50 protein-coding genes (1 of these 50 running past the window's edge) are annotated in these 56915 nt (G+C 75.1%); 27 read left to right on the top strand and 23 right to left on the bottom strand.

The features are described 5' to 3' along the window. The 5 genes from typA to J1M40_RS05345 form a co-directional block, all read left to right on the top strand. Window positions 1-930, top strand: partial view of a translational GTPase TypA gene (gene typA, locus J1M40_RS05365; RefSeq protein ID WP_148408396.1) — the 3' end only. Its footprint begins 981 nt before the window's first position; only the last 930 of its 1911 coding nucleotides appear in the window; its start codon lies off the left edge, out of view; it ends in the stop codon at window positions 928-930. Further along, a complete protein-coding gene (locus J1M40_RS05360) occupies window positions 923-1489 on the top strand; it encodes a hypothetical protein (protein ID WP_206450534.1) in 567 nt (188 codons plus the stop codon). Before typA ends, J1M40_RS05360 begins: the two co-directional genes overlap by 8 nt. Beyond that, window positions 1486-1812: a ferredoxin gene (fdxA, locus tag J1M40_RS05355; RefSeq protein ID WP_002855160.1), complete on the top strand. Its 327-nt coding sequence runs from the start codon at window positions 1486-1488 to the stop codon at window positions 1810-1812. The genes J1M40_RS05360 and fdxA overlap by 4 nt, the downstream gene beginning before the upstream one ends. A gap of 5 nt (window positions 1813-1817) precedes the next feature. Beyond that, the gene (gene dapC / locus J1M40_RS05350) at window positions 1818-2969 is read left to right on the top strand and encodes a succinyldiaminopimelate transaminase (RefSeq protein WP_206450533.1); all 1152 of its coding nucleotides are present in this window, start codon (window positions 1818-1820) and stop codon (window positions 2967-2969) included. Window positions 2970-3117: 148 nt separating this feature from the next. Next, window positions 3118-4404, top strand: coding sequence for a citrate synthase (locus tag J1M40_RS05345; RefSeq protein ID WP_073117070.1), 1287 nt, complete (start codon window positions 3118-3120; stop codon window positions 4402-4404). Window positions 4405-4514: 110 nt separating this feature from the next. On the opposite strand, the gene J1M40_RS05340 is transcribed toward J1M40_RS05345, so the two are convergent. Beyond that, window positions 4515-5510, bottom strand: a complete 996-nt coding sequence (locus J1M40_RS05340; protein ID WP_245231861.1) for a DUF559 domain-containing protein — start codon at window positions 5508-5510, stop codon at window positions 4515-4517. Between the two features lie 262 nt (window positions 5511-5772). Next, entirely contained in the window at window positions 5773-6738 is a 966-nt protein-coding gene (gene dapD, locus J1M40_RS05335; protein ID WP_036382673.1) for a 2,3,4,5-tetrahydropyridine-2,6-dicarboxylate N-succinyltransferase, read from the bottom strand. A gap of 69 nt (window positions 6739-6807) precedes the next feature. On the opposite strand from dapD, the gene dapE reads away from it, so the two are divergent. Beyond that, window positions 6808-7944 carry a succinyl-diaminopimelate desuccinylase gene (dapE, locus tag J1M40_RS05330; RefSeq protein ID WP_036382675.1) on the top strand — a complete coding sequence of 379 codons (1137 nt, stop codon included), beginning with the start codon at window positions 6808-6810 and terminating at the stop codon, window positions 7942-7944. Window positions 7945-8005: 61 nt separating this feature from the next. On the opposite strand, the gene J1M40_RS05325 is transcribed toward dapE, so the two are convergent. The 4 genes from J1M40_RS05325 to J1M40_RS05310 all read right to left on the bottom strand — a co-directional run bounded on the left by J1M40_RS05325 (window position 8006) and on the right by J1M40_RS05310 (window position 11350). Then, on the bottom strand, window positions 8006-8893 hold the full coding sequence (locus J1M40_RS05325; protein ID WP_036382705.1) for an amino acid ABC transporter permease: 888 nt from the start codon (window positions 8891-8893) through the stop codon (window positions 8006-8008). Further along, the gene (locus tag J1M40_RS05320; RefSeq protein WP_036382677.1) at window positions 8890-9570 is read right to left on the bottom strand and encodes an amino acid ABC transporter permease; all 681 of its coding nucleotides are present in this window, start codon (window positions 9568-9570) and stop codon (window positions 8890-8892) included. Before J1M40_RS05320 ends, J1M40_RS05325 begins: the two co-directional genes overlap by 4 nt. A gap of 104 nt (window positions 9571-9674) precedes the next feature. Continuing rightward, window positions 9675-10568 carry a glutamate ABC transporter substrate-binding protein gene (locus J1M40_RS05315; protein ID WP_044659402.1) on the bottom strand — a complete coding sequence of 298 codons (894 nt, stop codon included), beginning with the start codon at window positions 10566-10568 and terminating at the stop codon, window positions 9675-9677. Between the two features lie 47 nt (window positions 10569-10615). Next, on the bottom strand, window positions 10616-11350 hold the full coding sequence (locus J1M40_RS05310) for an amino acid ABC transporter ATP-binding protein (protein ID WP_200891086.1): 735 nt from the start codon (window positions 11348-11350) through the stop codon (window positions 10616-10618). A gap of 178 nt (window positions 11351-11528) precedes the next feature. On the opposite strand from J1M40_RS05310, the gene J1M40_RS05305 reads away from it, so the two are divergent. From J1M40_RS05305 to J1M40_RS05295, 3 genes are all read left to right on the top strand, one after another. After that, complete coding sequence (locus J1M40_RS05305; RefSeq protein WP_044659404.1) at window positions 11529-12332, top strand: TIGR00730 family Rossman fold protein; 804 nt, start codon at window positions 11529-11531, stop codon at window positions 12330-12332. Next, on the top strand, window positions 12329-12673 hold the full coding sequence (locus J1M40_RS05300; RefSeq protein ID WP_036382707.1) for a hypothetical protein: 345 nt from the start codon (window positions 12329-12331) through the stop codon (window positions 12671-12673). The genes J1M40_RS05305 and J1M40_RS05300 overlap by 4 nt, the downstream gene beginning before the upstream one ends. A 180-nt stretch (window positions 12674-12853) precedes the next feature. Further along, a complete protein-coding gene (locus J1M40_RS05295; RefSeq protein ID WP_002855133.1) occupies window positions 12854-13024 on the top strand; it encodes a DUF3117 domain-containing protein in 171 nt (56 codons plus the stop codon). A 78-nt stretch (window positions 13025-13102) separates the two neighbouring features. Here the strand turns inward: J1M40_RS05295 and J1M40_RS05290 are convergent, their stop codons facing one another. Further along, window positions 13103-13753 (bottom strand): O-methyltransferase, encoded by a 651-nt coding sequence (locus J1M40_RS05290; protein WP_036316483.1) that lies wholly within the window; start codon window positions 13751-13753, stop codon window positions 13103-13105. Between the two features lie 196 nt (window positions 13754-13949). On the opposite strand from J1M40_RS05290, the gene J1M40_RS05285 reads away from it, so the two are divergent. Then, window positions 13950-14822: an anti-sigma factor gene (locus J1M40_RS05285; protein WP_170720322.1), complete on the top strand. Its 873-nt coding sequence runs from the start codon at window positions 13950-13952 to the stop codon at window positions 14820-14822. 60 nt (window positions 14823-14882) lie between these two features. Then, entirely contained in the window at window positions 14883-15494 is a 612-nt protein-coding gene (locus tag J1M40_RS05280; RefSeq protein ID WP_170720320.1) for a Sec-independent protein translocase TatB, read from the top strand. Between the two features lie 48 nt (window positions 15495-15542). Here the strand turns inward: J1M40_RS05280 and J1M40_RS05275 are convergent, their stop codons facing one another. The 3 genes from J1M40_RS05275 to J1M40_RS05265 are packed head-to-tail and all read right to left on the bottom strand — an operon-like array spanning window position 15543 to window position 18784. Further along, on the bottom strand, window positions 15543-16691 hold the full coding sequence (locus J1M40_RS05275) for an Mrp/NBP35 family ATP-binding protein (RefSeq protein WP_206450532.1): 1149 nt from the start codon (window positions 16689-16691) through the stop codon (window positions 15543-15545). Next, the gene (locus J1M40_RS05270; RefSeq protein WP_206450531.1) at window positions 16688-17476 is read right to left on the bottom strand and encodes a DUF1003 domain-containing protein; all 789 of its coding nucleotides are present in this window, start codon (window positions 17474-17476) and stop codon (window positions 16688-16690) included. Before J1M40_RS05270 ends, J1M40_RS05275 begins: the two co-directional genes overlap by 4 nt. Window positions 17477-17515: 39 nt before the next feature. Further along, a complete protein-coding gene (locus J1M40_RS05265) occupies window positions 17516-18784 on the bottom strand; it encodes a CBS domain-containing protein (RefSeq protein WP_010080556.1) in 1269 nt (422 codons plus the stop codon). 92 nt (window positions 18785-18876) lie between these two features. Between J1M40_RS05265 and J1M40_RS05260 the strand changes: the two genes are divergently transcribed. Continuing rightward, window positions 18877-19653, top strand: coding sequence for a general stress protein (locus J1M40_RS05260; RefSeq protein WP_010080557.1), 777 nt, complete (start codon window positions 18877-18879; stop codon window positions 19651-19653). Window positions 19654-19659: 6 nt separating this feature from the next. Here the strand turns inward: J1M40_RS05260 and J1M40_RS05255 are convergent, their stop codons facing one another. After that, window positions 19660-21465, bottom strand: a complete 1806-nt coding sequence (locus tag J1M40_RS05255) for a pyruvate kinase (RefSeq protein WP_036382693.1) — start codon at window positions 21463-21465, stop codon at window positions 19660-19662. 33 nt (window positions 21466-21498) lie between these two features. Then, the gene (locus J1M40_RS05250; protein ID WP_206450530.1) at window positions 21499-23010 is read right to left on the bottom strand and encodes an aminopeptidase P family protein; all 1512 of its coding nucleotides are present in this window, start codon (window positions 23008-23010) and stop codon (window positions 21499-21501) included. A 150-nt stretch (window positions 23011-23160) separates the two neighbouring features. Here J1M40_RS05250 and J1M40_RS05245 point away from each other — a divergent pair, with 150 nt between their 5' ends. Beyond that, the gene (locus tag J1M40_RS05245; RefSeq protein ID WP_049147253.1) at window positions 23161-24021 is read left to right on the top strand and encodes a PHP domain-containing protein; all 861 of its coding nucleotides are present in this window, start codon (window positions 23161-23163) and stop codon (window positions 24019-24021) included. A gap of 118 nt (window positions 24022-24139) precedes the next feature. Here J1M40_RS05245 and J1M40_RS05240 read toward each other — a convergent pair whose 3' ends face one another. The 5 genes from J1M40_RS05240 to J1M40_RS05220 form a co-directional block, all read right to left on the bottom strand. Further along, a complete protein-coding gene (locus tag J1M40_RS05240) occupies window positions 24140-25948 on the bottom strand; it encodes a DEAD/DEAH box helicase (protein ID WP_061867030.1) in 1809 nt (602 codons plus the stop codon). Window positions 25949-26198: 250 nt separating this feature from the next. Beyond that, entirely contained in the window at window positions 26199-27764 is a 1566-nt protein-coding gene (locus J1M40_RS05235; protein ID WP_073117085.1) for an RNB domain-containing ribonuclease, read from the bottom strand. Between the two features lie 67 nt (window positions 27765-27831). Beyond that, a complete protein-coding gene (locus J1M40_RS05230; protein WP_002854967.1) occupies window positions 27832-28056 on the bottom strand; it encodes a DUF3107 domain-containing protein in 225 nt (74 codons plus the stop codon). A gap of 120 nt (window positions 28057-28176) precedes the next feature. Beyond that, window positions 28177-28833, bottom strand: coding sequence for a TetR/AcrR family transcriptional regulator (locus J1M40_RS05225; RefSeq protein WP_144818698.1), 657 nt, complete (start codon window positions 28831-28833; stop codon window positions 28177-28179). A 25-nt stretch (window positions 28834-28858) separates the two neighbouring features. After that, on the bottom strand, window positions 28859-30211 hold the full coding sequence (locus tag J1M40_RS05220) for a glutamyl-tRNA reductase (RefSeq protein WP_144818700.1): 1353 nt from the start codon (window positions 30209-30211) through the stop codon (window positions 28859-28861). A 136-nt stretch (window positions 30212-30347) separates the two neighbouring features. Between J1M40_RS05220 and hemE the strand changes: the two genes are divergently transcribed. From hemE to J1M40_RS05190, 6 genes are read left to right on the top strand one after another with little or no spacing between them, the layout of a single operon-like run. Next, a complete protein-coding gene (hemE, locus tag J1M40_RS05215; protein WP_036314314.1) occupies window positions 30348-31571 on the top strand; it encodes a uroporphyrinogen decarboxylase in 1224 nt (407 codons plus the stop codon). Then, window positions 31568-33076, top strand: a complete 1509-nt coding sequence (locus J1M40_RS05210) for an NAD(P)/FAD-dependent oxidoreductase (RefSeq protein WP_036314317.1) — start codon at window positions 31568-31570, stop codon at window positions 33074-33076. Before hemE ends, J1M40_RS05210 begins: the two co-directional genes overlap by 4 nt. Window positions 33077-33126: 50 nt before the next feature. Continuing rightward, window positions 33127-33843: a hydrogen peroxide-dependent heme synthase gene (gene hemQ, locus J1M40_RS05205; RefSeq protein WP_036314319.1), complete on the top strand. Its 717-nt coding sequence runs from the start codon at window positions 33127-33129 to the stop codon at window positions 33841-33843. Further along, entirely contained in the window at window positions 33843-35192 is a 1350-nt protein-coding gene (locus J1M40_RS05200; RefSeq protein WP_036314320.1) for a ferrochelatase, read from the top strand. The genes hemQ and J1M40_RS05200 overlap by 1 nt, the downstream gene beginning before the upstream one ends. Before the next feature lie 4 nt (window positions 35193-35196). Further along, on the top strand, window positions 35197-36330 hold the full coding sequence (gene hemC / locus J1M40_RS05195) for a hydroxymethylbilane synthase (protein WP_036314322.1): 1134 nt from the start codon (window positions 35197-35199) through the stop codon (window positions 36328-36330). A gap of 1 nt (window position 36331) precedes the next feature. After that, complete coding sequence (locus J1M40_RS05190; protein WP_036314324.1) at window positions 36332-37171, top strand: uroporphyrinogen-III synthase; 840 nt, start codon at window positions 36332-36334, stop codon at window positions 37169-37171. Between the two features lie 27 nt (window positions 37172-37198). On the opposite strand, the gene J1M40_RS05185 is transcribed toward J1M40_RS05190, so the two are convergent. From J1M40_RS05185 to brnQ, 3 genes are all read right to left on the bottom strand, one after another. Beyond that, window positions 37199-37480, bottom strand: a complete 282-nt coding sequence (locus J1M40_RS05185) for a hypothetical protein (RefSeq protein WP_036314326.1) — start codon at window positions 37478-37480, stop codon at window positions 37199-37201. A 99-nt stretch (window positions 37481-37579) separates the two neighbouring features. Then, window positions 37580-38680: an NYN domain-containing protein gene (locus tag J1M40_RS05180; RefSeq protein ID WP_036314328.1), complete on the bottom strand. Its 1101-nt coding sequence runs from the start codon at window positions 38678-38680 to the stop codon at window positions 37580-37582. A gap of 10 nt (window positions 38681-38690) precedes the next feature. Beyond that, window positions 38691-40085: a branched-chain amino acid transport system II carrier protein gene (brnQ, locus tag J1M40_RS05175; protein WP_036314330.1), complete on the bottom strand. Its 1395-nt coding sequence runs from the start codon at window positions 40083-40085 to the stop codon at window positions 38691-38693. A 107-nt stretch (window positions 40086-40192) separates the two neighbouring features. Between brnQ and hemB the strand changes: the two genes are divergently transcribed. Both hemB and hemL read left to right on the top strand, forming a co-directional pair. After that, the gene (gene hemB, locus J1M40_RS05170) at window positions 40193-41179 is read left to right on the top strand and encodes a porphobilinogen synthase (protein ID WP_036314332.1); all 987 of its coding nucleotides are present in this window, start codon (window positions 40193-40195) and stop codon (window positions 41177-41179) included. Then, window positions 41176-42501, top strand: coding sequence for a glutamate-1-semialdehyde 2,1-aminomutase (gene hemL, locus J1M40_RS05165; RefSeq protein WP_036314334.1), 1326 nt, complete (start codon window positions 41176-41178; stop codon window positions 42499-42501). The genes hemB and hemL overlap by 4 nt, the downstream gene beginning before the upstream one ends. 28 nt (window positions 42502-42529) lie before the next feature. Here the strand turns inward: hemL and J1M40_RS05160 are convergent, their stop codons facing one another. After that, entirely contained in the window at window positions 42530-43216 is a 687-nt protein-coding gene (locus J1M40_RS05160) for a 3'-5' exonuclease (protein ID WP_036314335.1), read from the bottom strand. A gap of 44 nt (window positions 43217-43260) precedes the next feature. Between J1M40_RS05160 and J1M40_RS05155 the strand changes: the two genes are divergently transcribed. From J1M40_RS05155 to J1M40_RS05145, 3 genes are read left to right on the top strand one after another with little or no spacing between them, the layout of a single operon-like run. Further along, window positions 43261-43671, top strand: coding sequence for an MGMT family protein (locus tag J1M40_RS05155; RefSeq protein WP_036314337.1), 411 nt, complete (start codon window positions 43261-43263; stop codon window positions 43669-43671). Continuing rightward, the gene (locus J1M40_RS05150) at window positions 43668-47108 is read left to right on the top strand and encodes an ATP-dependent DNA helicase (RefSeq protein ID WP_036314339.1); all 3441 of its coding nucleotides are present in this window, start codon (window positions 43668-43670) and stop codon (window positions 47106-47108) included. The genes J1M40_RS05155 and J1M40_RS05150 overlap by 4 nt, the downstream gene beginning before the upstream one ends. Beyond that, entirely contained in the window at window positions 47096-50620 is a 3525-nt protein-coding gene (locus tag J1M40_RS05145; RefSeq protein ID WP_036314341.1) for an ATP-dependent DNA helicase, read from the top strand. Before J1M40_RS05150 ends, J1M40_RS05145 begins: the two co-directional genes overlap by 13 nt. Here the strand turns inward: J1M40_RS05145 and J1M40_RS05140 are convergent. Then, window positions 50595-51701, bottom strand: a complete 1107-nt coding sequence (locus J1M40_RS05140) for a phosphotransferase (protein WP_036314344.1) — start codon at window positions 51699-51701, stop codon at window positions 50595-50597. The genes J1M40_RS05145 and J1M40_RS05140 overlap by 26 nt on opposite strands. Window positions 51702-51827: 126 nt before the next feature. Between J1M40_RS05140 and J1M40_RS05135 the strand changes: the two genes are divergently transcribed. The 3 genes from J1M40_RS05135 to J1M40_RS05125 are packed head-to-tail and all read left to right on the top strand — an operon-like array spanning window position 51828 to window position 56029. After that, a complete protein-coding gene (locus tag J1M40_RS05135) occupies window positions 51828-52835 on the top strand; it encodes an IS481 family transposase (protein ID WP_036314346.1) in 1008 nt (335 codons plus the stop codon). A 59-nt stretch (window positions 52836-52894) separates the two neighbouring features. Next, on the top strand, window positions 52895-53884 hold the full coding sequence (gene nudC, locus J1M40_RS05130; RefSeq protein ID WP_036314348.1) for an NAD(+) diphosphatase: 990 nt from the start codon (window positions 52895-52897) through the stop codon (window positions 53882-53884). A 15-nt stretch (window positions 53885-53899) separates the two neighbouring features. Next, window positions 53900-56029, top strand: coding sequence for an ATP-dependent DNA helicase UvrD2 (locus J1M40_RS05125; protein ID WP_041105123.1), 2130 nt, complete (start codon window positions 53900-53902; stop codon window positions 56027-56029). 42 nt (window positions 56030-56071) lie between these two features. Here the strand turns inward: J1M40_RS05125 and J1M40_RS05120 are convergent, their stop codons facing one another. Next, the gene (locus tag J1M40_RS05120; protein ID WP_041105125.1) at window positions 56072-56800 is read right to left on the bottom strand and encodes a ThiF family adenylyltransferase; all 729 of its coding nucleotides are present in this window, start codon (window positions 56798-56800) and stop codon (window positions 56072-56074) included. Window positions 56801-56915: the final 115 nt, after the last annotated feature.

Here is a 56915-nt window from a genome sequence, read left to right as displayed (position 1 = left end):
CTGATCACGGTGGACGACCCGGCCATCTCCATGACCGTGGGCATCAACACCTCCCCGCTGGCCGGCCGCGTCAAGGGCGCCAAGGTCACGGCCCGCCAGGTGAAGGACCGCCTGGACAAGGAGCTGATCGGCAACGTCTCGCTCAAGGTGCTCCCCACCGAGCGCCCGGATGCGTGGGAGGTGCAGGGGCGCGGCGAGCTCGCCCTGGCCATCCTCGTGGAGCAGATGCGCCGCGAGGGCTTCGAGCTCACCGTGGGCAAGCCGCAGGTGGTCACCCGGACCGTGGACGGCAAGGTCCACGAGCCGATGGAGCGCATGACCATCGACATCCCCGAGGAGTTCATGGGCGCGGTCACGCAGCTCATGGCCGCCCGCAAGGGCCGCATGCAGGAGATGTCCAACCACGGCACGGGCTGGATCCGCATGGAGTTCCTGGTCCCGGCCCGCGGTCTGATCGGGTTCCGCACCCGCTTCCTCACCGAGACCCGCGGCGCAGGCATCGCCTCCTCCTACGCGGCCGGCTACGAGCCGTGGACCGGTGAGATCGAGTACCGCACCAACGGCTCCCTCGTGGCCGACCGGGCGGGCACCGCCACGCCGTTCGCCATGATCAACCTGCAGGAGCGCGGCACCTTCTTCGTGCAGCCGGGCGCTGAGGTGTACGAGGGCATGATCGTGGGCGAGAACTCGCGCGCCGACGACATGGACGTGAACATCACCAAGGAGAAGAAGCTCACCAACATGCGTGCGGCCTCCTCCGAGTCGTTCGAGGGCCTGACGCCCCCGCGCCGGCTCACCCTCGAGGAGTCCCTCGAGTTCGCCCGCGAGGACGAGTGCGTGGAGATCACCCCCGAGGACATCCGCATCCGCAAGGTCGTCCTGGACGCCAATGAGCGCCTGAAGGCCGCGCGCGCCCGCGCCCGTGCCTGAGCGTCCCCGCCGCCGCGCCCGGCCCGCCGACGTGGTGGGCGGGGCGTTGCTCGGCGTCGTCGCCGGCGCGCTCGGCACCGCCGTCCATCTGAACCTGGCCTCCCTGCCGGGCGGCTGGACCCTGCCCTGGGGTGCGGTGCTGGCGCTTGTGCTCGTGGGCTCGACACAGCGCTGGTGGATGGTCCGACGCGCGGGCCGCGGCGGGCGCGCCCTGCCGGCGGGGGCCGCGGTCGTCGCCGGCGCGTTCACCGCCGTCCTGGCCCTGCAGCGCCTGCCGGTGGACGACGCCCTGGGGGTGTCCTGGACGGCCGGCCTGTGGGCGGCGGCGCCGGGCGCCGTCGTCGCCTCCGTGGCCTGGAACGTCGGCCAGCCGGTGCTCGGTATGGTCCTGTTGGCCGCGGGCCGGCGGCTGGACCGCCGACCCGCGGAGGCCGCCGAGGCCGCCACGCGCCCCCGCCGGGCCACTGTGACCGCCCGCGAAACGCGTCCGGGGGAGCGAGTACCCTGGACCGCAGCCCCGCAACCCCGTGCCCAGAGAGAGGTGGACGGTCAGCCATGACCTACGTGATCGCGTTGCCGTGTGTGGACGTCAAGGACAAGGCGTGCATCGACGAATGCCCCGTGGACTGCATCTACGAGGGTGAGCGCATGCTCTACATCCACCCGGACGAGTGCGTCGACTGCGGTGCGTGCGAGCCGGTGTGCCCCGTCGAGGCCATCTACTACGAGGACGACACCCCCGACGAGTGGGCCGAGTACTACAAGGCCAACGTCGAGTTCTTCGACGACCTGGGCTCCCCGGGCGGCGCCGCCAAGCTGGGCATGATCGCCAAGGACCACCCGATCATCTCCGCCCTGCCCCTGCAGAACGCCGACGCCTGAGCCCCATGCTGACGCTGCCGGACTACCCGTGGGACACGCTCACCCCCTACCGTGAGCGTGCCGCCGCCCACCCGGACGGCGTCGCGGACCTGTCCATCGGCACGCCCGTGGATCCGACGCCGGACCTGATCCGCCGGGCCCTGACCGAGGCCGCCGACGCGCACGGCTATCCGACGACGCACGGCACGGACGCCCTGCGTCGCGCCGTCGTCGACTGGTACGCCCGGCGCCGCGGGGTGCCCGGGCTGGACCCGGCGGCCGTGGTGCCCACGGTCGGGTCCAAGGAGTTCATCGCGTGGCTGCCCACGCTGCTCGGGCTGGGCGCAGGCGACGTCGTCGTCCACCCCGAGGCCGCCTACCCCACCTATGCGGTGGGCGCGCTGCTGGCCGGGGCGGAGGCCGTGGCCGCGGACGACCTCGACGCCCTGGCGCCCGAGGTGCGTGAGCGGGTGCGCCTGGTGTGGACCAACTCGCCGGCCAACCCCACCGGCGCCGTGCTGGACGCGGCGGCGCTGCGCCGCACGGTGGACGCCGCCCGTGCCGTGGGCGCCGTGGTGTGCGGGGACGAGTGCTACGCCGAGCTCGGCTGGGACGCGTGGGACGGGGCCGTCGTGCCCTGCATCCTGTCCGACGAGGTCTCCGGCGGCGACCTGACGGGCCTGCTGAGCGTCTACTCGCTGTCCAAGCAGTCCAATCTCGCCGGCTACCGCGCCGCGTTCGCCGCGGGGGATCCGGAGCTCGTGGCGACCCTGGTCAACACCCGCAAGCACGCGGGCATGATCGTGCCCGCCCCGGTGCAGCACGCGATGGCCGTGGCCCTGGCCGACGACGCGCACGTCGCGGAGCAGAAGGACCGCTACCGCCGCCGTCGGGACGCGCTGCGCACCGCGCTGGAGGTCTCCGGCCATGCCGTGGACCACTCCGAGGCGGGGCTGTACCTGTGGACTCGGCGGGCGGACCGGGACCCGGCCGACGCCACGGCGCAGGACTCGTGGGACCTGCTGGGCGAGCTGGCGGACCTGGGCATCATCGCCGGGCCCGGCGTGTTCTACGGTGCCGGCGGCGACGGCTACGTCCGCGTGGCGATCACCGCCACGGACGAGGCGGTCGCCCGGGCCGCGGCGAGACTCACCGCCCGCGGGCCTCGGACCGGCTGAGCCGGGGCCGAGGGCCGTCGTCGGGGGAAGCGACCGCGCGCCCCGGGCCGGTCCTTGATAGTTTGGAGCAGAGTCGTCCCCGCGTGGGCGCGCCCACACGGGCGCGCGAACCCGGGCCATCGAGAAGAGAAGACGAGGGAGCACACCCGTGACCCATCACGAGTCCGTCCGGCTGACCGTCGGCGAGCAGAGCCTGGACCTGGGCGTCGAGCACGCCACAGAGGGCAACAACGGCATCAACATCGCCCCGCTCCTGAAGGAGACCGGCGACGTCACCTACGACCCGGGCTTCATGAACACGGCGAACGCCAAGTCGGCCGTCACGTTCATCGACGGTGACCAGGGCATCCTGCGCTACCGCGGCTACGCCATCGAGGACCTCGCCGAGCACTCCTCCTTCATGGAGGTGGCCTACCTGCTGATCTACGGCGAGCTGCCCGAGTCCAAGGAGACCCTGGAGGCCTGGGAGACCAACATCCTGCGCCACAACATGGTGCACGAGGACCTCAAGCTGTTCTTCAACGGCTTCCCGCGGGATGCGCACCCCATGCCGGTGCTGTCCTCCTCCGTGTCCGGGCTGTCCACGTTCTACCCGGACTCCCTGGACCCGCACGATCCGGAGCAGGTCCACATCTCCACCGTGCGTCTGCTGGGCAAGCTGCCGGTGCTGGCCTCCTACGCGTTCAAGAAGTCGCTGGGCCAGCCGTTCATGTACCCGCACAACTCGCTGAACTACGTGGAGAACTTCCTCCGCCTGTGCTTCGGCGTGCCGGCCGAGGAATACGACATCGACCCGGACGTGGTCAAGGCCCTCGACCTGCTGCTCATGCTGCACGCCGACCACGAGCAGAACGCCTCCACCTCCACGGTGCGCCTGGTCGGCTCCACCCAGGCCAACCTGTTCGCCTCGGTGTCCGCCGGCATCAACGCCCTCTACGGCCCGCTGCACGGCGGCGCCAACGAGGCCGTGCTGAACATGCTCCGGAAGATCAAGTCGGAGGGCATCACGCCCGAGGACTTCATGGAGAAGGTGAAGAACAAGGAGGACGGCGTCCGCCTGATGGGCTTCGGCCACCGCGTGTACAAGAACTACGACCCGCGGGCCAAGATCATCAAGAAGACCGCCGAGGACATCCTGGGCAAGATGGGCGGCAACGACGAGCTGCTGGAGATCGCCCAGCGTCTCGAGGAGAAGGCCCTCGCCGACGACTACTTCGTGGAGCGCAAGCTCTACCCGAACGTCGACTTCTACACCGGCGTGATCTACAAGGCCATGGGCTTCCCGGAGAAGATGTTCACCGTCCTCTTCGCCCTGGGCCGCCTGCCCGGCTGGATCGCCCAGTGGCGCGAGCTCATGGAGGACCCGGCCACCAAGATCGGCCGCCCGCGCCAGATCTACGTGGGCGAGCAGCTGCGCCAGTACCCGCAGCGCTGACCCGGGGGCGCTGACCCTGGGGCGCTGACCCTGCGTTTGGGGGCGGTTTCGGGTGGTATTCCGACGGAATACCACCCGAAACCGCCCCCAATGCGTTCGCCGGAGCGTCTTCATGTCGAGGCGGAGTGGCCGAGGCGGCGTCGGACCACCGCGACGACGCCACGGAAGTCCTCGCGCCCATCGGCCCAGGTGACGCGGAGCGTCGTCCAGCCGCGCGCCTGGCCGTAGCGGTCCCGGCGGGCGTCGCGCGCCTGCTGCTCCCGCGTGCGGTGCCCGGCACCGTCGTACTGCAGGGCCAGGCGCACGTGGCGGTAGGCGAGGTCGGCCACGGGGGAGAAGGGGTCCTCGGGTTCGAGCGCGGCCTGCAGCCCCGGCTCCGGCAGCCCGCCGGCCACGAGGGCGAGGCGCAGGCGGGTCTCGGGCGGCGAGTCCGCCCCGACGCGAACGGAATCCAGCGCCTCCCGGGCGGCCGGGCGGCCGTGGAAGCGTCCGGACGCGTGCAGCGCCGACCGCAGCGCGGCGATCGTGGTGGCCGGATCCGTCCGGCCCGCGGGCGTCCACGGGTGCCGGACGGCGTGGTCCCCGGCGGCCACGAGGTCCTCGAACGTCCACGGGGGAGTCAGGGAGCACAGGTCCAGCCAGGTGCGATCGACCGTGGTGACGCGCAGGCCGTGCACGTGCGTGACGAACTCGGGCGCCAGCGGCCGCCGGTGGTCCATCAGACCAGCCCGCCGGACGCGTCGTGTCCCCCGGGCCACGGTGAGGTGAACCGGCGGGTCGACGTCGAGCTCGCCGGTCGCCGGGTCGCGCCGCCGCCAGGCACGCGCGGGCATCGGCAGACCGTGCAGGTGGGCCGCGGTCTCGTGGGAGAGGACGGCATCCGGGCGTCGGCGCAGAAGCGCGGCAAGGTGATCGGGGGAGAAGCCGTGCCCGGGCTCGGGCAGGCCCAGGTCGGCCCATCCCGTGCCAGGGTGCGCCCGCTGCCGGTGGAAGCCCTGTCCGACCCGCTCCAGGTCCGACCGGCGGGCGCGGTCGGGCGGCAGCCCCAGTCGGGCCAGGTCCGTGGCCAACAGGACGGCGGGCTGGTCGGGCGGCAGAGGAGTCACGACGCGCGGCATGCACCCATCGGACGACGCCGGCGGGGCGCCCGGGGCGCGCTGGCCGCGGCACGGGGATGACGCGCGGGGCGGGCGCTGCTGTGCAGGAGCCGACGGCCCGCGCCGCGTGCCGCCGTCGTCGCCCCGCCCCCGGACCGCCGTGGAGCTCCGGGGGCGATAGTGGGCGTTATCCCGACGGGATACCACCGGAAATCGCCCCCAAACGCGGCGCGGAGGGAAGGGTCGCGGGCTGGCAGCCGGGTGCGCCGGGTCAGTTCGCGTGCAGCGCCGCGTTCAGTTCGACGGTCCGGCCGGCGCGGGGGAGGGCCTCGACCCCGCCCGTGGTGGAGTTGCGGCGGAACAGCAGGTTCGGCACGCCGGAGAGGTCCACGGCCTTCACGGTCCGCGCCGCCTCGCCGTCCTGCAGCACGCTCACGCGCGTGCCTGCGGTGACGTACAGACCGGCCTCGACCACGCAGTCGTCGCCGACGGAGATGCCCACGCCGGAGTTCGCGCCGAGCAGCACGTGCTCGCCGATCACGATCCGCTGGGTGCCGCCGCCGGAGAGCGTGCCCATGATGGACGCGCCGCCTCCGACGTCGGACCCGTCGCCCACCACGACTCCGGCCGAGATCCGGCCCTCCACCATCGAATGCCCCAGGGTGCCCGCGTTGAAGTTCACGAAGCCCTCGTGCATCACGGTCGTCCCCTCGGCCAGGTGGGCGCCCAGGCGCACCCGGTCCGCGTCGCCGATGCGCACCCCGGAGGGCACGACGTAGTCCGTCATGCGCGGGAACTTGTCCACGCCGTACACCTGCACGGCGCCGCGGGCACGCAGCCTCGCCCGCGTCAGCTCGAAGTCCGCGACCGCGCAGGGTCCGTGGTTCGTCCACACCACGTTGGTGAGCAGCCCGAAGACGCCGTCGAGGTTGAGCTCGTTCGGCCGCACCAGGCGGTGCGAGAGCACGTGCAGGCGCAGCCACGCGTCCGCGGTGGAGGCCGGGGCGGCGTCCAGGTCGACCTCCAGCTCGACGACGGCCTGCGTGGTCCCGCGGTCCGCGTCGTCCGCGGCGAGGGCGCGCAGGGTGTCGCGCAGCGAGGCGTCCGCAGCGGAGAGCGGACCGGCCACGGGCGCGGGGAACCACACGTCCAGGACGGCGCCGTCGGCGGCCGTGGTGGCCAGGCCGTGGCCGGAGACGAGACGGGGGGAGGGCTGCTGTGCAGCGGTCTGGGTCATGCGCCTCAGCCTAATGAGCGGCCGGGGCACGCTGCAGGGCGGCGAGAGGCCCGTCCGTAGACTGGACACATGAGTCTCACCCCCGTGCCCCTGCCCGACCTCGCCGATCCGGACCTCGACGTCGCGGCGCTCACCGCCATCCTGCTGGACGTGCGCTCCGTCTCGGGGGAGGAGGGGCCGCTGGCCGACGCCGTCGAGCAGGCCCTGCGCGCCCTCGGCGGCCTCGAGGTGCGGCGGTTCGGCGACGCCGTCGTCGCCCGCACCGCTCTGGGGCGGCCGACCCGCGTGATCCTCGCCGGGCACCTGGACACGGTGCCCCTGCCCACCGTGCCGGGCTCGCGCGGGACCGTGCCCTCGGCGTGGGACGGGGACGTGCTGTACGGCCGCGGGGCCGTGGACATGAAGTCCGGCGTCGCCGTGCAGCTGGCCCTGGCCGGCCGCTTCGGCCGCGCGGACGGCCCGACCCCCGTGCACGACGTCACGTGGGTGTTCTACGACCACGAGGAGGTCTCCTCGGACCTCTCGGGCCTCGCCCGCGTGGCCCGCCAGGCCCCCGAGCTGCTGGAGGGCGACTTCGCGGTGCTGCTCGAGCCGACCGACGGCGTCGTGGAGGGCGGCTGCAACGGCACGTGCCGGTACCGCGTCACCTTCTCCGGTGTCGCGGCGCACTCGGGCCGCGCCTGGCGCGGCGACAACGCGATCCACAAGCTGGCCCCCGTGCTCACCGCCCTGGCGGCGTACGAGCCGGCCACGGTCACGGTGGAGGGCCTGGAGTACCGGGAGGGGCTGCACGCGATCCGCGTGGCCGGCGGCGTCGCGGGCAACGTCATCCCGGACGAGGCGTCCGTGGACCTGAACTACCGGTTCGCTCCGGACAAGACCCTCGACCAGGCCCACGCGCACGTCCGCGCGGTGCTGGAGGGGGCCGGTGTGGACTGGGACGCCCAGGTGCGGATCGACGACGCCTCGCCCGCCGCCCGCCCCGGTCTGGACCGGCCGGCCGCCGCCGCGTTCGTCGCCGCCGTCGGGGGAGAGCCCCAGCCCAAGTACGGGTGGACGGACGTGGCGCGGTTCTCCCAGCTGGGCGTGCCCGCGGTCAACTTCGGCCCCGGCGACGCCCTCCTGGCCCACACGGACGACGAGCACGTGCCCCGCGAGGCGGTCCACGCGTGCCTCGCGGCGCTCGCGGCCTGGCTGGCCGGCTGACCCGACGACGTCGGCCGCCGCCACCCGCCGGACCCGCGGGCCCGCCGCGCCCGCCGCCGGGTCAGGCCGCCGTGGCCGTGGACGCCCCGACGAGCGGGGTCGTGGGGGTGCTGGCGTCGCCGGCCGTCCGCGACGACAGCCGCCGCGAGAGCCGGGTGGCCGCCCAGGTGAGGAGGAAGTTGATCACGATGAAGATCACCGCGGCCACCACGAGGGACTGCAGGATGTTGCCGTTGCCGGAGCCGAGTTGGCGGGCGTACTGCAGGAGTTCGAAGAAGCCGATGAGGTAGCCCAGCGCCGAGTCCTTGAGGATCACCACGAACTGGCTCAGCAGTGAGGGCAGCATGGCGATGAGGGCCTGGGGCACCTCCACGAGCCGCAGGGACTGCATGCTCGTCATGCCCACCGCCGCGGCCGCCTCGCGCTGGCCGCGCGGCAGCGAGCGCACCCCGGAGCGCACCAGCTCCGCGATCACGGACCCGTTGTACAGGGTCAGCGCCGCGATCACCGCGTAGTACGGGCCGTCCTGGGGCTGGATCGCCCCGGTGCGCGCGACCTGCGCGAACAGCTGGTAGAAGAACACCATCATCACGAGCACCGGCACGGCCCGGAAGAACTCGACGACGACGGCGGCCAGCCAGCGCATCGGGCCGAACGGGGCCAGCCGCAGGAAGCCGAACACCAGGCCGAACACCACGGAGGTGACCACGGCGATGCCCGCGGACTGCAGGGTGAACTGCAGGCCCGGCAGGTAGTAGTTCCGCCACGCGTCGCCGTCGACGGCGGCCAGCCAGCGGCGGCCGGAGAGCTGGCCGGTGGCGTTCATCTGGATCAGGACGAGCACCGCCACGGTCAGGACCGCGGCGAGGGCGACGAGGTTGGCGAGGAGGATCCGCCGGCGGGCGATCGGGCCCGGGGCGTCGAAGAGGACGGAGGCCTGGGCGCTCATCGGGCCACCGCCCATTTCTCCGAGGCCCACGTGGTCAGCAGGCCGATGGGGATGACGATCAGGCAGAAGCCGATCGCGAAGGTCAGGAAGATCGCCACCATCACGTCCGGGCTGAACTCGATCATGCGCTTCATCAGGCCCGAGGCCTCCGCCACCGACGCCGCGGCGGCGACGGTGGTGTTCTTGGTCAGCGCGATCACGGTGTTGCCCAGCGGGGTGATGGCCCCGCGCAGCGCCTGGGGCAGGATCACGTGGCGGGCCGCGGGCAGGAAGCCCAGGCCGATGGAGCGGGCGGCCTCGGCCTGCCCGAGCGGGACGGTGTTGACGCCGGAGCGGATCGCCTCGCACATGAACGCCGCGTGGTAGAGCGAGAGTGCGATCACGGCGTAGATGAAGAAGTTCAGCGTGAAGTCGGACGAGAAGCTGACCTTCAGCTGCCCCCAGACGGCGAGCACGCCGAGCAGCATGATGATCGTCAGCGGGGTGTTGCGGACCACGTTGACGTAGCCGGTGCCGAGGGCGCGCAGCGAGGGGACGGGCGAGATGCGGAACAGGGCGAGCACCACGCCGAGGACGAACGAGCCGAGGGTCGCGAGGAACGCGAGCCTGATGTTCGTCCAGAACGCGAGCGGGATGTCCGCGCCGTAGTCCGCGAGGAGCGAGGAGATCGATTCCATGTCTTCTCCGAGGGTCGGGACAGGGCTGACGGGCAGGGGAGCCGCCGGGCGGGCCGAGGGCGACGGCTCAGGTCACGTCCTCGGCCCACCCGGCCGCGGGGCTGTCAGGCGCAGGGCTCGAACTCGGCGTCCTCGCCGGAGTTCAGCGTCTCGTCGTAGGTGTAGCCCGTGCCCTCGGTGTTGGACTCGAGGGCCTTCTTCCACTCGCCGGAGCCCTTCATCTCCTGGATGGCCTCGTTGATGTCCTCGCAGCGCTCCGAGTCCTTCGGCAGGCCGACGCCGTAGCGCTCCGTGGTGAAGGTGTTGCCGACGACCTTGAACTTGCCCTTGTTGGCGTCGGCGGCGGCCAGGCCCGCGAGGATGATGTCGTCCGTGGTCACGGCGTCCACCTGGCCGGACTCGAGGTAGGTCACGCATTCGGCGTAGCCGCCCTGCTCCACCAGGTTCACGCCGGAGGCGAACTGGTCCTTGATCTTCTGGGCCGAGGTGGAGCCGGTGACGGAGCAGAGGTTCTTCCCGTCGAGGGCCTCGGGGCCGGTGATCGCGGTGTCGTCCGCGCGGACCAGCAGGTCCTGGCCGGCCACGAAGTACGGGCCCGCGAAGTCGACGCGCTCCTTGCGGGCGTCCGTGATGGAGTACGTCGCGAAGATCATGTCGACCTCGCCGTTCTCCAGGGCGTTCTCCCGGTTCGCGGACGGGGTCTGGACCCACTCGATGTCCTTCTCGGCCACGCCGAGCTTGTCCGCCACGTAGCGGGCCACGTCCGTGTCGAAGCCGGTCGGCTGGGCCGAGCCCTCGCGGTAGCCCAGGCCCGGCTGGTCGAACTTGATGCCGATGCGCAGGCGCTCGCCGGAGCCGGACGACGTCGACTCGCCGGCCGAGGACGAGCCGGCGGCGTCGCCACCGCCGCCCTGCGACGAGGAGGGGGCGCAGGCGGTGAGGGACAGCGCGGCCGCGGCGGTGACGGCGGACAGGGTCAGGAGCTTCGTGCGGAGCATGGTGCTCTCCTCTGGTTCGGTGCGGTGGGGTGCGACGGGGGACGGGGTCAGTGCGCGAGGATCTTGCCCAGGAAGTCCTGGGCGCGCTCGTGTCGGGGGTTCGTGAAGAAGGTGTCGGGGTCGGCGTCCTCGAGGATGGCGCCGTCGGCCATGAAGACCACGCGGTCCCCGGCCTTGCGGGCGAAGCCCATCTCATGGGTGACCACGACCATGGTCATGCCGCCCTCGGCGAGCTGGACCATGACGTCGAGGACCTCCTGCACCATCTCGGGGTCGAGGGCGGAGGTCGGCTCGTCGAAGAGCAGGGCCTTCGGCTCCATCGCCAGGGCGCGGGCGATGGCCACGCGCTGCTGCTGCCCGCCGGAGAGCTGGGCCGGCATCTTCCTGGCCTGGGCGGCCACGCCCACGCGCTCGAGCAGCTCCATGGCGTGCCGCTCGGCGTCCGCCCGGCGCTTGCCCTTCACCTTGATGGGCCCGAGGGTCACGTTCTCCAGGATCGACTTGTGCGCGAAGAGGTTGAAGGACTGGAAGACCATGCCGATCTCGGCGCGCAGCTGGGCAAGCTGCCTGCCCTCGATGGGGAGCGGCCGTCCGTCGATCAGGATGCGGCCGCCGTCGTCGTCGATGGTCTCGAGCCGATTGATCGTGCGGCACAGCGTCGACTTGCCGGAGCCGGACGGGCCGAGGACGATCGCCACCTGGCCGCGCGGGATCCGCAGGTCGATCTGCTTCAGGGCGTGGAAGTCGCCGAAGTGCTTGTTGACGCCCTCGAGGACGATCAGGTCATCGCCCGCAGCACCGCGACGGCGCCGCACACCGGCCTCGTCGGGGAGGTGGGCGCCGTGGGGCTGCTCAGGCGTGATCTGCGTCATGCCAGTGGAATATAGCGCACGTCACACCCGGTGCGGTGCGCCGTGGGACGCCGGCCCTGGCGGCCCGCCGGCTCGTTAGGCTGGCGCCATGGCCCCACATGAGCACCCCTCGGGCGGCGACGTCGCCGCCGCGCGCCAGCGCGTCCGCCACGGCGGGCAGGTCCTGCGCGGGGACGCGGCACACACCCCCACGTTCGACCAGCTCCTCCTCGACGGCCGGCGGCCCGGCGACGACGCACGCCCCGCCGCCGACGTCGCCTCGACGACGTCCGAGGCCTGGCGTGTCCTGCGCATCCAGGCCGAGTTCGTCGAGGGCTTCGGCACCCTCGCGGGGCTGGGTCCCGCGGTCTCCGTGTTCGGCTCCGCGCGTACGCCCGAGGGCAGCGCCGAGTACGCCCTGGCCCACGAGGTCGGGACCCGCCTGGCCCAGGCCGGGTACACGGTCATCACCGGCGGGGGGCCCGGCACCATGGAGGCCGCCAACCGGGGCGCCCACGAGGCCGGTGGAGAGTCCGTGGGCCTGGGCATCGAGCTGCCGTTCGAGACCGGTCTGAACCCCTGGGTGCACGTGGGGGTGGACTTCCGCTACTTCTTCGTCCGCAAGGTCATGTTCCTCAAGTACGCGCAGGGGTTCATCGTGCTGCCCGGCGGCCTCGGCACCCTGGACGAGCTCTTCGAGGCCCTCACCCTCGTGCAGACCGGCACCGTCACCCGCTTCCCCGTGGTCCTCGTGGACCGCGGCTTCTGGGGTCCGCTCGTGGACTGGATCCGCGGCACGCTCGTGGAGCGCGGCATGATCTCGCCCGAGGACCCGGACCTCTTCCACCTCGTGGACACGGCCGAGGAGGCCGTCGCGTGCGTGCTCCGCTCGGCGGGGAGGGCCGACGCGTGAGCGGGCCGCAGTGGATCGTCCTCGTGGCCGTGCTCGTCGTCGTGCTGGCGGCCCTGGCCGCCGCCCTCGCGGGCCGGCTCACGCTCCGGGCCGACGACCCGGCCGGACGGATGCCCGGGCACCCCGTGCTGCTGCCGGAGCGGCCGCGCGCGGCGGATGTGGACCTGCTGCGGCTGGCCGTCGCGGTGCCCGGCTACCAGCGGGACCAGGTGGACGCCGTCCTGCTGCGGCTGCGGGACGCCCTCGCGGAACGCGAGGACGAGGCGACCGCGCTGCGGGCCCGGGTGGCCGAGCTCGAGGCCGCCGACCCCTCCCGGGGCGATCCGGCGGGGTACGCCTGAGTCGCGGGCCGGGCTCGGTGCGGGCCATCGTTTGGCGCGCGCACGCGGAATCCGCGATAATGGTGATGTGACCGGCCTCGCGCACGCCCGCGTGCGGGGGCGCCGGAGGCGTCCGGACAGCGCCCGCTCCCGCGGTCACCGGACGCCGTGACGGGAACATCATCCAGAAGGGAAGTCGCAATGGCCGCCATGAAGCCCCGCACCGGGGACGGTCCCATGGAAGTGACCAAGGAGGGGCGCAGCCTGATCATGCGCGTGCCGATCGACGGCGGCGGCCGTCTCGTGCTGGAGATCAACGCGGACGAGGCCCGCGAGCTCAAGGAGTGCCTCGAGGGCGTCATCCAGGCCTGAGCCCGGACCCCTTCGACGCGGACGCCCCGCGCACCGTCACGGTGCGCGGGGCGTCCGCGTCCCCGGCGACGCCGCGGATCAGCGGCGCACCGCGATCAGCACGCCCGTGCCGGAGGGGACGACGGCGGACAGCCAGTGCTCGTCCTCCCGGATGAGGCGGTCCACCGCCCGGGCGGACACGGTGGACTCGTCGCGCACGGCGGGCCGGGGAACGCGGTCCCCGTCGAGGGCGTCCACCACGACGAGCACGCCGCCGGGGGCGAGCATGCGCGCGGCCTGCTCGACGTCGAACTGACGCGCGGCCGGGTCCCCGTCCACCAGGACCATCTCATAGGCGCCGCTCGTGAGCCGGGGGAGGACGAGCCGGGAGCGCCCCGTGATCATGCGGGTGCGGCTCGTGGGCAGGCGGGCCTCCGAGAACGCCTCGCGGGCCGCGCGCTGGGCCTCCGCGTCCGGGTCCACGGTGGTGAGGACCGTGCGCTCGGGCAGACCGCGCATCAGGGCGAGGCCCGAGACGCCGGCGCCCGTGCCCACCTCCACGACCGCCGCGGGGGCACGCGTGGCCGCCAGCACCGTCAACAGGGCCGCCGTCCCCTCGCTCACCGGCGGCACGTCCAGCTCGGCGGCGCGCTCGCGGGCGCGCAGGACGACGTCGTCCTCGGTGGCCCGGCTCTCCGACCAGGCCCAGGACGCGTGCTTGTCGGTGGGCTGGGGCTGCAGGGCGCTCATGGCTGACTCCGGGACGACGACGGCGGGACCTCGCCCGCGGCACGGGCGACGCGGGCCAGTGTACGGGTCGGCACGCGGCCGCGACCCAGAGTTCTCCCAGGAGGCGGGCCGATGATGGGAGATGGCACGAACCGGCTCCCGCCATGTGGGAGGCCGTTCGCCGGGCCGAGGACGCGAGGACCGAGGAGGTGGCCGCATGGGACGTCGACACACCCAGCGCCACATGGACGCCTACCTCGAGGGCGCCCTCCCCGCCGCGTCCCGGGCGCGCATCGCCCGCCACCTGGACCGCTGCCCCGAGTGCCGCGCCACGGTCCAGGCCCGGGCCCGCGTGCTCGACGCCGCCCGCACGGTGCACCAGCGTCCGGCCGGCGCCGTCGTCGCGCCGGTGCTGCGCGCCCGCGGCGTCTCCGGCCGCCTCGTGGTGGGGCTGCTGACCTTCGTCGTCCTGTTCGGAGGGCTGTTCGCCGCGGTCTGGGTGGCCGGCGCGCCCCGCACCGCGGCCCTGCGCACGGCCCCGACCCCGACGGACACCGTCGCCCTGCCGGCAGCCGGGACCGCGTCGACGGACCGGCGCGGCACCGTCGCGGAGCTGCGGGGTCAGGGCTGGACGGTGCCCTCCCTCGTGGGGGCCGGCCTGGAGCCGCTCACCGTCGACACCGCCCAGACGGCCGAGGACGTGGAGGTCGTCGTCGGCTGGGGTCGGGACGAGCCGACCGTGACCGTCCGCGAGTGCCGACCCCGGATCGTGGGAGCCGCCCCGGAGGGCTGTGCCTCGACCGCGCCCCTGAGCACGGGGGCGCAGGAGCGTCGGCTGGCCGGCGGCGGCGTCTACCGGATCGTCCCGGCGGGGGAGCAGGACGGCTGGACGGCCGAGCTGACCACGCCGCAGGCCGCCTACCGCGTGGAGGCCAGCCTGCCGGACGAGCGCGCCGACGCGGTCCTCACCCACCTGCTGGTCTCGGAGCGGGCGCGGGTGCTCGAGCTCGGGAGTGGTGACGCCGTCGAGGAGCGCCTGGAGCGGGGCCTCGAACGCATCGCGGACGCCGTGCCGCGCCCCCGCGGCTGAGCCGCCCCGTCCCCGCGGCTCCGGGCTGTGGGGCGGTGCCGCTCTAGTAGAGTTCGGAGGGTGTTTGGTATCAACGGCAGCGAGTTCATCATCTTGGCGGTGCTCGCGATCGTCATCCTCGGGCCGGAGAAGCTCCCCGAGTACACGCGCGCCTTCACCGACTGGCTGCGCGTCATGCGCGACAAGGCCGAGGGTGCCAAGGCGCAGTTCAAGGAGGAGACCGGCACGGACTTCGACGAGGTGGACTGGCGCAGGTACGACCCCCGCCAGTACGACCCGCGCCGCATCATCCGCGACGCGCTCCGCGAGCCCGCCGGCGGCTCGTCCACGCCCGCGTCCCGCGCGGCGCAGGCGACGGGCGTCAGCGCCGAGGACGTGCACGGCGGCCTCACCCGCCAAGACCTGACGGACATGGATCCGCGCACGCTCTTCCGCCGCCCCGCCGGGGCCGGCAGCACCGCCTCCGCGGAGTCCGGCTCCGCCGCCGCACAGACCCGGTCGAGCGCGCCCGCCGCGGGGGCGGCAGCCGTGGGCGGTGCCGCCGCAGCCCTGATGGCCTCCGGCCGCGCCGAGGCCCTCGCCGAGGAGCGCCCTGCCGCCGTCGAGACCGAACCGGACCCCCTCGAGCTGCTCGGGCTGGCGCCCGCCCCCTTCGACGTCGACGCGACCTGACGCCGTCGCGCGCGCCGGGGGCCCCGACCGGGGCGCCGGCCCCCGAGGTCAGCGCGGGGTGACCGGAAGGCGCCGCCCGGCCAGCCCGCGCGGCCGCACGGCCAGCCGCTGCGCGATCTGGGTCAGCGCCCGGCCTGCGGGACTCTCCGGCGCGGACACCACCACGGGTTCGCCGGCGTCGCCGCCCGCGCGCAGCGCCGGGTCCAGGGGGACGGTGCCCAGCAGCGGCACCTGCGTGTCCAGCACCCCGGACAGCCGCTCCGCCACCTCGGCACCGCCGCCGGTCCCGAACACGTCCAGGACGGTGCCGTCCGGCAGGGTCATCGGCCCCATGTTCTCCACGACGCCGGCCACGGTCTGCCCCGTCTGCTCCGCCAGCTGACCGGCGCGCGCGGCCACCTGCGCGGCGGCGTGCTGCGGCGTGGTCACCACGAGCAGCTCCGAGGCGGGCAGCAGCTGCGCCGTCGAGATCGCGATGTCCCCGGTGCCCGGGGGCAGGTCCACGAGCAGCACGTCCAGGTCGCCCCAGTGCACATCCGTGACGAACTGTTCGAGCGCGCGGTGCAGCATCGGCCCGCGCCAGGCCACCGGCCGGTCCGCGTCGAGGAACATGCCGATCGAGATGACCTTCACGTCCCGCACCACGGGGGGCAGGATCATCCGGTCCAGCTTCGTCGGGGTGGCGGTCACGCCCAGGAGCCCGGGGATGGAGTAGCCGTGCACGTCCGCGTCGATCAGGCCGACGGCGAGCCCGCGCGCGGCGAGCGCGACCGCGAGGTTGGCCGTGACCGAGGACTTGCCCACGCCGCCCTTGCCCGAGGCCACCGCGAGGACGCGCGTGAGCGTCCCCTCCCCGAACGGGTTCGTCGGCCGAGTCGCGCGCAGGGCGTCCTGCAGCGCCAGGCGGCGCTCGGGCTCCATGACCCCGACGCGAACGTCCACGGATTCACAGCCGGGCACGACGGCGACGGCGGCGGCCACGTCCGTCTGGATCGTCCCGCGCAGGGGGCACGCGGCGATCGTGAGCAGGACCGCGACCTCGACGACGCCCGGGGCGGTCTCCACGACCGACTCCACCATGCCGAGGTCGGTGATCGGGCGGCGGATCTCGGGGTCCTGGACCGTGGCGAGCCGCTCCAGCACCCGGCGCTCGAGGTCGGTGCGGACCTCGGGCACGGGCAGGCCCAGGGCGCTCATCGGCCGCCCCCGTCCACCGGGCCCGCACCGCCGGCGGGGCCGGTCACCGGACCGGACCCCCCGGCCTCGCGGGCCTCCTGGGCCTCCTGCGCCGCGAGGGTGGCGAGCGTGGTGGTCGTGGGCTCGGCGCCGGCGTCGCCGCGCCGCGCATCCCGGCCGCGGCCCTTGGTCTTCTTGTTCTTGCGGGGCTGGGCCTCGGCGACCGGGAGGCCGGCGCGCAGCTCCTCCCGGATCTCCTCCCGGATCTCCTCCCGCAGCTCGGCGCGCAGCGCCTCGCGGAGGTCGTCCCTGAGGTCGTCCTGGACGCCGCGCAGCTCGCCGCGCACGAAGTCGCGCGTGGCGACCTCCTGGACGGCCAGCCGCAGACCGGCGATCTCGCGGGTGAGGAACTCGGTGTCGGTGAGGTTGCGCTCGGCGCGGTCACGGTCCTCGCGCAGCGCGACCCTGTCCCGGTCGTCCTGGCGGTTCTGCGCCAGCAGGAGCAGGGGTGCGGCGTAGGACGCCTGGAGGGAGAGCATGAGCGTGAGCGCGGTGAAGCCGAGCTCGGCGGAGTCGAACCGCCACGCCATCGGGCCGAACGTGTTCCAGCCCAGCCAGGCGGCGCAGAACAGCGTCATCCAGACGAGGAACTGCGGGGTGCCCATGAAGCGGGCGATGCCCTCGGTGGCCTCGCCGAAGGCGTCCGGGTTCGGGGCCAGCCGGGGCACGCGGCGCCCGCTGGCGCTCAGCGGGGTGTCCAGGCCGGTGCCGCGGCCCGGGCGCAGGTCTCGCGCGGTCTGGGTCATGCTCACACCTCCGGTGTCGTGCGGCGGCGGGCCGCGGGGTCAGGTTGCGGGGCGGGTCTCGGCGTCGTCGAGGTCCATGGCCCGCCAGTCGTCGGGCAGGATGTGGTCGAGCAGGTCGTCCACGCTCACGGCCCCGACGACGCGGTCCTGCTCGTTCACCACGGGGATGCACGTGAGGTTGTAGGTCGCGAGCTCGCGGGTCACGTGGGCGATGGGGGCGAGGTCCGAGACGGCCTCGAGATCCTTGTCCATGATGTTGCCGATCGCCTCCGGCGGCGGGTACCGCAGCAGGCGCTGGAAGTGGACGACGCCGAGGAACCGGCCCGTCGGCGTCTCCAACGGCGGCCGGGCCACGATCACGAGCGAGGCCAACGCGGGGGAGATCTCCTGCTGTCGGATGGTCGCCATGGCCTCGGCCACGGTGGCCTCCGGGGGGAGGATGACCGGCACGGGGGTCATGAGCGAGCCCGCCGTGCCCTCCTCGTACTCGAGCAGGCGCCGGACGTCCTCGGCGTCCTCCGGCTCCATGCGTTCGAGCAGCAGCTCCTGCTGGGAGTCGGGCAGCTCGTGGAGCAGGTCCGCCGCGTCGTCCGGGTCCATCTCCTCCAGGACGTCGGCGGCGCGGTCGATGTCCAGCTGGGAGAGGATCTGCACCTGGTCGTCGTCGGGCAGCTCCTGGAGCACGTCCGCGAGGCGTTCGTTCTGCAGCTCCCTGGCGACCTCGACGCGGCGCTTCTCCGACATGTCGTGGAGCATGTCCGCCAGGTCGGCGGGCTTGAGGTCCTCGTGCGCGGCGAGGAAGCTCGTGGCCCCCTGCGGGTCGGCCTGCGCCGTCCAGCGGGCCTCGTCCCAGTTCAGCAGGAGGTGCTCGCCCCGCTGGGCGCGGCCGAAGGGGCCGCGGCCGACGATGCGGCGCACGTACAGGTCCGAGACCAGCCAGTCGCCGTTGCGCTGCTGCTCCAGCCCGATGTCCTCCAGGAAGGCCTCGCCCGACCCGTCGGAGAGGCGCACCTTCCGGTCGAAGAGGTCGGCGGCCACCATCTGCTCGGCGCCACGGCGGGAGAACCGGCGCAGGTTGATCAGCCCGGTCGTGATGATCCGGCCCGAGTCCATGGACGTCACCCGCGTCATCGGGACGAAGACGCGCTTCTTGCCGGGGACCTCGATCACGAGGCCGGTGGCGAACGGGGCTGCGGCGGGGCCGCGGTCCAGCACGACGACGTCGCGCAGCCGTCCCAGGCGGTCGCCGAGGGGGTCGAAGACGTCCAGGCCCAGCAGGCGGGCCACGAAGATCTTGGGGGAGCTCACCGACCCAGCCTACGGCGTGCCGGACCGCGGCTCCGTGTCCGCGTACGGCGGACCGCCGCCCGCCCGGGCGCCGGGCCGGGCACAATGGGTCCATGTCGTTCATGATGTCCAACCCTCAGCCCGGCGCCGAGCAGGGCCTGCCCCGCGGAGAGCTGCTGGCCACCTACGCCACCTACGCGCAGGCGCGCGAGCAGGTGGACCGCCTCGCCGCCACGGACTTCCCCGTGAGCGCCGTGTCGATCGTGGGCAAGGACCTGCGGGTCGTGGAGCGGGTGCGCGGCCGGCTGAACTACGCCCAGGTGGCGTTGTCCGCGGGTGTGCGCGGCGTGTTCTTCGGCGGACTGATCGGCATGTTCCTCTACCTGCTGGCCCCCGAGGCCGGCCCGGGGCAGATCCTCACCTCCATGCTGCTGGGCCTGGCGGTGTGGCTGATCTTCGGCGTGATCGGCTTCGCGATGCGTCGGGGCCAGCACGGCTTCGCGTCCTCGCAGGCCGTCGTGCCGACGGCCTTCGACCTCGTGGTCGCGTTCGACCACGCCGCCCGCGCCCGCCAGGAGCTGGGCCTGGGCGGTGCCGCGGCCCCGACGCCGCAGCCGGCCCCGCAGCCGGCGCCCGCCCCCGCCGCGGAGGAGGCCGGGGGCGGGTCCGTGCAGGCCACCCCGGCCGCCGCGCCGTCGTCGGGCGGGTCCCACGCGGCGCCCGCTCCCGGCGGACCCGAGGCGCCGGCCCGGCCCGTCCCGGAGGCGGACCCCGCGCCCACCGGCCTGGACCGCTCCTACGGCGTGACCCTGCCCCCGGAGGAGGTCGCCAAGCTCATCGAGGCGCGCGGCGGCCACCCGCCCCGGCCCCAGGACGAGCCGCGCGGCTGAGCCCCGTCAGAGGGACCAGGACTCGAGCCGCCGGAGCATGTCGCGCTTCTTGCTCGCATGACCGTGCATCCGGCCCAGGATGTCGCCGAGGACGGTGACGGCGCGGTCGATGTACGGGCCCTTGTTCAGCATCGCGGCCTCGGCCCGCTGCGCCATCGCGGCGTCCGTGATCTCCGCCCGTGAGGGCAGGCCGGTCTTGGCGAGGGACTCGAGGACCTGGGTGGCCCAGATCGCGGGCACGTGCGCCGCCTCGCACAGCCACAGGATCTCCTCCTGCAGCTCGGCCATCCGTGCGAAGCCGGCCTCCACCGCCAGGTCGCCACGGGCGATCATCACCCCGACGTCCCGCCAGCGCATCGCCTCGAGCAGCATCCGCGGCAGCTGCCGGAAGGCCTCCACCGTCTCGATCTTCAGCGTGATGTCCACGTCCGGTGCGTCCTCGGCCTCGAGCGCGTCGATCAGCTGGGCCACGTCCTCGGCCGAGCGGACGAAGGACATGTTCACCATGTCCGCGTGGCGGGCCGCGAACGGGATGTGGGCGAGGTCCTCGTCCGTGAGGGCCGGGATGTCCAGGTGCGTGTCCGGGAAGTTCACGCCCTTCTCCGCCTTGAGCTTCGCCCCGCGCGGGCCGGCCTGGGTCACCTCGAGGGTGATCTCGTCGTCGGACACCGCCGTGATCCGCGTGCCGATCCGTCCGTCGTCGAGGGAGACCCGGTCGCCGACCGCCGCGTCCGCGAACGCCTGCGCCAGGGTGAGGCCGATCCGGTAGGGCGGCGTGTCGACCGCGGGAACCGGTTCGAGCGAGCGGGTCAGCACGATCTGCTCGCCCTCGTGCACGCGCATCGACTGCTCGAGCGGGGGCAGCGGTCCCACCTCGAGCGGACCGTGCGGCGTCGTCAGTGCCGTGCCCGTCGCCCAGTAGACCGTCTTCTCCGCCCGCACGAGCACCCCCTGGCCGTCCACCTGCTCGACCTCGAGCCTGCGGTGTGCGCCACGCGCGTCGGTCAGCTCGATCTCGTCGCCGCGCTGCAGGACCGCCAGGGTCGTCCCCTCCGGGTCCGCGAGCGGCACGACGACGGCGCCGTCCGGCCGGTCCGCTGTGGCCACGGCGTCGTGGGGCCCGGCGGCGAGCCACACGCGGGAGGGCTCGGTGACGATCCCGGAGGGGTCCCGGGCGGGCTTCACCTTCACGACGCGCGGTCCCGGCTCGATGGGGCCGGTGCGCACCTTCGGCCCGGCCAGGTCCATCGCGACCAGGGGTGCGGGCCGGCCCGCACCGGCACACCGGCGGACCGCCGCGATCATGGCGGCCCACGCCTGCTCGTCGTCGTGGGCGCAGTTCACGCGCGCCAGGTCCATGCCGGCCTCGGCGATCCGGGCCACGAGCTCTGGGTCCGTGGCGGCCTCGGAGGGCATGGTCACCATGATGCGCGCGTCCCGGTCGCCGCGGGCCGGACCGAGCAGGCTCGCCGCGTTGCGGGCGAGGATGGCGCGGCCCTCGGCGGAGGTCAGGGCGTCGTCCTCGGGCGCGGGGGCGGGGTCGCCGTCGAGCGCGCGGGCGGCGGCCAGCACCGCGTCCACGTGGCCCAGCACGCCGGCCTCCATGCGGCCCAGAGAGGACAGTCCGGCGTCGCTCAGCGCCTCCTGCAGGGGCCGCAGGTCGGTGCCGCGCAGGGCGACGTAGTGCACGAGGTTCCGGGCCGAGGCCCGGTGGCGCTCCCGGACGCGGGAGATGAGGTCGGCGTGCTCCGCCTCGGCGGAGAGGAGGCGGTCGCGGAGGGCGGTGAGCTCGGTGGTCAGGTCGATACCCATGGTCCGAACCCTAGGGGCGCCCTCCGCGCCGGATCACGCCTGGAGCCGCGCCATCCAGGCCTCGATCTCGTCCGGGGTGCGGGGGAGGACCGCGGAGAGGTTCTCGGCCCCGTCCTCGGTCACGAGGATGTCGTCCTCGATGCGCACGCCGATGCCGCGGTACTCCTCGGGGACGGCCAGGTCCTCCTCCTTGAAGTACAGACCCGGCTCGATCGTGAAGACCATGCCCGGCGCGAGCACGCCGTCCAGGTAGAGCTCGCGCTTGGCCTGGGCGCAGTCGTGCACGTCGAGGCCGAGGTGGTGCGAGGTGCCGTGGGGCATCCAGCGCCGGTGGTGCTGGCCCTCGTCCGAGAGCGCGACCTCGGCCGAGACCGGCAGCAGGCCCCAGCCGTCGAGGCGGTCGACGAGCACCCGCATGGCCTCGGCGTGGAGCTCGCGGAACCGGATGCCGGGGCGCACGATCGCGAAGGCGGCGTCCGCGGCGTCGAGGACCGCCTGGTAGATGCGGCGCTGCACGTCCGTGAACGTGCCGGACACGGGCAGGGTGCGGGTGATGTCCGCGGTGTAGAGGGAGTCGTCCTCGACGCCGGCGTCGAGCAGGAGCAGCTCACCCGGGCGCACGGTGCCCGTGTTGCGGATCCAGTGCAGGATCGTGGCGTTGTTGCCGGAGGCCGCGATCGTGTCGTAGCCCAGGTCGTTGCCCTCGAGGCGGGCGCGGGCGAAGAAGGCGCCCTCGACCACGCGCTCGCCGCGGTCGTGGCCCACGGCGCGCGGCAGGGCCCGCACGACGTCCTCGAAGCCCGCGATCGTGGCGGCCACCGAGGCGCGCATCCGCTCGACCTCCCACGCGTCCTTGACCAGGCGCAGCTCGGAGAGGAACTCGGCGGTCTGGGCGTCGGCCTCGGCCGCGGCGGCCAGGTCCACGCCGGCCTCGGTCCGGACGGCGGCCAGCAGCGCGTCCACGTCCTGGTCGGTCTCGGCCAGCAGCCGCACCGCGGTGCCGTCCGCGGCCACGTTCTTGGTGACGGCGGACTCGAGCTCCTCGAGCCCCGCCGTGCGCAGACCCGTGCGGGCGGCCAGGCCGGCCAGGGTCGGACGGGGGCCGATCCAGAACTCACCCGAGCGCGAGTCCGCGTAGAACTGCTCGGTGTCCCGGCCGGCCAGGGGACGGAAGTACAGGGTGGCGGTGTGGTCCGTGCCGTCGTCGCCGGCGCCCGGGTCCGTGGGCTCGAGCACGAGCACGGCGTCCGGCTCGTGGTCCACGCCGAGGCCCGTCAGGTGGGCAAACGCGGAGTGCGCGCGGAAGCGGTAGTCGGTGTCGTTCGAGCGGACCTTGAGGCGGCCGGCCGGCACCACGATCCGCTCGCCCGGGAAGCGCGCGGACACGGCGGCCCGCCGCCGGGCGGCGTACGGGGCCGAGGCGTCGGGGTCGGGCAGGGCCTGCGACGAGGGCGCCCAGTCGGAGGCCATGAAGTCGCGGAAGGCGTTCGAGGCGGGGCGCTGCGAGCGGTTGTCGACGCGCTCGGCCAGCGGCTGGGGGTTCACCGCGCCGGTGCCGTCGGCGCCCGCCTCGGGGGCGGCGGCGGGCGGTCGGGGGTGGTCTGGGCGGGGTGCTGTGCGGCATCGGTCATGCCCTCCATCATGGCACCGGTGGGCGCGGGCAGGTCGGGGCCGCCGCGCGCGGGTCTCGGTACCATGGCCGCCATGGCCCGCTACGACCTGCACACGCACTCGACCGAGTCCGACGGCACCGAGCCGCCGGCCGACGTGGTGCGTGCGGCGGCGCGGGCCGGGCTGGACGGCCTCGCGCTCACCGACCACGACACGACCGCCGGCTGGGCCGAGGCCGCCCACGCCGCGCGGGAGACCGGGCTGACGCTCGTGCCCGGCATGGAGATGTCCTGCACCTCCGCCGACGGCGTGAGCGTGCACGTGCTCAGCTACCTGCACGACCCCGAGGACCCCGCCCTGCTGCGGGAGGTCGGCCTGGCCCGCGACGCGAGGCTGATCCGGGCGCAGGAGATGGTGCGGCGCCTGGGCGCGGACTTCCCGATCACGTGGGAGCTGGTCCAGGAGCACGCGGCGGAGAACGCGACGATCGGCCGGCCCCACCTGGCCGACGCCCTCGTGACGATCGGGGCCGTCCCGGACCGCTCCGCGGCGTTCCGGGAGATCCTCGCCGGCCGGTCCAAGTACTACGTGCCGCACTTCGCCCCGGACCCGGCCGAGGCGGTCGCGCTCATCCGGGCCGCCGGCGGGGTGCCGGTGTTCGCGCATCCCCGGGCGCGCATGCGGGGCCGCGTGGTGGGCGACGAGGTGTTCGAGCAGATGGCCGAGGCCGGACTGGCGGGGGTCGAGGTCGAGCACCGGGACAACCCGGCGGAGGAGCGCACCTGGCTGCGCGCGTTCGCGGACCGGCACGGGCTGTTCGTCACCGGCTCGTCCGACTACCACGGCACGGGCAAGCCCAATCCGATCGGCGAGCACACCACGGGCGCGGAGGTGCTCGCCGAGATCGAGCGGCAGGGCACCGGCACGGCGATCATCCGCGGCTGAGCCCGGACGGCCGGGGCGACGGCGGAGGATCCGTTGCGCGAATGACCCTTCCGGCCGCCTGCACGGCGGTCAGAAGGGTCATTCGCGCAGAAGACTCCCGGGGGCCCGGAAGGGAGGGTCAGCCGTCCACGACCTCGCCGTTGCGGCGGCGCGTGCGGGTGCGGCCGCCCCGGCGACGACGGGCCTCGGCCCGCGCCTCGGCGCGCTCGGCCCGGCGGGCCTCCGTCAGCTCGACGCCGGCCACCGGCTCCGGCGTCCGGGCTGCGGGGGCCTCGGAGCGCGAGGCGGTGCGCTCGCGGCCCTCGCCGCGACCACGGCCCCGGCCCTCGGCGCGCTGCTCGGCGGGTACCTCACCACGCCCGCGGGCCGAGCGCTCGCCGCGGCCTCCGCCGCGTGCATCGTCGCGGCCCTCGCCGGAGCGGCCGCCCCGGTTCCGTCCGCCACGTCCGCCGCGGCCGCCCTCACGGCCGCCGCGCTCGCCGTCGCGGGACCGACCGCCCTCGCGACCCCGTCCGCGGCCGCCGTCGCGCTGCTTCGCCTCGGGGCCGCCGAGGTCCTCGAGCGTCTCGCCCTCGAGGCCCTCGAGCACGCGCTTGGCCTGCGGCAGACGGCCCTTCGTGCCCTTCGGGATGCCGAGGTCGGAGAACAGGTGCGGGGAGGAGGAGTAGGTCTCCACCGGCTCGGGCTGGCCGAGGCCGAGCGCCTTGTCGATCAGGGACCAGCGCGGCATGTCCTCCCAGTCCACGAGGGTCACCGCCACGCCCTTGTTGCCGGCGCGGCCCGTGCGGCCCACGCGGTGCACGTAGGTCTTCTCGTCCTCCGGCGCCTGGAAGTTGAACACGTGCGTGACGTCGTCGACGTCGATGCCGCGCGCCGCGACGTCGGTGGCCACGAGGATGTCCACCTTGCCGTTGCGGAATGCGCGCAGCGCCTGCTCGCGGGCGCCCTGGCCGAGGTCGCCGTGCAGCGCGCCGGCCGCGAAGCCGCGCGCCGTCAGCTCGTCCGCCACGCGAGCGGCCGTGCGCTTGGTGCGCGTGAAGATGATGGTCCGGCCGCGGCCCTCGGCCTGCAGGGCGCGGGCCACGAGCTCGTCCTTGTCCATGTGGTGGGCGCGGTAGACGAGCTGACGGATGTCCTTCTTCGTCAGGCCCTCGTCCTCCGGGTCCGCCGCGCGGATGTGGGTCGGCTGCGTCATGTAGCGGCGCGCCATCGCGACCACGGGACCCGGCATGGTGGCCGAGAACAGCATGGTCTGACGCACGGCCGGGACGGCGGCGAGCAGGGTCTCGACGTCGGGGAGGAAGCCGAGGTCCAGCATCTCGTCGGCCTCGTCCAGCACCACCGTGTTCACCAGGTCCAGGCGCAGGTGGCGCTGGCGCATCAGGTCGATGAGGCGGCCGGGGGTGCCGACGACGATCTCGACGCCGCGCTGCAGCTCCTCGATCTGCGGCTCGTAGGCGCGGCCGCCGTAGATGGTGGCGATGCGCAGGGGGCGCCGGGCCGCGGCGGCCGTGAGGTCGCCGGCCACCTGGACGGCGAGCTCGCGCGTCGGGGCGACGATCAGGGCCTGCGGGGCGCCCGCGGTGCCCTTGGCCTCGAGGCCGTCCCAGCCGGGCTCGCCCGGGCCGATGGCGCGCTGTAGCGCGGGGATGCCGAAGCCGAGGGTCTTGCCGGTGCCGGTCTTGGCCTGGCCGATGATGTCGTGGCCGCCGAGGGCGACCGGCAGGGTCATGGCCTGGATGGGGAAGGGGTGGACGATGCCCTTGGCCTCCAGGGCCTCGACGATCGCGGGGTGCACCCCGAAGTCGGCGAAGGTCTGCTCGGGGGCCACGGGGGCGGCGTCCTCGGTGACGATGTCCTCCGCGATCGCGGCGACCGTCGGGTCGAGGTCGGCGGAGGCGGGGGTGTGCTCGGAGTTCTGGGTCATGGCGACTCGCGTTCCTGGTCAGGCGTCGTCACGGCGGGCGGAAGGCCCGGCTCCGCCGTGCGCGCGGTTCAAGCGGAAGCCGATCGCGAGGCAAGCACGCGGAGCGGCCGACGGGCGGTGCCCCGTGGAACCGGGCGGGCGCGCCGTACGCGGCGGGCCGTGCCGGATCCGGCAGGTCATGGTGCCGTCCCGGGCGTCAGGGGCGCGGGCGGCGGGTCAGGGTGATCAGAGAGCGACCGGTCATCCTGGGTCAGCGTGAGCTGTGCGGCCAGTCTACCCCCGCGGCCGTGATCGCACCCGAGGCACGGTCCACGCCCTCGATCCGCACGCGCACCCGGGTGCCCGCCGGGATGCTGCCCGGCACCCGCAGGCTCACGGCCGGGTCGAGCAGCCACACTTCCGTGCCGTCCTTGGCCTCGCGCACCGCGATCCCCTCGAGCTCCGCGCCGACGCGGGACTCGAGTGCCGCCGCCTCCACGAGGTCCGCCGCCGTCCGGCTCGCGGCCGAGGCCCGGCGGGACGAGTCCGCCATGAGGGCGGGCAGCTCGGGCAGGGCGTCGCGGACCCATGCGGGGGCGGGGGCGCCGACGGCGTGGGCGTGGCACAGGGCCAGGACGAAGCGGTCCACGAGCCGGCGCAGGGGAGCGGTGGCGTGGGCGTAGGGGGCGGCGAGCGCGGCCTGGGCCGGTTCGTCCGGCGGGGTGCGCAGGGCCGGGTCCTCGGCCTGCGCGTCGAAGGCCGTGTACCCGGCGCCGCGGAACAGCCCGGTGGCCGCGTGCAGTACCGCCAGGTGCCGCGCGTCGGCGGGGTCGAGGGAACGCAGGTAGGCGCCGTAGTCCTGGCCCTCGTCCCACGGGGCGCCCAGGGCGCGCGTGCGCTCTCGGAAGGCGGCGACGGCGTCGGTGTCCGGCGCCGGCATCGTACGCAGGATCCCGACTCCGGCGGCCAGCATCAGCTCGGCCGCGGCCATGCCGGTCAGCAGGGAGAGCTGGGCGTTGTGCTCCTCCGCCGGCAACGGCGCCCGGTGCACGAGCTCGTGCGCCCCGTCCTCGGTGACACGGACCTCCTGGTCCGGCAGGTTCAGGGAGGCACCGCCGCGGGCGGCCTCCTGTGCGGCCCGCCGTCGGCCCACCTCCGGCAGCAGCGCCAGCGAGTCGCGCACCTCGGCCGGCCACCCCTCGGCGGCGGCCCGGTCCGCGTCGGTGACCCCGGGGCGCGGCGTCGTCGGCGCCTGTGCCCCCGGCTGCGCGTCGAGGAAGGCCTGCACCTGCCCGTACGTCAGCTGCGCCCGGGAGCGGATGCGGGCGCGTTCGAGGCCGGTCTCCACGACGGCGCCCGCGGCGTCCAGCAGGAACGTCCAGACGAACGCCGGGCGTTCGCGGTCCGGCAGCAGGGAGGCGGCGTCCTCGCTCAGCACCTCCGGGTGCAGGGGGACCCGGCCGTCGGGCAGGTAGACGGTCTGGCCGCGGCGGCGGGCCTCGGCGTCCACGGCGCCGTCCGGGGTCACGAAGGCGGGCACGTCCGCGATCGCGTAGCGGACGAGGATGCCGTCGTCGTCGGCGGGGGTCAGGAGCAGGGCCTGGTCCAGGTCCGTGGAGCCGGCGGGATCCACGGTGACGAACGGCAGGGCCGTGCGGTCCGCGTGGTCCGGGCTCCCGGTCAGGCCCGCGTGCACCTCACGCGCGGCCGCCTCCGCCTCGGCCAGGACGGGGGCGGGGAAGGCCGGCTGCAACTCGAGCTCCGTCCGCAGGGCGGCGAGACGCTCGAGCAGGGCCGGGTCGGCGGGGCCGCGGAGGCCGAGGGCGTGAGGCGACATGGCGATGCTCCTGGGCAGGGGCCGAGACGACGCACGCCCCGGCGGATCACCGGGGCGTGCGGGCGGGTCAGGAGGCGGCGAACCCGAGCGGGCCCGACTTCTTCGCGCCGATCTCCACGAAGCCGATGCGGTCGCCGGGGACGACCACCTGGCGGCCCTTGGCGTCCGCCAGGACCAGCGGGGTGCCGTCGGCGACGGCGGCGTCCACGAGGGAGCGGACCTCGTCCGCCGACTGCTCGCTGTCGATGACGACCTCGCGGCCGACGTGCTGCACACCGATGCGGATCTCCATGGGGAACCTCTTCTCTTCGTCGCGTCCTGTGCGGTCCGCCGTCAGCCTACGGGACCGCTCGGCGGGGTGGACGGGCGCCCACGAGGTTCACCCGCGGGCGAAACGGGCCGGACGGCCGGGTCAGCGCGGCGCGTCGTCCGCGGAGGGCAGCGAGGCGAGGCCGCGCCAGACGAGCGCGTCCACCGTGCGGGCCATCTCGGCCGCGGCGGGGCGGGCGTCGGCGTCGAGCCGGTCCGCCCAGTGGCGGGCGGCGCCCAGGAGATAGCCGACGAGTCCGCGGGAGAGCACCTCGGCCTCGGCCTCGGCCACGGTGGTGTCCGCGCGGATGGTGCGCGCGACCTCGGAGGAGAGCAGCCGATGGACGGCCTCGCTGCGCGTGCGCACCTCCGGGTCCCCGTCGATGCCGGAGTCGAAGATCAGGCGGTGGGTCCGCTCGGGGGAGGCCATGTACTCGAACACGGCGGCGACGGTGGCCCGCACCCGTTCGCGGTTGTCCCGGCGGGTGTCCATCGCCGCCTCGAGGAGCGCGCGCAGGCTCGCGACCTCGGAGTCCAGCAGCTCGAGGAAGAGCTCGTGCTTGCTGGGGAAGTGCTGGTAGAGGACCGGCTTGGAGACCTCGGCCCGCTCGGCGATCTGCTCCATGGAGGCCCCCGCGTACCGCTCCGCGGCGAAGACCGCGCGGGCGCAGTCCAACAGCTGGCGGCGACGCTCGTGCCGGGGCAGACGACGGCCTCGCCCGGGCTCGTCGGGCGCGGTGGCGGCGGGGTGGGCGGTCACGGAGTCCTCCTGGCGCGGGGCCGGCTCACGCGATGCGCGCGGCGCCGCCCTCGTCCTCGTGCGCGGGGCAGGCCGCCTCGACCGCGCCCACGGCGGGGGCGGGGCGGCCGGGGGCCTCGATCCCGAAGACCGCCTCGAGGGCGTCCTCATAGCGGTCGAGCCGGCCCTCGGCGGCGAGTCGCTTGGCGCGCACGCTGGGTTCGTGCAGGAGCTGGTTCACCATGCGGCGCAGGGCGAACTCCACCTCCTCGGCGGCCGCCGTGCAGCCGTGGCGGGCGCGCACGCGCTCGAGCTCCCGGTCGAGCACGCCGAGGGTGTGGCGGCGCAGGGCCTTGATGGCCGCGTCGGCGCTGCGGCCGCGCTGCGCGGCGCGGTACTCCTCGACGGCGTCGTCCACGAGCGCGCGGGCCTCGGCGACGGCGACCTGGGCCTGCTCGGGGGCGGCCAGCCGCACCGACTCGAGGGTGATGAGGTCGACGTCCGGCAGGTCCGCGACGGCGGGGTCGAAGTCGCGCGAGAGGGCCAGGTCGACCACCGTGAGCGGGCGCCGTCCGCCCTCGCGCAGCTCCTGCAGGCGCTCGGGGCTGATCTGGCGCTCGCCACCGGAGGAGCCGATGATCACGTCCGCCTCGGCGACGGCGCCGGCCACGGCCTCGCCGCCGAGCGCGAGGGCCCAGCCGCCGCGGTCCGCGACGAACTGCTCCGCGCGGCCTGAGGCCGAGTGCACGCCGACGGTGGTCGCACCCCGGTCCGCCAGCTGCGCCAGCGTGGTGCCGGCGTAGGCGCCCGTGCCGATCAGCAGGATGGTGGCCCCGGCCCAGAAGTCGCGCTGGGCCGCGGCGTCGGTGAGACCGCGCAGCTCCTCCGCGAGGTCCAGGGCGACGGAGACGACCGAACGGCCGGCCGCGCCGAGCGCCGTGCGGGAGCCGACGTCCTTGGCCGTGCGCGTGGCGGACTCGAAGAGGCGGACGAGCGGGCCCGAGGCGGTGCCGGCCTCCTGGGCCGCCGTCAGGGCGCGCCGTACCTGACCGGCGATCTCGCGCTCGCCCACCACGGCGGAGTCCAGTCCGGCGCCGACCTCGAAGAGGTGACGGGCCGTGGCGTCGGCGTCGAGCGTGCGGAACGCGGTGTGCACGTCCTCGTCCGGCAGGGAGGTGGAGGCGGCGACGGCGGACAGCAGCCCCGTGCGGGCGGCCTCGACGCCGGCCCCGTCGGCCTCGGCGTAGATCTCCACGCGGTTGCACGTGGCCAGCACGATGGCGCCCGCCGCGCCGCTGCCGGGCAGGGCGGGCCCGACCCCGGTCGCGCCGGCGCTGAGGCGGGCGACCGTGTCCAGGTCCAGGTCATGGTGGGAGGCGACGAGAGAGAAGACAGTCACAGCGGGCCAAGTCTAGCCCCGACCGCCCCGCCCGTCCGGGAAGGCGGGCCTGACCCGGGTGCCGTCGGCCAGTGTGACGGCGCTCACGGAGGACGCGGATGTGCCACCGCGACACGACCGGTGGGACACTGGGGGCATGTCCGCCCTGTCCCAGACCCCCGAGACCCCCGCGGCCGTCCCGGCACTGCCCGCCGAGCACCCGCTGCGCACCGAGGATCCGTCACGCTCGACCGTGGCCAGCCCGCTCCTTCGCGCGCTACGCGGCCAGCGCCCCGACCGCCACCCCGTGTGGTTCATGCGGCAGGCCGGCCGTTCGCTGCCCGAGTACCGCCGGGTGCGCGAGGGGATCGGGATGCTCGACTCCTGCCTCATGCCGGACCTGGTCCGGGAGATCACGATGCAGCCGGTGCGCCGCCACGACGTCGACGCGGCGATCTTCTTCTCGGACATCGTGGTCCCCCTGCGCCTGGCGGGCGTGGACGTGGAGATCCAGCCCGGCGTGGGCCCCGTGCTCGGCCAGGCCGTCCGCACCGCCGACGACGTCGCCGCGCTGCCCGTCCTCGAGGACGCCGCCCTGGACGTCATCCGCGAGGCCGTCGCGGCCACCGTCGCCGAGCTGGGCCCGCGCCCCCTGATCGGCTTCGCCGGTGCCCCCTTCACGCTGGCGGCGTACATGGTGGAGGGCCGTCCCTCCCGCGACCACTTCGGCCCGCGGCGCATGATGCACGCCGACCCCGAGACCTGGGCCGCCCTGGCCGGCTGGGCGGCCACCGTGTCCGGCCAGTTCCTGCGCGCCCAGCTCGAGTCCGGCGCCTCCGCCGCGCAGCTGTTCGACTCGTGGGCCGGTTCGCTCTCGGCGGACGACTACCTCGAGCACGTGCAGCCGCACTCGACGGCGGCCCTCGCCCATGTCGCCGACCTCGCCGGGCCCGGCGTCCCCGACGGCGCCCCGCTCCTGCACTTCGGCACGGGCACCGGAGAGTTCCTGCACCACATGCGTGACGCGGGCGCGACCGCCGTCGGCGTGGACCACCGCCTCACGCTCGCCGAGGCGCACCGCCGTCTCAGCGCGAACCCCGGCCCCGACGGACGCGGCGCCGTGCCCCTGCAGGGCAACATCGACCCGGCCCTGCTCGCCGCCCCGTGGGAGGTCCTCGAGGCCCACGTGCGCGACGTCGTCGCCTCCGGCGCCGTCGCGCCCGGTCACGTCGTCAACCTCGCCCACGGCGTGCCGCCGGAGACGGACGCGGCCGTGCTGACCCGCGTGGTCGAGCTGATCCACTCCCTGCCCGTGCCGGAGCGGGAGGGCCAGGACCCGGCACCGGGGGCCGAGACCGCCGAGCGGGAGGAGCGCGCATGAGCGGCACGGCGCTCGTGGTCGGCGGCGGCATCGCCGGCCTCGTCGCGGCCCACCGACTGTCCGCGGCGGGCTGGGACGTGACCCTCGCCGAGGCCACCTCCGTGCTCGGGGGCGCGGTCTCCCCGCGCTTCCTCGACGTCCCCTCGCACGGCGAGACCGGGGCCCCCGAGACCCAGACCCTCGAACTCGACGGCGGCGCCGAGTCGTTCGCCGTCCGCGGCGCCGCCGTGCGCGCGCTCGTGGAGGAGCTCGGGCTGGGCGAGAAGATCGTCGCGCCCGAGCCCCTCGGCTCGTGGCTGCACGGTCCCGCCGGCCCCGTGCGCGCCCCGCGTCTCGGCATCGTCGGCATCCCCGGCGACCTCGACGCCGAGGACCTCGCCGCCGCCCTCACGCCGGCCGGCCTGGAGCGCGCCCGGCAGGACGCCGAGGCCCCCATGGATCGCTGGGCCGCCGCGCTCGCGGCCGGCGAGCCGGTGACCGTCGCGCAGGTCGTGGCCGACCGCCTCGGCGACGAGGTGCTCGACCGCCTCGTGGCCCCCGTCGTCGCCGGAGTCCACTCGGCCGACCCCGCGGTCGTCGAGCTGGAGCGCGTGGCCCCCGGCCTGCTCGCCGCCGCCGTGGAGCACGGCGGGCTGGCCGCGGGCGTCGCCGCGCTGCGGTCCACCGGGACCCCCGGCTCGCTCGTGGCCGGTCTGGACGGCGGCATGGTCCGCCTCACCGGCCGGCTCGTCGAGGCGCTGCGCGAGGACGGGGCCACCGTCCTGCGCGGTGTCCGGGTGGCCGCCCTGTCCCGCGTGCCCGCCACCGGCGGCTGGTGGGCCCAGATCTCGGACCGGGACGACGAGGTCGTCCGCGGGCTCGACGTGGACCGCGTCGTGCTGGCCGTGGACGGCGTCACCGCCTGGGACCTGCTGGCCCCGCTCTCGGCCGAGGCCCTGGACCCCGACGCCGGCCCCGCCCTCGGCGAGGGCATCGCGCTGGCCACGCTCGTCGTCGAGGCCGCGGGCCTGGACGACGCGCCACGCGGCACCGGAGTGCTGGTCGGCGCCGGGACGGACGTGGCCGCCAAGGCCCTGACCCACGTCACCGCCAAGTGGGCGTGGCTGCGCGAGGTCGTCGCGCGTCCGCAGGAGGACGGTGTCGCCCGCCATCCCCACCGCCACGTGCTGCGCCTGTCCTACGGCCGCCAGGGCGGCGGGCCCGAGGCCCTGGGCCATCGCAGCGCGGACGAGGAGCTGCTCGCGCAGGCGCTCGTGGACACGGCGACTCTCACCGGGGTGCCGCTGGCGGAGGAGGACGTCGTCGCCCGCACCGTCACCCGCTGGCGCCGCTCCATCCCGCCGCAGGCCGGCCCCGACCGCGCGAAGGCGGACACGCTGATCGACTGGGCACGGGACGTGCCCGGCCTCGACCTCGTGGGCAGCTGGGTGCACGGCACCGGGCTGGCCGCCGTCGTCGCCGGCGTGGACCGCACCCTCGGCGCCGACGCACCGCCCGCCGGCTGACCTCGCCCCCAGACCACCCCTGACGCAATCGGATCCCAAGGAAGAGGACCATGACCAAGGACAGCACCACCACCCCTGCCGAGGCCGGCAAGGACTGGTTCACCACCTACACCGTGTTCGCCCGCCCGCAGGGCGAGCCAGGCTGGCTGGGACTGGAGGGCCGCGACGCGAAGAAGGCCGCCAAGGAGTTCGACGAGGCCGTCGCGCGGGTGGCCCAGACCGGCGTGACCGTGCGCGGCGTCTACGACGTCTCGGGCATGCGCGAGGCCGGCGACGTCATGGTGTGGATGTACGGCCAGGTGCCCGAGGACCTGCAGGCCGCCATCCGCGAGCTGCGCCGCACCCGTCTGCTCGAGGGCACCACGATGGTGCTCTCGGCCATGGGCGCAGATCGCATGGCCGAGTTCAACAAGGACCACGTCCCCGCCTTCGCCATGGGCCGCAAGGCCCTGAAGTGGCTGTGCTTCTACCCGTTCGTGCGCTCGTACGACTGGTACCTGCTGGACCCGAAGGAGCGGGCCCGCATGCTCCGCGAGCACGGCCAGCTCGGCCAGGACTTCCCGCAGGTGTGGGCGAATACCACCAGCGCGTTCGGCCTGAACGACTGGGAGTGGCTGCTGGGCCTCGAGGCGGACGAGCTGACGGACCTGGTGGACATGATGCGCCACCTGCGCAACAACGAGACCCGCCTGCACGTGCGCAGCGAGGTGCCGTTCTACACCGGACGCCGTCTGGAGACCGCCGAGATCGCGGAGGTGCTGGCCTGATGACTACCGCCCCCGAGCCCCGCGCCGACGCGCCCGTCCACACCGGCCCGGACGCCGGCGTCGCCCCGGCCCTCCGGACGCCCGAGAAGGCCGCCGCCGGCGTCGACTACGACGTGTGCGGCGTGATGGCCCCCAAGGACTACGACGCCCTGCTGCTCGCCTCCTTCGGCGGGCCCGAGGGCCAGGACGACGTGATCCCGTTCCTGCGCAACGTCACGCGCGGGCGCGGCATCCCGGACGAGCGCCTCGAGGAGGTCGCCACCCACTACCGCGCCAACGGCGGCGTCAGCCCCATCAACGCGCAGAACCGCGCGCTGAAGGCGGCCATCGAGGCCGAGCTGGCCGCCCGCGGCCTGGACCTGCCCGTGTACTGGGGCAACCGCAACTGGGAGCCCTACTTCCCGGACACCCTCGCGCGGATGCACGCCGACGGGCACCGCCGCATCCTGACGGTCACCACCTCCGCGTACTCCTGCTACTCCTCGTGCCGCCAGTACCGCGAGGACATGGGCATGGCCATGGAGCAGACCGGCCTGACCGGGAAGGTGGACCTGGACAAGACGCGCCAGTACTTCAACCACCCCGGCTTCATCGAGCCGTTCCGGGACGGCCTGCGCGCGGACCTGGCCTCGCTGCGCGCGGAGCTGGGGGACGACGCGCGGATCCACGTGCTCTTCGCGACCCACTCGATCCCCACCTCCGACGCCGCCGCCGCCGGCCCGCGCGGCCTCGCCGCCGACCTGCGCGCGCAGGCGGGGGCGGAGCCGGGCGATGAGGGTGCGGACGTGTACTCGGCGCAGCACCTCGATGTGGCCCGCGAGATCCTCGCCGGCGTGCCCGAGGCCGCGGACGTGCCGTGGTCGCTCGTGTACCAGTCGCGCTCCGGCCCGCCCTCGGTGCCGTGGCTCGAGCCGGACATCAACGACGCGATGGAGCACCTCGCGGGCGAGGGCGCCGAGACGGACGCGCAGGGGCGCGCCGTGGCGGGCTTCGTCGTCGTGCCGCTGGGGTTCGTCTCGGACCACATGGAGGTGGTCTGGGACCTCGACACCGAGGCCAAGGAGACCGCCGAGGGGCTGGGCGTGGGGTTCCGGCGCAGCCCCACCCCGGGCACCGACCCGCGGTTCGTGGCCGGGCTCGTGGACATCGTGGAGGAGCGGCTGGGCCGGCGCGAGGGTCGCGCCGCGGTCGGCTGCTTCCCGGCGTGGTACGACGTGTGCCGGCCGGACTGCTGCGTCAAGGTGATGCGGGACGGCTCGACGCGGCCGACGACGTCCGCTGTCGACGCCGCCGTGCGCGGGCTGGCCGAGCACGAGGCGGGCGCCGCGGCCCCCGCCGAGGAGGCCTGAGACCGTGACCCCCCTGCGCATTGGCACCCGGGGCTCCGCCCTGGCGACCACGCAGACCAGCCACGTGGCCGAGACGCTCACGGAGCGCTCCGGCCTGGCCCACGAGCTGGTGGTGATCCGCACCGAGGGCGACGTCACCACCGGCTCGCTGGCCTCGCTGGGCGGCACCGGCGTGTTCGCCTCGGCGCTGCGGGCCGCCGTGCTCGACGGCGTCGTGGACGCGGCGGTGCACTCGCTCAAGGACCTGCCGGCCGCCCAGCCGGAGACCCTCGAGATCGCCGCGGTGCCGGCCCGGGCCGACCTGCGGGACGCCCTGTGCGCCCGCGACGGCCTCACCCTGGCGACCCTGCCCGAGGGCGCCCGGGTGGGCACGGGCTCGCCGCGCCGCGTGGCCCAGCTCAAGGCGCTGCGCCCGGATCTGGAGCTGGTGGACATCCGCGGCAACGTGCAGACCCGCCTGGCCCGCGTGCCCGGGCTGGAGCAGCACGACGATCACGCCCCGGCCGCCGCGGGTTCGCCCCGCGGTGACCTCGACGCCGTGATCCTGGCCTGTGCCGGGCTCAACCGGCTCGGCCTGGACCACGTGATCACCGAGCGGATCGACCCGGAGGTCATGGTGCCCGCCCCCGGGCAGGGCGCCCTGGCCGTGGAGATCCGGGCCGAGGACGAGTCCTTCCTCGGTCGGGCGCTCCTGGACCCCGAGGCGCCGGTCGGGAGGCTGCACGCCGCCCTCGAGCTGGTCGACGATCGGGACACCCACGTGGCGGTCACCGCCGAGCGGGCCCTGCTGCGCCGCCTCGAGGCCGGCTGCGCCGCGCCGATCGGGGCCGTGGCCCGCGTGACCGACGGCGAGGCCGGCGCGCCGCGCATCGAGATGACCGCGATGGTGGCCGCCCTCGACGGCTCGCGCGTGCTGCGCCGGACCTCGTCCGTGCAGCTCGACCCGGTGCCGACCGACGTGGCCGGCGACCCGGCGGCCGGCGACGAGTGGCTCGAGGACACCCTGTTCGTGGCCGCGGAGGCACTCGGCGTGCACGTGGCCGAGCAGTTCGTGGCCGAGGGCGCCGACCTGCTGCCCGGCACGGTGCGCGGGGTGGACCGGGGCGACGGCGCCCCGCGCCCCGACGACCCGGCCTGAGATGCGCGTCCTGCTCACCCGCCAGCCGGCCCAGGCCGGCGACCTCGAGGCCGGTCTCGCCGGCACCGAGGTGGCGGGGCGGCGGCTGCGGGTCGGCTTCCTGCCGCTGACCGACTTCGCACTGCCCGACGACGACGGCCCCCTGCGCGCGCTGCTCGCGGACTGGGCGGGGGCCGACGGTGATGCGGCCGGGCCGGTGCGCTCGGACGGGTCCCGCTGGCTCGTGGTGACGAGCCCCAACACCGTGCGCGCGCTCAGGGCCGTCGGCTGGGACGGCCATGTCCCGGCGGGCGCGCGGATCGCGGTCACCGGACCGGGCACGGCACGGGTGCTGACCGAGGCGGGCTGCGACGCGGCGCCGTGGCTGCCGCCCGAGGACCGCTCCGCCGAGGGCCTGATCGCCGGACTCGCCGCCCTGCATCCCCGCGGCGCCCGCGCGTGGCTGCCCCAGTCCGATCGGGCCCGGTCCCGCCTCGCCGACGGCCTGCGCGCGGCGGGCTGGGACGTGCGGACCGGGCTCGCCTACCGGACGGTGCCGTATCCGGCGCAGGCCGGCAGGCGGCTGCTCGACGGGGCGGCGGACGAGGGCCGGGGGGACGTCGTGACGCCCGCGCGGCTGGCCGCGGTCGCGGCGGGGACCGCCGTGGTGCTCACCAGCTCGTCCGCGGCGGAGGAGTTCGTGGCCGCGGGTCTGACGCCGCTGGTGGGGGAGCGGGTGCGGCTCGTGGCGATCGGCGCGCCGACCCGGGACACATGCGCGCGGCGGGGTCTGCCCCTGCTCGGGACGGCCCCCACGCCGGATGCGGCCGGAGTGCTGGCCGTGCTGCGCGCTGCGGCCTGAGCCGCCCGTCCGCACTCGAGGCGAGGCTCAGTCGGGGCGGCCGCCGTCCGGGTCGGGCGCGTCGTCCTCCGTCGGCGCCGGGCCGGCGTCGTGCCTCTCGTCCTGCGGCACGCCGGTGGCGGCGGCCATGATGTCCACCCGCGGGCCGCGCAGGATGGCGACCGAGACGTTGGTGAAGCCCGTGTTGGCGAGCAGCTCCGAGGCTTCCTCATCCGTCAGGTCGTACGCGTGCGCGAGCATGCGCACGTTCTCCGTGTAGAAGGCGTGCAGGCGGTCGACGCCGCGCAGGAAGTCCAGAGTGTTCCCCATGCCGGGGAGCCTACCGAACGGGCGTGGTGGGCGGGTGGCCGGCGGGTGAACGGCCGGTGGACCGGCCCGCCGGCCGCGGGGGACGACGGGCCGTGCCGCTCAGCCCTCGGCGCGGCGGCTGCGGCGGCGGACCAGCGAGACCTCCATGGTCCGGCCCTCGGTGCGGGTGCGCAGGTACGGCTGGTCCTCCACGAGGGTGGAGAGCTTGGAGTGTCCGAAGTCGCGCGGGTCGAAGTCCACGTGGGTGCGGCTCAGGTGTTGGCCGATCAGGGACAGCGTGGCCCAGCCGTCGTCGGTGCTCGTGGCGTTGACGGCCTTGGTGAGCGCGGCCTGCAGGTCGATGCGCGGGGCGGCGTCGGCCTCGTCGTGCTCGGGCTCGGCCTCGACCGGCACCTCGGGCGGGGTCGGGTCCTCGGTGACGTCCGACGACGACGCACGGCGGCCCCGCCGACCGGCCCCGGACTTCGCCTCCGCGGCCTTCCCGTCCTTGCCGGCGGCGGCGTCCCCGGCGGGCGCCTCGTCGGCAGCGGGGGCCTCGTCGGCAGCAGGGGCCTCGTCGGCAATGGGGGCCTCGGCGTCCGCGTCGGTGGCCTCGGGGGTGTCGGTGGCGTCGGTGGTCTTGGCCCCGCGACCGCGGCCTCGACCACCGCGGCGGGACCCCGAGCGGCCGGAGCCCTCGGACGCCTTGGCGTTCTCCTCCTTGGCGGGGGCGTCCTCGCCGGTCTCGTCGTCGTCGACGTCGTGGTCCGTGGCGGTGCCGAGCAGCTCGAGGTAGATGAACTGGTCCACGGCGTTGCGCAGGGAGGCGGGGGTCTTGCGGGCGCCCAGGCCGATCACGCGCTTGCCGCCCTCGCGCAGGCGGGTGGCCAGGCGCGTGAAGTCGGAGTCGGAGGAGACGAGGGCGAACGCGTCCACGTTGCCCATCCAGAGCAGGTCCATCGCGTCGATGATGAGCGCGGAGTCCGAGGAGTTCTTGCCCACGGTGTAGGCGAACTGCTGGACCGGCTGGATCGCGTGGTGGTTCAGCGCCTTCTTCCAGCCGTTGAGGTTGGTCGTGGTCCAGTCGCCGTACGCGCGCTTGATCGTGGGGGTGCCGTAGGTGGCGAGCTCCTCGAGGATCAGGGGGGCGAACTTGGGGGAGACGTTGTCGCTGTCCATCAGGACGGCGATGCGCAGGGATGCGGGGGTGGGTTCGGGCATGTGTCCCACCCTAGTCGGCGGCGGTGCGCCCGTGGCCGGCGGTGACCGGGATCGCCTCCCGCTCGCCCCGGCGGGGGCGGGGCCGCGAGGCGGCGGCCACTGTGCCGACGACCAGCCCGACGAGCGCCGGGACCACCCAGCCGAAGCCGACCGCGTAGCCGGGCAGCACCCGGCCGGCCAGGCCCGTCAGGGCGGTGACGGGCGGCGTCGTCGCGAGCGCCTCCGGCAGGGCGCCCAGCAGGTCGAAGAAGGCGGCGAGCCCCGTGCAGGCGACCACCCAGCGGGCCACCGCCGGGTGGTCCCGCACCCAGGCCCAGGCGAGACCGAGCAGGATGACGACGACGGCGATCGGGTAGAGGAACATCAGCACCGGGACGGACCAGGCGATGATCGCCTCCAGGCCCAGGTTGGCGAGCGCGAAGGACACGACGAGGAAGAGGCTCGCCCACAGCCGGTAGGACCCGGGGAACATCTCCGCGAACATCTCGGTGCACGCCACGATCAGTCCGATGCAGGTCTTCAGGCACGCGACGACGACGATGGCCGCGATGAGGTACACGCCCGCCGCGCCGAAGAAGTGGCTCGCGCTGCGGGCGAGGACGTCGCCGCCGTTCGCGGCCTGCGCGAACGCGCCGTGGCTCGTGGCGCCGACGTACGCCAGGGAGGCGTAGACCACCGCCATCGCCGCACCGCCGAGCAGCCCCGCCTTGCCCAGCTCCACCGCCATGCGGCGCGGGCCCGTCACGCCCAGGCGCCGGGCGGCGTCGACGATCACGACCGCGAAGGCGAGCGAGGCGAGCGCGTCCATGGTGTTGTAGCCGTCCAGCAGGCCCCGCACGAGCGCCCCGTCGGCGTAGGCGGGGGTCGGCGAGGGCAGGGCGCCCGTGCTCATCGGGGCCACGACGGCGGCCGCCATCAGGGCGCCGAGCAGGACCAGGAACGCCGGGGTCAGGTAGCGCCCCACCCACTCCATGAGCCGGCCCGGACGGAACGCCGCCACCGCGGCGACCGCGAAGAACGCCGCCGTGAAGCCGAGCAGCCGCAGGCCGCCGTCGCCCGCCAGGGGCGCGACACCGATCTCATAGGACACCGTGGCGGTGCGGGGGATGGCGAAGAGGGGGCCGATCGTCAGGTACAGCAGGCACGTGAACGCCACGGCGAAGCGCCGGGAGACGGGCGCCGTCATCTCACGGACCGAGCGCGCCCCCGTCACCGCCGAGGCGACGATGCCCAGGACCGGCAGCCCCACCGCCGTGACGAGGAAGCCGAGCGTGGCCGGCGTGACCGCGGCGCCCGCATCCCGGCCCAGGCCGGCGGGGAAGATCAGGTTGCCGGCGCCGAAGAACAGGCCGAAGACGAGCGAGGCCAGCAGCAGGGTCTGACCGGGGCGCAGGCGCGGGGGCATCACGGGCCTCTCGACGGCGAACGGGGCGCCATGACTGTACCCGGCGCGCGGTCAGCCTCCGCGCCTAGACTGGACGGGTCCCCGAACCAGGAGCGTGTGACCCCGTCATGTCCTTCCCGCTGCACCGTCCCCGGCGTCTGCGCCGGTCCGCCGCGATGCGCCGCCTCGCCGCCGAGACGCGCCTGCACCCCGCCGAGCTGATCCTGCCGGCCTTCATCAAGGAGGGCGCCGCCGAGCCCGTGCCGATCGCCTCGATGCCGGGCGTCGTGCAGCACACCGCGGACTCGCTCAAGGCCGCCGCGGCCGAGGCCGCCGAGCTGGGCCTGGGCGGCATCATGCTGTTCGGCGTGCCGACCACGCGCGACGCCGTCGGCAGCGCCGCCCTGGACCCGGACGGCGTCCTGAACCGGGCCATCCGGGACGTGAAGGCGGAGGTGGGGGACGGGCTCGTCGTGATGTCCGACCTGTGCCTGGACGAGTTCACCGACCACGGCCACTGCGGCGTGCTCACCGCCGAGGGCGCCGTGGACAACGACGCGACGCTGGAGATCTACGCCCGGATGGGCGTCGCGCAGGCCGAGGCCGGTGCGGACGTGCTCGGCCCCTCCGGGATGATGGACGGCCAGGTCCGCGTGATCCGGGAGGCCCTCGAGGGCGCCGGCCACCACGAGACCGCGATCCTCGCCTACGCCGCGAAGTACTCCTCGGCGTTCTACGGGCCGTTCCGCGACGCCGTCGACTCCCAGCTCACGGGCGACCGCAAGACCTACCAGATGGACGCCGCCAACCGGAGCGAGGCCCTGCTCGAGGTCGCCCTCGACCTCGAGGAGGGCGCGGACATGGTGATGGTCAAGCCCGCGATGAGCTACCTGGACATCGTGCGCGACGTGGCGGACATGGCGGACGTGCCCGTCTCCGCGTACCAGATCTCGGGGGAGTACGCGATGATCGAGGCCGCCGCCGCGCACGGCTGGATCGACCGGAAGGCCTCGATCGTCGAGTCCGTGCTCTCCATCCGGCGCGCCGGCGCCGACTCCGTGCTCACCTACTGGGCGGCCGAGCTCGGCCGCTGGATGAAGGAGGGGTCCCTGTGACCGCGTCCCAGCCGACCACCAACGCCGCCGCCTTCGCCGCGGCCCAGGCCGTCATCCCCGGCGGCGTCGACTCACCCGTGCGCGCCTTCGGCTCGGTGGGCGGCACGCCCCGGTTCATGGCCGGCGCACGCGGCCCGTACCTGACCGACGTCGAGGGCAACGAGTACGTGGACCTGGTCTGCTCGTGGGGCCCCATGCTGCTGGGCCACCAGCACCCCGAGGTCGTCGAGGCCGTGCACGCCGCCGTGGACCGCGGCCTCGGCTTCGGCACCTCCACGCTGGAGGAGACCGCGCTGGCCGAGCTGATCGCCTCCAAGGTCCCGGTCGAGCGCGTGCGCTTCGTGTCCACCGGCACCGAGGCCACCATGACGGCCCTGCGCCTGGCCCGCGGCGTGACCGGCCGCAACCTGATCGTGAAGTTCGCCGGCTGCTACCACGGCCACTCGGACGGCCTGCTGGCCGCGGCCGGCTCGGGCGTGGCGACCGCCGCCCTGCCCGGCTCCGCGGGCGTCACCGAGGCCGCCGCCTCCGAGACCCTCGTGGTGGACTACAACGACCGCGCCGCCGTCGAGGCCGTGTTCGCCGAGCACGGCGAGCGCATCGCCGCGCTCATCACGGAGGCCGTGCCCTGCAACATGGGCGTCGTGGAGCCCGCCGAGGGCTTCAACGCGTTCCTGCGCGAGATCACCCGCCGCCACGGCGCGCTGCTGATCTGGGACGAGGTGCTCACCGGCTTCCGCGCCACCGCCACGGGCGGCTGGGGCCTGTCCGGACAGCCCGAGGGCTGGACCCCGGACGTCTGGTGCTTCGGCAAGGTGATCGGCGGCGGCATGCCCGCGGCCGCCCTGGGCGGCTCCGCCGAGATCATGGACCACCTGGCCCCGCTCGGCCCCGTGTACCAGGCCGGCACCCTCTCCGGGAATCCGGTGGCCATGGCCGCCGGCCACGCCACGCTCTCCCGCGCCGACGAGGCCGTCTACGCGGCCGTGACGCGCGCCTCGGACGCCGTGCGCGAGGGCCTCGTGGCCGCGCTCGACGCCGAGGGCGTGGACCACTCGATCCAGCGGGCCGGCACCCTGTTCTCCCTGGCGTTCGGCACCTCCGGCACCGGCGTGCGGGACTACCGGGACGCCCAGGGCCAGGAGGTCTTCCGCTACGCCCCGTTCTTCCAGTCGCTGCTGGCCTCCGGCGTGTACCTGCCGCCGTCCGTGTTCGAGGCCTGGTTCGTCTCCGCCGCCCACGACGACGCGGCGGTCACCCGGGTGCTCGACGCGCTGCCGGCCGCGGCGAAGGCGGCCGCGGCGGCGACGCCCCAGGGCTGAGACCCGGGTGCGGGTCGGGGCCGGGCGCTCAGCGCTCGGCCTCGACCGGCCAGTGGCGCGAGACGGTGGCCTGCGGGTCCTTGCGTCGCAGGTACTGCTCGAAGCTCTCCGCCTGCTCGGCCTTCCAGCGGACCTGCCGCTCGTGCAGGTCCACCGGCGCGACGCGCAGCTGCTCGTACCGGGCGGCCAGGGCGTCGGCCACCTGGACGGCGGCGAGGGCGTCCGCCGCGGAGGTGTGCGCGTTCTCCAGGGTCACCCCGTAGTGCTCGGACACCGCGGAGAGCGTGCGCTTGCCCTTGCGGAACCGGTCCACCTGCTTGTCCAGCACGAACGGGTCGATCACGGGGCGGGCCTCGAGCGGCGTCAGCCCGTGGTGGCGCGCCTCCCGGTCCATCACCGTGAAGTCGTACACGCCGTTGAACGCCACCACGGGGATGCCCGCGGCGAACAGGTCCCGCAGGGTCTCGGTGATCTCCGTGACACCCTGCGCGGCGGGCATGCCCTCCGCCTGCGCCCGCTCCGTGGTGACGCCGTGGACCTCGGCCGCCTCGGCCGGGATGGGCACGCCCGGGTCCACGAGCCACTCGGCCGACGACGCGGCGCGGCCCTGCTCGTCCACCATCACCAGGGTGGCGGTCACGATCAGCGCGGTGCGCGGATCACGTCCGGTGGTCTCGAGGTCGAAGCCGGCGCGGATGCTCTCATGCCAAGTCACGCGCCTCACGCTACCCGGAGCGGCGGACACGACAGGATGGGGTCGTGACCGATCACCCTGTGCTCCCCGGCGCCCGCCACCGCGACGACGGACCGCTCACCCTCGGCGAGGGGCTCGAGGCGCTCGCCCGTCTGGTCCCGCCCGGACGCGCCGTCAGCTACGGGGGGCTGGCCGGCCTGCTGGGGGTCGGCGGTCCGCGGCAGGCCGGCCGGGCGATGGCCGAATCGAGCCCCGGCACGCCGTGGTGGCGGGTGGTCCGGGCCGACGGCTCGCTGCCTCCGGAGCTGGCCGCGCGGGCCGCCGTCGAGCACGAACGCGAGGCCATGCCCCGCACCCCGGCCGGGCGCGTGGACCTGCCCCGGGCCCGCTGGGAGCCCGACGACGGCGCCGCGCGGGCGATCCGTGCGATCGCCGACCGTATCGTGTCCGGGCCCGGTGCGAGGATGAGGCCATGACCAGGGAACACGGGGTGGACCCCTTCGACGACGACGCGGCGGCGCCGGAACGGGCCGCTCGGCTGGTGCGCACGGCCGCCGCGCCCGAGGACCGGATCACGCTCACGGACGAGCAGGAGGCGATCGCCTCGCTCGCCCCCGGGCACAACGCCGTGCTCGTGCTGGGCGCCCCCGGCACGGGGCGCACCACCGTGGCGGTCGAGTACGCGGCCCGCCGGATCGAGGCGGGGCTGGACCCCGAGTCCCTCCTGCTGCTGGCCCCGAGCCGGGATGCGGCGGCGCGGCTGCGCGACGCGCTGACCCGCCGGCTCGCCGCCGCCGGTCGGGGCACCCGCGCCGTCACCCCCGTGCGGACCTGGTCCTCCTACGCGTTCGACCTGCTGCGCCGTGCCCGCGTCACGGGACCGCTGAGGCATCTGGAGGTCGCCCCCCGGCTGCTCACCGGTGCCGAGCAGGACACGGTCATCGCCGAGCTGCTCGAGGGCTACGCCGCCGGCCTCGCCGCCGCGCCGGACTGGCCGGCCGACGTCGCCCCCGCCGTGGAGGCGCGGGGATTCCGCCGCGAGGTCCGCGAGCTCGTGGACCGCATGAGCGAGCTCGGCCTCGAGCCGGGCCGCCTGCAGGAGCTCGGCACCGCCCACGGGCGCCCCGAGTGGGAGGCCGCGGCCGTGCTGCTGCAGGACTACCGGGACCGGATCGACCTGGGCATGGCCGAGGCGTTCGACGCCGCCGGGCTGCTGTCCGCCGCCGTCCGCGTGCTCACCGAGCGGCATCCCGAGGACCCGGAGCGCGACGCCGCGGCGCAGGCGTTCGTGGCGGCGGAGCGGGACCGCCTGGCCGTGCTCGTGGTCGAGGACCTCCACGAGGCCACCCCCGCCGTGCACGACCTGCTCACCGTGCTCGGACGCGGGCGGGACGTGCTGCTCACCGCGTCGCCGGACACCACCGTGGAGGGCTTCCGCGGCGCCCGGCCCGACCTCCTCGCCCGGTACCCCGGGGTCCTCGACCCCGATCCCGTGCCGGGGGCCGCCCCGCCCGCGTCCCCGGACGGGCGCGTCCGGGTGCTGACGCGCGGGCACCGCATGCGCGCCGAGGTCCAGGACGCCTACCTGCGCGTGGCCCGCCGGGTCCGCCAGCGCACCGCCGGCGTCGAACGGACCCGGACCGAGACCGTCCCGGCGGACGGTGACGGCGCCGTCCGCGCGCACGTCGTGCCCACCCGCGCCCACGAGGACCAGCTCGTCCTCGAACGGGTGCTGCGGGTCCACCACGAGGACGGGGTGCCCCTGGACCGGATCCTCGTGGTCGCCCGCTCCGGCTCCCGTGTGGCCGCGCTCGCCCGCCACCTGGAGGCCGAGGGCGTCCCCGTGCTGCGCGACGCCGCCGGGCTCGTGCTGAAGGAGGAGCCCGCCGTCGCGCCCCTGCTCACGCTGGTGGACGCGGCGGGGGCGCTCGCGGAGGATCCGGAGGCCCGGGTCGAGGACGTGCTCGACCCGGACGAGGTCGTGGGACTGCTCACCGGCCGGTACGGGATGGCCAGCGCGCTGCACGTGCGGCGGCTGCGCCAGGACCTGCTGGCCGCCGAGCGGGGCCGGGGCGGCCGGCGCACCTCGGACGCGCTGCTCGCCGCGGCCCTGCTGGACCCGAGCCTGGCCGGCCCCGAGCACGAGCGGCACCGCGCCCTGCGCCGCGTCCACTGGATGCTCCGGGACGGCCTGGAGGCCGCCCGCGCCCCCTCGGCCTCGCCCGAGACCGTGCTGTGGGCGCTGTGGTCCGCCTCCGGTCGGGCCGAGCGGTGGCGTTCGCTCGCGCTGCGGCCCGCCGAGCACGCGAACGACCGCCGCGAGTCCCGCCGGGCGGACGCGGACCTCGACGCCGTCGTCGCCCTGTTCAAGGTGGCCGAGCGCTTCGTGGACCAGTTCCCGGGCGCGTCGCCCGAGTCGTTCGCCGTCTACATGGAGTCCCAGGACCTGCCCGTGGACACCCTGGCCCGCCGTGCCGAGTCCGGTGACGCCGTGCACGTGCGCACCCCCGCCGCGGCGGCCGGCCAGGAGTGGGACACGGTGATCGTCGTGGGCCTGCAGGAGGGCGTGTGGCCGAACACCCGGCTGCGCGGCCAGCTGCTCGGCGCCACCGACCTCGTGGACCTCGTGACCCTGCCCGCGGACGCCCCGTGGCCCACGGATCACCGCACCCGGCTGCGCGAGGTGCGTCAGGACGAGCTGCGCATGCTCGCGGCCGCGGTCTCCCGGGCACGGCGTCAGGTGGTCGTCACGGCCGTCCGCTCGCCGGATGAGGGCCCCTCCGACTTCCTCGACCTGGTGGACCCGCCCGAACGGCTGCCCGCCGAGGCGCGCGACGCCGCCGGCGTCCGGCGGCTCACCGCGGTCCCCGACCCGATCACGGCGTCCGCGCTCGTCGGCCGGCTGCGCCGCGTCCTGGAGGCCGGGGACGAGGCGGACGCGGCCGACGGGGCGACATCCCGGGCCGCGGCGGCCGCCGGCCTGGCGGTCCTCGCCGAGGACGGCGTGACCGTCGCGGACCCCCGACGCTGGTGGGGCCTGCTGCCGCTGTCCACCGAGGCCGCGCTCGTCGACCCGGAGCGCGAGGTCGTCGCGCTCTCGCCCTCCCGCGTGGAGACGGCCCTGCGCAATCCGCTGAACTGGGTGCTGTACCACGTCGGCGCGAACGCGGGCGGAACCCTCGCCCAGTCCGTGGGCACGCTCGTGCACTCGGTGGCCGAACACCACCCCGAGGGCGTGCCCGAGGACGTGCGCGCCGAACTGGAACGCCGCCTGCCCGAACTCGGCCTGCCGGAGGGCTGGATCACGGAGATCGAGCACGACCGGGCCCGCGGCCTGGTGGACGCCTACATCGGCTACTGGAGCATCGCCCGGGCGGCCGGGCGTCGGCCCGTGGCCCAGGAGGTGCGGCTCCTCGCGGACCTGACCTGGGGCGGGACCACCGTCCGGATCACCGGCGTCGTGGACCGGCTCGAGGCGGATGCGCAGGGCCGACCCTTCATCGCCGACCTCAAGACCGGCCGCAGCGCGCCCACCGGCGCGGAGATGGCGCGCCAGCCCCAGCTGGCCGCCTATCAGGTGGCCGTCCGCGCCGGCGGTCTGGAGCAGGTCCGGGACGACCCCGCCACGGACCCCGCCCTGCGCGCCGCGCTCGCCGGTCTGGAGCACCCCACGACACCGGCCGGCGCGGCCCTCGTCCAGCTCGGCGCCGGCACCCAGAAGACCAAGGTGCAGGACCAGCCGGCCCTCGAGGACGAGGACACCTGGGCGCTCGAGCAGGTGTTCACGGCGGCCCGCCGCACCACGGGGCCGCGCTTCCTCGCCCTCCACGAGGCCGGCGCCCGCCGGTGCGCGCTGCCCTCCGTCTGTCCGCTCTGCTCCGAAGGAAGGCAGGTCACCGAATGGCCCCGCTGACCGGCGATCCCGCCGCCCAGACCGATCGTCCGCGCGTCGAGGACGCGGTCCACTCGCCGGAGGACATCGCGGCACGGCTGCGGCTGCCCCCGCCCACGGAGGAGCAGGCCGAGGTGGTCACCGCCCCGCTCACTCCGCGCCTGGTGCTGGCCGGCGCCGGCTCCGGCAAGACCGCCACCATGGCCGACCGCGTGGTCTGGCTCGTGGCCAACGGTCTCGTGCGCCCGGACGAGGTCCTCGGCGTCACGTTCACCCGGAAGGCGTCCGGTGAGCTCGCCGAGCGGATCAACGGGCGCGTGGACGCCCTGCTGCGCTCCGGCCTCGAGATCCCCGGCTTCGACGGGGAGCCCGAGGACCTGGGCCGCGCCTCGGTGTCCACGTACCACTCCTACGCCGGCGCGCTCGTCAGGGACCACGGCCTGCGGATCGGCGTGGAACCGGAGGCGCGGCTGCTCGGAGGCGCGGACGCCCACCGGCTCATGGGCGCCGTCGTGCGTTCGCATCCGGTGGTCGCGGACACCCTCGGCGTGGCCCCGTCCCGGCTCATCACGCAGGCGTTGCGGCTGGCCGGGGACATGGCCGAGCACCTGGTGAGTGCGGACGAGGTGCGCGAGTTCCTCGCCCGGCTGGCCGAGCAGGGGAGCGCCCTGCCGCTGCCCCCGCGCGCCAAGACCCCCTCGAAGGAGATCCAGGAGTTCCTGACCGGCCTGGCGGACCGCGCCCTCATGGCGGACCTCGTGGCCCGCTACGACGAGGTCAAGCGCGAGCAGGACGTGATGGACTTCGGCGACCTGCTGCGCCACGCGGCGCGCATCGCCGTCGAGGTGCCGGCGGCCGGCGAGCAGGAGCGCGCGCGGTTCCCCGTGGTGCTGCTGGACGAATTCCAGGACACCTCCCACGCCCAGATGCGGATCTTCGCCGGGCTGTTCGGCCCGCGCGGCCCCGAGGACGACGCGCCCGGGTTGGGGCACTGCGTCACCGCGGTGGGTGACCCCCACCAGTCGATCTACGGCTTCCGCGGCGCCTCCGCCGGGCAGCTCTTCGCCTTCCCGCACGCCTTCCCCCGACTGGAGACCGGCCCCGGCGGCGCCCCGCGGCGCGTGAACGCGGACGTCTCGCACCTGACGATCGCGTGGCGCAACGAGGAGTCGATCCTGGCGGTCGCCAACGCCGTCGCCGCACCGCTGAACGCCCACGCCGCCGCGACGGGCGGCGCGCCGGTGGAGGTGCGCACCCTGCGGCCCCGGCCGGGCGCGGGGGAGGGCGTCGTCCGGGTGGACCGGTTCGTCACCGCGGAGGAGGAGGCCGCCGACGTCGTCGCCCGCCTCGGCGCCCTCACCGGGTCCGGGCCCGGGGGGGCCACCCCGAGCCGCGCCGTCCTGTGCCGCACCCGCGCCCAGTTCGGCCCCGTGCTGGACGCGCTCGACGCCGCCGGCCTGCCCTACGAGGTGCTCGGGCTCTCCGGGCTGCTGGCGCTGCCGGAGGTCGCCGAGGTGCTCGCCGTCCTCCACGTGCTGGCCGACCCCACGCGCAGCGACCAGCTCGTCCGCCTGCTCACCGGCCCGCGCTGGCGCATCGGCGTGGCCGACCTCGAGGTGCTGCAGGAGCGCGCCCGGTTCGTCTCGCGGCTGCGGGCCCGGCGGGCCGGCGGTGGGCGGGAGGACCCCGCCGGGGACGCCCCGGACCCGGCCCGGGACGTGAGCCCCGAGGAGGACGCCGACGCCGCCGCCCTGCTGGAGGCCCTCGACTCCCTGCCCGGGGAGGGGACGGACTGGGTCGGCTCGCGCGGCCGCGGCTTCTCACCCGAGGGCCTGGCCCGACTGAGGGCCGTCAACGCCGAGCTGCGCCGGCTCTCTACGCGCACCGGGGAGGACCCGGCCGACCTCATCGCGGAGGTGATCCGTGAGACGGGGCTGGACGTCGAGGTGGCCCTGCGGCCCGGCGTCTCCGCGGCCGCGGCCCGGCGGCACCTGAACGCGTTCCAGGACGCGGCCCGCGACTTCGGCGCCGGCACCACGGCGACGGACCTGACGGCGTTCCTGGCCTGGACGGAGTCCGTCCTCGAGCACGAGGACGGCCTCGGCGTCGAGAACGCCGAGCCCACCCCCGGCCTGGTCCAGGTGCTCACCGCGCACGCCTCGAAGGGGCTCGAGTGGGACGTCGTCGCGGTCCCCGGCCTGCAGGAGGGCACGTTCCCCTCCACGCGGGCGGACCGCTGGACCAGCCCCCGGGCCGGCGCGCTGCCGTGGCCCCTGCGCGGGGACCGCGCGTCGCTGCCGCAGTGGGACGGCTCGTGGGCGCAGGACCAGCGGGACTGGGTCCAGTCGGCCGGCACCGGATACAGCTCGAAGGCGGCCCAGGAGGGCAACCCGGACCCCTATGCCGTGGCCGTGGCCGCCCACGCCGAGCGCGAGGAGCGGCGCCTGGCCTACGTCGCGTACACGCGCGCGCGATCCGCCCTGTGGCTGAGCACCTCCCTGTTCAAGGGAGTCAACAAGGAGCCCCTGCCGGCCTCGGCCTTCCTCGAGGAGGTGGCCGGTCTGGCGGGGGAGGTGCCCGGCGTCGCGCTCGGCCCCGCCCCGGCCGAGGACGACCTGCCCGAGGCCAACCCCGCCGCGGGCCGGACGCTGGTCGCCCGCTGGCCCTTCGACCCGCTCGACGGCCCGGAGGCCTTCGTCGCCGACCCGGAGGACCCCGAGGACGAGGAACGCTGGCAGCCGCTGCCGCGCCGCTCCCGGGCCCGCCGGCACGGGGTGGAGGCGGCCGCCGCGGCCGTGCACGCCGCGGACCCGGCGGCGCTCGGGGACGACCCGGAGCTGGCCCGCCAGGTGGACTGGGTGCTGCTGCGCCGCCGGGACGTCGCCGGGACGGGCGGGGAGACCGCCCTGCCCGAGCACGTCTCCGTGTCCCTCTACGGCGAGCTCGCCGCCGACCCGCAGGCCGTGGCCGAGCAGCTGCGCCGGCCCCTGCCCCGGCCGCCCGCGCACGCGGCGCGGCGCGGCACGGCGTTCCACGCGTGGCTCGAGGAGCGCTTCGGGGCCACCGGCATGCTGGACATCGACTCGGCCGAGGACGCCGCGGACCTGTGGGTCGACGAGGCCCTCGACCTCGGCCCGATGCAGGAGTGGTTCCGCTCCTCGCGCTGGGCGGAGCGCACCCCGGCCTTCGTCGAGGCCCCGGTCGAGACGACGGTCGGCGGGATCACACTGCGGGGCCGGGTCGACGCGATCTACCGCTCCGGCGGCGACCCCCGCCTGCCCTTCGACCCCGAGGCCGACTGGGAGCTCGTCGACTGGAAGACCGGCGCCGTGCCGCGGGGCCGCGACCTCGAGCTCAAGTCGCTGCAGCTGGCCGTCTACCGGCTCGCCTGGTCACGGCTGCACGGGATCCCGCTGGAACGGATCGGGGCCAGCTTCGTGTACGTGGCCCACGGGCAGGAGCGCTCCTTCCCGGACCTGCCGGGGGAGGAGGAGCTCGAGCGTCACATCACGGACGCCCTGGCCCGCCGTTGATCGGCCGCACCACCTCGACGGCGGGCAGCGGGCCCGTCTCCGGGTCCGCGGTCCTCGCGGCCGCGGCCTCCCGGGCGTCCTCCGCCGCATCCCGGGCGTCCTCGGCGGCGTCGGCGGCCGCGTCGGCCTCCGCCTGGCGCGCGGCCGCCTCCTGCGCGGCGCGCACGTCGCCCTCGAGCTCGGCCAGCATGGCCTCCGCCTCGGCGACCATCCCCGCGTCGTGCCGGTCCAGGCCCCGCGTGAGCCACTGGGCGAGGGCGAACTCGGCGAGCAGCGCCGCACGGCGCATCAGGTGGGCGTCGCCGTCGTCGGCGGCCCCCGCGTCGGCCCGCCGGGCCGCGTAGGCGTCGAGGACGCGGTCGGCCAGGTCCGGGTCCGTGGCGGCGGCCAGCCAGGCGACGTCGCCGGCCGGGTCGCCCACGTGCAGGTCCGTCCAGCCCGTCACGCCCACCACGCGGCCGCGCTCGAGGAGCAGGTTGTCCTCGTGCAGGTCACCGTGCACAGGCACCGGGGTGAACCGCCACAGGGCCTCCTCCTCCATGGCCTCCTCCCAGCGGCGCAGCAGCAGGGGCGGCACGCGGCCGGAGGTGGCCGCCTGGTCGAGGGCGTGGAGGTGACGCTGCCGGATCTGCTCCGCCGTGTAGGAGGGCAGGTCCGCGTGGTCCACGACATCCGAGGGCAGCGTGTGGATCGCGGCCAGCACACGGCCCACGTCCTGCACCGCGGGCTCGCCGAGCCGGGCCAGCTCATCCAGGGTGACGGGACGCCCGGGCATGTCCTGATAGACGAAGGTGCGCAGCCCCTCGAGCCGCACCGCGCCCGCCACGGAGGGCGTGCGGAACGGCAGGCCGGCGCGCACCGCCGGGGTCAGGCCCGCCAGCACCTGCAGCTCCGTCTCGAGACGGATGCCCGCCTCCGGGGTGCGGGGCGAGCGGACCCGCCACCGCTGGCCCTCACCGTCCACGACGACGGCGGTCGAGAAGTCCGCGGGGTCGTCCGGGCTCGCCTCCGCGGAGACGGGGGCGAGGCCGGGGACGGCCGCGGCGGCCAGGGCTGCGAGACGAAGGGGCTGACGATCCACCCCTCCAGCCTAGGTGTTGTGGGTCATGAGGTTCTTGACATGGGTACCGGGCTGAGATGAGACGAGTGGGCCTCTCCCGCAGGATGGAAGTTCCTACACCACCCACCTGCCCGAAAAGACCCACTCATGACTCACGCTAACGCACCCCTGACCCCCACCGGCCGACTCAGGATGGTCCACCGCCACCTGCACGACGGGATCCCGCAGGCACACGTGGCCGCCGAGTTCCGGGTGAGCCGGCCCACGGTGGCCACTTGGGTCGCCCGCTACCGCGCCCAGGGAGAAGCCGGCCTTCAGGACCTGCCCAGCCGGCCGCACCGTTCACCTGCCCAGCTCGATCCGGTCCTGGTCGCCCAGATCCACGCCCTGCGGCGGGAGCGCAAGTGGTCCGCACGGCGCATCCATCACTACCTCGTCTCCGAGGGCCACCGGGTGTGTCTTCGTACCGTGGGACGGTGGCTGCACCGACTCGGGATCTCCCGCCTACGGGACCTGACCCCGGCCGGAGAAGACCTGCGCCAACGACCCCAGAAGATCACCGCGAGAGGGCCGGGGCACATGGTGCACCTGGATGTGAAGAAGATCGGGAAGATCCCAGACGGGGGCGGCTGGCGCACCCACGGACGTGAAAGTGAAGCAGGCCGTGCTTCCAAGCGCGGGCCTGGCCGGCGGGTCGGCTACACCTACCTGCACTCGGCGATCGACGGGTACACCCGCCTGGCCTACACCGAAGCGTTGGAGGACGAGCGGGCGGCCACGACCGTGAGCTTCTACTGCCGGGCGAGGGCGTTCTTCGCCGCCCACGGCATCACCGTGGACCGGGTGATCACGGACAACGGAAACAACTACCGGGCTGCGGACTTCACCGCGAAGGTGGTCTCGCTCGGGGGCCGGCACCACCGGATCCGCCCCTACACCCCGCGCCATAACGGGAAGGTCGAGCGGTACAACCGGCTGATGGTCGATGAGGTCATCTACGCCCGCCCCTACACCTCAGAGCAGGCTCGGCGTGAGGCCCTGGCGGTGTGGGTGAACCACTACAACTACCATCGGCCTCATACCTCCTGCGGAGACGCTCCTCCGACCTCGTTGGCACCGGCCCGAGTCAACAACGTCATGCCCTCCTACACCTAGGCGCGGAACGCCCTCCCCCGTCGTCGGGCGCACCGGAGACGGGTCGCTAGCCTGGACGCATGGCCTCCTGCCCCCCGTCGTCGTCCGACCCCACCGCCGCACCACCCCTGGCCCTGCCGCTGGCCCGCGAGGAGCTGGACCGCGGTGCCGTGGCCCGCCTCGACCCGGGCCACCTGGCGGCGTCCTGGGCGCGCGAGGGGACGGAGGTCCTGTGGCTGCAGGGCGGCCGCGCACCGGTCGCGGACGGCCGGCTCGTCTTCACCGCGCCCTCCGGTCCCGTGCCGGCCGAGGCCGCGTATCTGGGCCGCGGCACCGCGGCGGACCGGGGCCCGCACGGGCGGGAGCGCGAGGTGGTCTCCGTCGCCGTCGAGCCGCCGGCGGCCCTGCCCGAGGACGCGGCCGCCGCGCTCGCCGACGCCGTGTGGGTCGGCCTCCGCGATGCGGCCGCCGCCCTCAGCGACGCGGACACCGGGCTGTTCGTGGCCGCCGTCGCGAACGCCAACTGGCACGCCACCCACCGCTTCTGCGCGTTCTGCGGCGGCGTCACGGACGTCGAGGCGGCCGGCTGGGTGCGTCGCTGCCGCGACTGCTCCCGGGAGCAGTTCCCGCGCACGGACCCGGCGGTGATCGTGGCCGTCATCGACCCGGCCGGGCGGATCCTGTTGGGCCGCAACGCGGCGTGGCCCGAGGGGCTGTACTCCTGCCTGGCCGGGTTCGTGGAGCCGGGGGAGTCCCTGGAGCACGCGGTGGTCCGGGAGATCGCGGAGGAGTCCGGGATCACGGTGACGCACCCGCGCTACCGCGGCTCCCAGCCGTGGCCGTTCCCACGCTCGCTCATGCTCGGGTTCACCGCCCTGGCCCCGGCCGGCGTCGAGCCGGTTCCGGACGGCGAGGAGATCCTCTCCGTGCGCTGGTTCGAGCGGAAGGAGCTCGCGCATCTGGCCCGCGAGGGCGACGTCACCCTGCCCGGGGCCGTGTCCATCGCGCGGGCGCTCATCGAGGATTGGTACGGTGGGATGCTGCCCGATGCGCAGACCCTGATCACCTAGGAGGACTCGTCCCGCATGAGCACTCCCGACGAGATCCTCCGCGGCCTCGACCCGGAGCAGCGCCGGGCCGCCACGGCCCTGCACGGGCCCGTCTGCATCCTGGCCGGCGCCGGCACCGGCAAGACCCGCGCCATCACGCACCGCATCGCCTACGGCGTGGCCTCCGGCGTCTTCGACCCGCACCGCACCCTCGCCCTGACCTTCACGGCGCGCGCCGCCGCGGAGATGCGCACCCGCCTGCGCGACCTCGGCGTGGCCGGCGTCCAGGCCCGCACGTTCCACTCGGCGGCCCTGCGCCAGCTGCAGTACTTCTGGCCCCAGGCCGTGGGCGGGCCCATGCCCTCGCTGATCGAGAACAAGGTGCGCCTGCTCACGGAGGTCGCCCAGCGCATGCGCATGACCGTGGACCGGGCCGGCCTGCGCGACCTCGCCGGCGAGATCGAATGGGCCAAGGTCTCCCTGCACGCCCCCGAGGGCTACGCCGAGGCCGCGAAGGAGCGGGAGATGCCCGCCGGCTGGACCGCCACCACCGTCGCCCGTCTCTACACCGGCTACGAGGAGGCCAAGACAGCCCGGAACATGATCGACTTCGAGGACGTGCTGCTGATCCTCGTGGGGATCCTGTCCACCGAGCCGCAGATCGCGGCCACGATCCGGGACCAGTACCGCGTGTTCGTGGTGGACGAGTACCAGGACGTCTCGCCGCTGCAGCACCGCCTGCTCGACCTCTGGCTCGGCGACCGCGGCGACCTGTGCGTCGTCGGCGACGCCTCTCAGACGATCTACTCGTTCACGGGCGCGACCTCCCGCTTCCTCACCGACTTCCGTGAGCGGTATCCCGCGGCCACGGTGGTCCGTCTCGTGCGTGACTACCGGTCCAGCCCGCAGATCGTGGAGGCGGCCAACCGCCTGCTGGCGGACCGCACCAAGGCGGGGGAGCGGGACCGCACGATGCCGCGCTGGCCCGACCCCCTCGAGCTCGTCTCCCAGCGGCCGGCCGGCCCCGACCTCGTGTTCGCGGAGTGCACCGACGACGAGGCCGAGGCCGGCTGGGTCGCAGACCGGATCGCGGCGCTGATCGACGACGGCGTGCCGGCCTCCGAGATCGCCGTCCTGTTCCGCACCAACGGCCAGTCCCAGGCCTTCGAGACGGCGCTGTCCTCGGCGGGCATCGGCTACCAGCTGCGCGGCGGCGAGCGGTTCTTCTCCCGGCGCGAGGTGCGCGACGGCATCCTGCAGCTGCGGGCCGCCGCCCGCGCCGCCCAGGACCTGACGGGCGACGACGTCACGGACCGGGTGCGGGACGTGCTCTCCTCGCTCGGCTACTCCGCCGAACCGCCGGCGGCCTCCGGCGCGGCCCGTGAACGGTGGGAGTCCCTGCACGCCCTCGTCAACCTCGCCGACCAGCTCGCCACGACGCGCGGGGCCGAGTTCACGTTGACCGAGCTCGTGGCCGAGCTCGACGAGCGTGCCCAGCACCAGCACGCGCCGACGGTGCAGGGCATCACCCTGGCCTCGCTGCACTCGGCCAAGGGCCTCGAGTGGGACGCGGTGTTCCTCGTGGGCCTGTCCGAGGGGCTCATGCCGATCTCCTTCGCGGAGACCCAGGCCGAGGTGGACGAGGAACGGCGCCTGCTCTACGTGGGCATCACGCGTGCCCGCCAGCACCTGTCGCTGACGTGGACGCTCTCGCGGGGCACGGGCGGGCGCTCCACCCGGCGGCCCTCCCGGTTCCTGTGGGCCATCGACCCGACCCTCGGCGGCACCCGCGAGCACGCCCCGGCCCGTGGTTCCGCGGCGGGCCCGACGGCGCCGCGGCGCCGGGGCGCGAAGGTCGCCGTGTGCCGCACGTGCGGCAAGCCCCTCGAGACGGGAGCCGAGCGCAAGGTCGGCCGCTGCCTGGACTGCCCCGCCACCTACGACGAGGCGGTGCTCGAGGAGCTGCGCGACTGGCGCACCCGCACGGCCGCCGAGATGCGGATGCCCGCGTTCGTGGTGTTCACGGACGCCACCCTCGTGGCCATCGCCGAGGCCATGCCGAAGACCCCGGCAGAGCTGCTGAAGGTGCCCGGCCTCGGCAAGTCCAAGCTGGAGAAGCACGGACCGGAGCTGCTCGAGCTGCTGCACGGCACCCCGGCGGCCTGAGCCGCGGACCCGCGCTCCGTTCCGCCGGCGGCGCCGACCCCCTCAGAACGCCCAGCCGAGCGCGTCCGGGTCGCAGGCACAGCCGGGCCGGGGGCGGACCCGCACCCGGCGCGTGCGTCCCGTCACCCGATCGGCCCGCAGCACGCCGGGGGCCGGTCCGGCCCGCAGCGCGTCCACGGTCAGCACGGCGGCCCGCAGCGCCGCGAGCCCGTCCACCTGTCCCCGGTGCGCCGACGGGCCGGGCGCCGTCGGGGCATCGGGGACGCCCGTCGGATCCGCGGGCCATCGGCACAGCGGGCACCCGCGCACCCCGGGGGCGCACCACGGTCCGACCGTGACCGCCTTCGGTCCCACCGTGACCGGCAGCAGCGGGTGGTCGGCGGCCAGGGCCTGCGCGGCCAGGTCCGCGTCGAGCACGGACCCCACCGCCACCGTCGCCTGCCCCACGAGCACCGGCACCGGGCCGTGGTGCGCGTAGAGGCGCAGCCCGGGGGCCACGTCGCCCAGCCGGCGCTCGAGCGCACCCGCCCGGGGCCGACCGAGGTCCCCGGGCAGCAGGCCGGTCCCCAGGTCCGCGGCGTCGACGGGCCGCGGATCCCACAGGGCCAGGCGCAGCGCCCCGGCCCCCGCCAGGGCGTGGGCGATCGCCGCGCCCACCGCGTCGAGGCCCGCCACATGGACGTCGGTCGGCGGGGCCCACACCCCCGGCTCCGGCGCTGACGCGGCGGTGTCATGAGGGACGGTGGTGACGGTCTCGGCGACGGTGCGCACGGCTCTCCTCTCGGCTCGGTGCCTCCCACCCTGCCAGGGCGCCCCCGGACCGCGCCGGATTGTCCACAGCCTGCGGCCCATGCCGGAGAATGGCCCGATGCGCCCTGTCCCGCCC

It is taken from the genome of Micrococcus sp. KRD026, assembly GCF_017168445.1.
In the GTDB taxonomy this organism is placed as follows: Bacteria; Actinomycetota; Actinomycetes; order Actinomycetales; family Micrococcaceae; genus Micrococcus; species Micrococcus luteus.
The sequence above is the reverse complement of the archived record's forward strand: the minus strand, read 5'-3'. Positions and strand labels throughout refer to the sequence as shown.

Bases quoted from the DNA above. Each gene is read 5' to 3' on its own strand.
- J1M40_RS05305 (WP_044659404.1), top strand. From the start codon at position 11,529: ATGGCCCCACATGAGCACCCCTCGGGCGGCGACGTCGCCGCCGCGCGC.
- J1M40_RS05235 (WP_073117085.1), bottom strand. From the start codon at position 27,764: ATGTCGCCTCACGCCCTCGGCCTCCGCGGCCCCGCCGACCCGGCCCTG.
- nudC (WP_036314348.1), top strand. From the start codon at position 52,895: ATGGCCTCCTGCCCCCCGTCGTCGTCCGACCCCACCGCCGCACCACCC.
- J1M40_RS05245 (WP_049147253.1), top strand. From the start codon at position 23,161: ATGGCCGCCATGGCCCGCTACGACCTGCACACGCACTCGACCGAGTCC.
- J1M40_RS05210 (WP_036314317.1), top strand. From the start codon at position 31,568: ATGAGCGGCACGGCGCTCGTGGTCGGCGGCGGCATCGCCGGCCTCGTC.
- J1M40_RS05320 (WP_036382677.1), bottom strand. From the start codon at position 9,570: ATGGAATCGATCTCCTCGCTCCTCGCGGACTACGGCGCGGACATCCCG.
- J1M40_RS05185 (WP_036314326.1), bottom strand. From the start codon at position 37,480: ATGGGGAACACTCTGGACTTCCTGCGCGGCGTCGACCGCCTGCACGCC.
- J1M40_RS05180 (WP_036314328.1), bottom strand. From the start codon at position 38,680: ATGCCCGAACCCACCCCCGCATCCCTGCGCATCGCCGTCCTGATGGAC.
- J1M40_RS05315 (WP_044659402.1), bottom strand. From the start codon at position 10,568: ATGCTCCGCACGAAGCTCCTGACCCTGTCCGCCGTCACCGCCGCGGCC.
- J1M40_RS05150 (WP_036314339.1), top strand. From the start codon at position 43,668: ATGACCAGGGAACACGGGGTGGACCCCTTCGACGACGACGCGGCGGCG.
- J1M40_RS05275 (WP_206450532.1), bottom strand. From the start codon at position 16,691: ATGAGCGCCCTGGGCCTGCCCGTGCCCGAGGTCCGCACCGACCTCGAG.
- dapD (WP_036382673.1), bottom strand. From the start codon at position 6,738: ATGACCCAGACCGCTGCACAGCAGCCCTCCCCCCGTCTCGTCTCCGGC.
- dapE (WP_036382675.1), top strand. From the start codon at position 6,808: ATGAGTCTCACCCCCGTGCCCCTGCCCGACCTCGCCGATCCGGACCTC.
- J1M40_RS05285 (WP_170720322.1), top strand. From the start codon at position 13,950: ATGGGACGTCGACACACCCAGCGCCACATGGACGCCTACCTCGAGGGC.
- J1M40_RS05295 (WP_002855133.1), top strand. From the start codon at position 12,854: ATGGCCGCCATGAAGCCCCGCACCGGGGACGGTCCCATGGAAGTGACC.
- brnQ (WP_036314330.1), bottom strand. From the start codon at position 40,085: ATGCCCCCGCGCCTGCGCCCCGGTCAGACCCTGCTGCTGGCCTCGCTC.
- J1M40_RS05230 (WP_002854967.1), bottom strand. From the start codon at position 28,056: ATGGAGATCCGCATCGGTGTGCAGCACGTCGGCCGCGAGGTCGTCATC.
- J1M40_RS05135 (WP_036314346.1), top strand. From the start codon at position 51,828: ATGACTCACGCTAACGCACCCCTGACCCCCACCGGCCGACTCAGGATG.
- fdxA (WP_002855160.1), top strand. From the start codon at position 1,486: ATGACCTACGTGATCGCGTTGCCGTGTGTGGACGTCAAGGACAAGGCG.
- J1M40_RS05255 (WP_036382693.1), bottom strand. From the start codon at position 21,465: ATGGGTATCGACCTGACCACCGAGCTCACCGCCCTCCGCGACCGCCTC.
- J1M40_RS05260 (WP_010080557.1), top strand. From the start codon at position 18,877: ATGTCGTTCATGATGTCCAACCCTCAGCCCGGCGCCGAGCAGGGCCTG.
- hemQ (WP_036314319.1), top strand. From the start codon at position 33,127: ATGACCAAGGACAGCACCACCACCCCTGCCGAGGCCGGCAAGGACTGG.
- J1M40_RS05240 (WP_061867030.1), bottom strand. From the start codon at position 25,948: ATGACCCAGAACTCCGAGCACACCCCCGCCTCCGCCGACCTCGACCCG.
- J1M40_RS05290 (WP_036316483.1), bottom strand. From the start codon at position 13,753: ATGAGCGCCCTGCAGCCCCAGCCCACCGACAAGCACGCGTCCTGGGCC.
- J1M40_RS05200 (WP_036314320.1), top strand. From the start codon at position 33,843: ATGACTACCGCCCCCGAGCCCCGCGCCGACGCGCCCGTCCACACCGGC.
- hemE (WP_036314314.1), top strand. From the start codon at position 30,348: ATGTCCGCCCTGTCCCAGACCCCCGAGACCCCCGCGGCCGTCCCGGCA.
- dapC (WP_206450533.1), top strand. From the start codon at position 1,818: ATGCTGACGCTGCCGGACTACCCGTGGGACACGCTCACCCCCTACCGT.
- J1M40_RS05190 (WP_036314324.1), top strand. From the start codon at position 36,332: ATGCGCGTCCTGCTCACCCGCCAGCCGGCCCAGGCCGGCGACCTCGAG.
- J1M40_RS05325 (WP_036382705.1), bottom strand. From the start codon at position 8,893: ATGAGCGCCCAGGCCTCCGTCCTCTTCGACGCCCCGGGCCCGATCGCC.
- hemB (WP_036314332.1), top strand. From the start codon at position 40,193: ATGTCCTTCCCGCTGCACCGTCCCCGGCGTCTGCGCCGGTCCGCCGCG.
- J1M40_RS05145 (WP_036314341.1), top strand. From the start codon at position 47,096: ATGGCCCCGCTGACCGGCGATCCCGCCGCCCAGACCGATCGTCCGCGC.
- J1M40_RS05125 (WP_041105123.1), top strand. From the start codon at position 53,900: ATGAGCACTCCCGACGAGATCCTCCGCGGCCTCGACCCGGAGCAGCGC.
- J1M40_RS05270 (WP_206450531.1), bottom strand. From the start codon at position 17,476: ATGACCCAGACCGCGCGAGACCTGCGCCCGGGCCGCGGCACCGGCCTG.